This is a genomic window from Streptomyces sp. NPDC058198 (assembly GCF_042882605.1).
Taxonomy (GTDB): Bacteria; Actinomycetota; Actinomycetes; order Streptomycetales; family Streptomycetaceae; genus Streptomyces.
This window is the reverse complement of sequence record NZ_JBHVVP010000008.1, coordinates 221,268-276,329: the sequence shown is the minus strand read 5'-3', so window position 1 is coordinate 276,329 and position 55,062 is coordinate 221,268. Positions and strand designations below refer to the sequence as shown.

General features: G+C 68.8%; 54 protein-coding genes, 4 tRNA genes and 1 pseudogene. 45 read left to right on the top strand and 14 right to left on the bottom strand.

The features are described from left to right. The 4 genes and pseudogenes from ACFVWW_RS25520 to ACFVWW_RS25505 form a co-directional block, all read right to left on the bottom strand. Nucleotides 1-212: pseudogene (locus ACFVWW_RS25520) on the bottom strand (2-oxoglutarate ferredoxin oxidoreductase subunit alpha); the annotation flags it as partial. Between the two features lie 263 nt (nt 213-475). Continuing rightward, entirely contained in the window at nt 476-1,135 is a 660-nt protein-coding gene (locus tag ACFVWW_RS25515) for a LuxR C-terminal-related transcriptional regulator (RefSeq protein ID WP_384190724.1), read from the bottom strand. 142 nt (nt 1,136-1,277) lie between these two features. Next, nucleotides 1,278-2,591, bottom strand: coding sequence for a sensor histidine kinase (locus tag ACFVWW_RS25510; RefSeq protein WP_386879112.1), 1,314 nt, complete (start codon nt 2,589-2,591; stop codon nt 1,278-1,280). Nucleotides 2,592-2,752: 161 nt separating this feature from the next. Then, nucleotides 2,753-3,931, bottom strand: a complete 1,179-nt coding sequence (locus ACFVWW_RS25505) for a sensor histidine kinase (protein ID WP_386879113.1) — start codon at nt 3,929-3,931, stop codon at nt 2,753-2,755. Between the two features lie 178 nt (nt 3,932-4,109). Here ACFVWW_RS25505 and ACFVWW_RS25500 point away from each other — a divergent pair, with 178 nt between their 5' ends. The 13 genes from ACFVWW_RS25500 to ACFVWW_RS25440 all read left to right on the top strand — a co-directional run bounded on the left by ACFVWW_RS25500 (nt 4,110) and on the right by ACFVWW_RS25440 (nt 15,563). Further along, nucleotides 4,110-4,502 carry an NADH-quinone oxidoreductase subunit A gene (locus tag ACFVWW_RS25500; protein WP_384190717.1) on the top strand — a complete coding sequence of 131 codons (393 nt, stop codon included), beginning with the start codon at nt 4,110-4,112 and terminating at the stop codon, nt 4,500-4,502. Next, nucleotides 4,493-5,083, top strand: a complete 591-nt coding sequence (locus tag ACFVWW_RS25495) for an NADH-quinone oxidoreductase subunit B (RefSeq protein WP_384190714.1) — start codon at nt 4,493-4,495, stop codon at nt 5,081-5,083. The genes ACFVWW_RS25500 and ACFVWW_RS25495 overlap by 10 nt, the downstream gene beginning before the upstream one ends. Next, nucleotides 5,080-6,003 carry an NADH-quinone oxidoreductase subunit C gene (locus ACFVWW_RS25490; RefSeq protein ID WP_384190711.1) on the top strand — a complete coding sequence of 308 codons (924 nt, stop codon included), beginning with the start codon at nt 5,080-5,082 and terminating at the stop codon, nt 6,001-6,003. The genes ACFVWW_RS25495 and ACFVWW_RS25490 overlap by 4 nt, the downstream gene beginning before the upstream one ends. Beyond that, nucleotides 6,000-6,968, top strand: a complete 969-nt coding sequence (locus tag ACFVWW_RS25485) for an NADH-quinone oxidoreductase subunit H (RefSeq protein ID WP_386879114.1) — start codon at nt 6,000-6,002, stop codon at nt 6,966-6,968. The genes ACFVWW_RS25490 and ACFVWW_RS25485 overlap by 4 nt, the downstream gene beginning before the upstream one ends. Continuing rightward, entirely contained in the window at nt 6,968-7,552 is a 585-nt protein-coding gene (locus ACFVWW_RS25480) for a NuoI/complex I 23 kDa subunit family protein (RefSeq protein WP_384190707.1), read from the top strand. The genes ACFVWW_RS25485 and ACFVWW_RS25480 overlap by 1 nt, the downstream gene beginning before the upstream one ends. Then, nucleotides 7,549-8,136, top strand: a complete 588-nt coding sequence (locus ACFVWW_RS25475) for an NADH-quinone oxidoreductase subunit J (RefSeq protein WP_384190704.1) — start codon at nt 7,549-7,551, stop codon at nt 8,134-8,136. Before ACFVWW_RS25480 ends, ACFVWW_RS25475 begins: the two co-directional genes overlap by 4 nt. Then, entirely contained in the window at nt 8,136-8,516 is a 381-nt protein-coding gene (gene nuoK / locus ACFVWW_RS25470; protein ID WP_384190701.1) for an NADH-quinone oxidoreductase subunit NuoK, read from the top strand. The genes ACFVWW_RS25475 and nuoK overlap by 1 nt, the downstream gene beginning before the upstream one ends. Next, on the top strand, nt 8,513-10,519 hold the full coding sequence (locus ACFVWW_RS25465) for an NADH-quinone oxidoreductase subunit L (protein WP_386879115.1): 2,007 nt from the start codon (nt 8,513-8,515) through the stop codon (nt 10,517-10,519). The genes nuoK and ACFVWW_RS25465 overlap by 4 nt, the downstream gene beginning before the upstream one ends. Nucleotides 10,520-10,546: 27 nt before the next feature. Next, nucleotides 10,547-12,112 (top strand): NuoM family protein, encoded by a 1,566-nt coding sequence (locus tag ACFVWW_RS25460; protein ID WP_384190730.1) that lies wholly within the window; start codon nt 10,547-10,549, stop codon nt 12,110-12,112. Further along, entirely contained in the window at nt 12,109-13,662 is a 1,554-nt protein-coding gene (locus ACFVWW_RS25455; RefSeq protein ID WP_386879116.1) for an NADH-quinone oxidoreductase subunit N, read from the top strand. The genes ACFVWW_RS25460 and ACFVWW_RS25455 overlap by 4 nt, the downstream gene beginning before the upstream one ends. A gap of 189 nt (nt 13,663-13,851) precedes the next feature. Further along, a complete protein-coding gene (gene htpX / locus ACFVWW_RS25450) occupies nt 13,852-14,715 on the top strand; it encodes a zinc metalloprotease HtpX (protein WP_384190693.1) in 864 nt (287 codons plus the stop codon). Beyond that, complete coding sequence (locus tag ACFVWW_RS25445; protein WP_384190691.1) at nt 14,712-15,104, top strand: YccF domain-containing protein; 393 nt, start codon at nt 14,712-14,714, stop codon at nt 15,102-15,104. The genes htpX and ACFVWW_RS25445 overlap by 4 nt, the downstream gene beginning before the upstream one ends. A gap of 189 nt (nt 15,105-15,293) precedes the next feature. After that, a complete protein-coding gene (locus tag ACFVWW_RS25440) occupies nt 15,294-15,563 on the top strand; it encodes a GlsB/YeaQ/YmgE family stress response membrane protein (RefSeq protein WP_384337351.1) in 270 nt (89 codons plus the stop codon). A 32-nt stretch (nt 15,564-15,595) separates the two neighbouring features. Here the strand turns inward: ACFVWW_RS25440 and ACFVWW_RS25435 are convergent, their stop codons facing one another. From ACFVWW_RS25435 to ACFVWW_RS25425, 3 genes are all read right to left on the bottom strand, one after another. Then, a complete protein-coding gene (locus ACFVWW_RS25435) occupies nt 15,596-16,273 on the bottom strand; it encodes an alpha-ketoglutarate-dependent dioxygenase AlkB family protein (RefSeq protein WP_386879117.1) in 678 nt (225 codons plus the stop codon). Beyond that, a complete protein-coding gene (locus ACFVWW_RS25430) occupies nt 16,270-16,773 on the bottom strand; it encodes a methylated-DNA--[protein]-cysteine S-methyltransferase (RefSeq protein ID WP_384190682.1) in 504 nt (167 codons plus the stop codon). The genes ACFVWW_RS25435 and ACFVWW_RS25430 overlap by 4 nt, the downstream gene beginning before the upstream one ends. A gap of 154 nt (nt 16,774-16,927) precedes the next feature. After that, entirely contained in the window at nt 16,928-17,416 is a 489-nt protein-coding gene (locus tag ACFVWW_RS25425; RefSeq protein ID WP_384190679.1) for a YajQ family cyclic di-GMP-binding protein, read from the bottom strand. Between the two features lie 219 nt (nt 17,417-17,635). Between ACFVWW_RS25425 and ACFVWW_RS25420 the strand changes: the two genes are divergently transcribed. Beyond that, nucleotides 17,636-17,717, top strand: a tRNA-Tyr gene (locus ACFVWW_RS25420). A gap of 157 nt (nt 17,718-17,874) precedes the next feature. Here the strand turns inward: ACFVWW_RS25420 and ACFVWW_RS25415 are convergent. Together ACFVWW_RS25415 and ACFVWW_RS25410 are read right to left on the bottom strand one after the other, a co-directional pair. Continuing rightward, entirely contained in the window at nt 17,875-18,531 is a 657-nt protein-coding gene (locus ACFVWW_RS25415) for an SDR family oxidoreductase (protein WP_386879118.1), read from the bottom strand. A 58-nt stretch (nt 18,532-18,589) separates the two neighbouring features. Beyond that, nucleotides 18,590-19,846, bottom strand: a complete 1,257-nt coding sequence (locus ACFVWW_RS25410; RefSeq protein ID WP_384190728.1) for an amidohydrolase family protein — start codon at nt 19,844-19,846, stop codon at nt 18,590-18,592. A gap of 261 nt (nt 19,847-20,107) precedes the next feature. Here ACFVWW_RS25410 and ACFVWW_RS25405 point away from each other — a divergent pair. The 8 genes from ACFVWW_RS25405 (at nt 20,108) to ACFVWW_RS25370 (ending at nt 24,963) form a co-directional block, all read left to right on the top strand. Then, nucleotides 20,108-20,180: transfer RNA gene (locus ACFVWW_RS25405), tRNA-Thr, on the top strand. 47 nt (nt 20,181-20,227) lie between these two features. Beyond that, a tRNA-Met gene (locus ACFVWW_RS25400) sits at nt 20,228-20,300 on the top strand. Nucleotides 20,301-20,392: 92 nt separating this feature from the next. Then, nucleotides 20,393-20,557 (top strand): 50S ribosomal protein L33, encoded by a 165-nt coding sequence (rpmG, locus tag ACFVWW_RS25395; protein ID WP_006604855.1) that lies wholly within the window; start codon nt 20,393-20,395, stop codon nt 20,555-20,557. A gap of 85 nt (nt 20,558-20,642) precedes the next feature. Continuing rightward, nucleotides 20,643-21,095: a MaoC family dehydratase N-terminal domain-containing protein gene (locus ACFVWW_RS25390; protein WP_384190674.1), complete on the top strand. Its 453-nt coding sequence runs from the start codon at nt 20,643-20,645 to the stop codon at nt 21,093-21,095. Nucleotides 21,096-21,100: 5 nt separating this feature from the next. Then, nucleotides 21,101-21,529 (top strand): MaoC family dehydratase, encoded by a 429-nt coding sequence (locus ACFVWW_RS25385; RefSeq protein ID WP_384190671.1) that lies wholly within the window; start codon nt 21,101-21,103, stop codon nt 21,527-21,529. A 146-nt stretch (nt 21,530-21,675) separates the two neighbouring features. Beyond that, nucleotides 21,676-22,236, top strand: coding sequence for a TetR/AcrR family transcriptional regulator (locus ACFVWW_RS25380; RefSeq protein ID WP_384190668.1), 561 nt, complete (start codon nt 21,676-21,678; stop codon nt 22,234-22,236). Between the two features lie 145 nt (nt 22,237-22,381). Beyond that, nucleotides 22,382-23,824, top strand: a complete 1,443-nt coding sequence (locus ACFVWW_RS25375; protein WP_384190665.1) for a DHA2 family efflux MFS transporter permease subunit — start codon at nt 22,382-22,384, stop codon at nt 23,822-23,824. 83 nt (nt 23,825-23,907) lie between these two features. After that, nucleotides 23,908-24,963: a UDP-N-acetylmuramate dehydrogenase gene (locus ACFVWW_RS25370; protein ID WP_386879119.1), complete on the top strand. Its 1,056-nt coding sequence runs from the start codon at nt 23,908-23,910 to the stop codon at nt 24,961-24,963. 39 nt (nt 24,964-25,002) lie between these two features. Here ACFVWW_RS25370 and ACFVWW_RS25365 read toward each other — a convergent pair whose 3' ends face one another. Next, on the bottom strand, nt 25,003-26,046 hold the full coding sequence (locus ACFVWW_RS25365; protein WP_384337341.1) for an adenosine deaminase: 1,044 nt from the start codon (nt 26,044-26,046) through the stop codon (nt 25,003-25,005). A gap of 105 nt (nt 26,047-26,151) precedes the next feature. Next, the gene (locus ACFVWW_RS25360) at nt 26,152-27,378 is read right to left on the bottom strand and encodes a pyridoxal phosphate-dependent aminotransferase (RefSeq protein ID WP_386879120.1); all 1,227 of its coding nucleotides are present in this window, start codon (nt 27,376-27,378) and stop codon (nt 26,152-26,154) included. 237 nt (nt 27,379-27,615) lie between these two features. Here ACFVWW_RS25360 and ACFVWW_RS25355 point away from each other — a divergent pair. The 17 genes from ACFVWW_RS25355 to ACFVWW_RS25275 all read left to right on the top strand — a co-directional run bounded on the left by ACFVWW_RS25355 (nt 27,616) and on the right by ACFVWW_RS25275 (nt 49,860). Then, nucleotides 27,616-27,688 (top strand) — tRNA-Trp (locus ACFVWW_RS25355). A 108-nt stretch (nt 27,689-27,796) separates the two neighbouring features. After that, nucleotides 27,797-28,081, top strand: coding sequence for a preprotein translocase subunit SecE (secE, locus tag ACFVWW_RS25350; protein ID WP_384190655.1), 285 nt, complete (start codon nt 27,797-27,799; stop codon nt 28,079-28,081). A gap of 72 nt (nt 28,082-28,153) precedes the next feature. Further along, nucleotides 28,154-29,077: a transcription termination/antitermination protein NusG gene (nusG, locus tag ACFVWW_RS25345; RefSeq protein WP_384190653.1), complete on the top strand. Its 924-nt coding sequence runs from the start codon at nt 28,154-28,156 to the stop codon at nt 29,075-29,077. 176 nt (nt 29,078-29,253) lie between these two features. Next, nucleotides 29,254-29,688, top strand: coding sequence for a 50S ribosomal protein L11 (gene rplK / locus ACFVWW_RS25340; RefSeq protein ID WP_329067335.1), 435 nt, complete (start codon nt 29,254-29,256; stop codon nt 29,686-29,688). A gap of 82 nt (nt 29,689-29,770) precedes the next feature. Beyond that, a complete protein-coding gene (gene rplA / locus ACFVWW_RS25335; RefSeq protein ID WP_384190649.1) occupies nt 29,771-30,493 on the top strand; it encodes a 50S ribosomal protein L1 in 723 nt (240 codons plus the stop codon). 141 nt (nt 30,494-30,634) lie between these two features. Further along, complete coding sequence (locus ACFVWW_RS25330; RefSeq protein WP_384190646.1) at nt 30,635-31,579, top strand: hypothetical protein; 945 nt, start codon at nt 30,635-30,637, stop codon at nt 31,577-31,579. A gap of 290 nt (nt 31,580-31,869) precedes the next feature. Beyond that, a complete protein-coding gene (rplJ, locus tag ACFVWW_RS25325; protein WP_384190643.1) occupies nt 31,870-32,430 on the top strand; it encodes a 50S ribosomal protein L10 in 561 nt (186 codons plus the stop codon). Nucleotides 32,431-32,540: 110 nt separating this feature from the next. After that, nucleotides 32,541-32,927, top strand: a complete 387-nt coding sequence (rplL, locus tag ACFVWW_RS25320) for a 50S ribosomal protein L7/L12 (RefSeq protein ID WP_384190641.1) — start codon at nt 32,541-32,543, stop codon at nt 32,925-32,927. Nucleotides 32,928-33,515: 588 nt separating this feature from the next. Then, entirely contained in the window at nt 33,516-36,998 is a 3,483-nt protein-coding gene (gene rpoB / locus ACFVWW_RS25315; RefSeq protein ID WP_384190638.1) for a DNA-directed RNA polymerase subunit beta, read from the top strand. A 125-nt stretch (nt 36,999-37,123) separates the two neighbouring features. Further along, the gene (locus ACFVWW_RS25310; RefSeq protein ID WP_384190635.1) at nt 37,124-41,038 is read left to right on the top strand and encodes a DNA-directed RNA polymerase subunit beta'; all 3,915 of its coding nucleotides are present in this window, start codon (nt 37,124-37,126) and stop codon (nt 41,036-41,038) included. A gap of 348 nt (nt 41,039-41,386) precedes the next feature. Further along, complete coding sequence (rpsL, locus tag ACFVWW_RS25305; RefSeq protein WP_003948652.1) at nt 41,387-41,758, top strand: 30S ribosomal protein S12; 372 nt, start codon at nt 41,387-41,389, stop codon at nt 41,756-41,758. A gap of 2 nt (nt 41,759-41,760) precedes the next feature. Continuing rightward, nucleotides 41,761-42,231: a 30S ribosomal protein S7 gene (rpsG, locus tag ACFVWW_RS25300; protein WP_030351427.1), complete on the top strand. Its 471-nt coding sequence runs from the start codon at nt 41,761-41,763 to the stop codon at nt 42,229-42,231. Nucleotides 42,232-42,269: 38 nt separating this feature from the next. Beyond that, complete coding sequence (fusA, locus tag ACFVWW_RS25295; protein WP_384190632.1) at nt 42,270-44,396, top strand: elongation factor G; 2,127 nt, start codon at nt 42,270-42,272, stop codon at nt 44,394-44,396. 151 nt (nt 44,397-44,547) lie between these two features. After that, entirely contained in the window at nt 44,548-45,741 is a 1,194-nt protein-coding gene (tuf, locus tag ACFVWW_RS25290) for an elongation factor Tu (RefSeq protein WP_384190629.1), read from the top strand. Between the two features lie 265 nt (nt 45,742-46,006). Beyond that, nucleotides 46,007-46,723 carry a hypothetical protein gene (locus ACFVWW_RS25285; RefSeq protein ID WP_386879121.1) on the top strand — a complete coding sequence of 239 codons (717 nt, stop codon included), beginning with the start codon at nt 46,007-46,009 and terminating at the stop codon, nt 46,721-46,723. A 9-nt stretch (nt 46,724-46,732) separates the two neighbouring features. Then, nucleotides 46,733-47,260, top strand: a complete 528-nt coding sequence (locus tag ACFVWW_RS25280) for a hypothetical protein (protein WP_384188902.1) — start codon at nt 46,733-46,735, stop codon at nt 47,258-47,260. A 218-nt stretch (nt 47,261-47,478) separates the two neighbouring features. After that, complete coding sequence (locus tag ACFVWW_RS25275) at nt 47,479-49,860, top strand: GH92 family glycosyl hydrolase (protein ID WP_386879122.1); 2,382 nt, start codon at nt 47,479-47,481, stop codon at nt 49,858-49,860. Nucleotides 49,861-49,955: 95 nt separating this feature from the next. Here ACFVWW_RS25275 and ACFVWW_RS25270 read toward each other — a convergent pair whose 3' ends face one another. Both ACFVWW_RS25270 and ACFVWW_RS25265 read right to left on the bottom strand, forming a co-directional pair. Continuing rightward, nucleotides 49,956-50,924 (bottom strand): alpha/beta hydrolase, encoded by a 969-nt coding sequence (locus ACFVWW_RS25270; RefSeq protein ID WP_386879123.1) that lies wholly within the window; start codon nt 50,922-50,924, stop codon nt 49,956-49,958. A 104-nt stretch (nt 50,925-51,028) separates the two neighbouring features. Next, nucleotides 51,029-51,346, bottom strand: a complete 318-nt coding sequence (locus ACFVWW_RS25265; RefSeq protein ID WP_383914445.1) for a putative quinol monooxygenase — start codon at nt 51,344-51,346, stop codon at nt 51,029-51,031. Nucleotides 51,347-51,490: 144 nt separating this feature from the next. On the opposite strand from ACFVWW_RS25265, the gene ACFVWW_RS25260 reads away from it, so the two are divergent. Continuing rightward, a complete protein-coding gene (locus ACFVWW_RS25260; protein ID WP_386879124.1) occupies nt 51,491-52,396 on the top strand; it encodes an AraC family transcriptional regulator N-terminal domain-containing protein in 906 nt (301 codons plus the stop codon). 107 nt (nt 52,397-52,503) lie between these two features. Here ACFVWW_RS25260 and ACFVWW_RS25255 read toward each other — a convergent pair whose 3' ends face one another. Continuing rightward, the gene (locus ACFVWW_RS25255; protein WP_386879125.1) at nt 52,504-52,944 is read right to left on the bottom strand and encodes an ATP-binding protein; all 441 of its coding nucleotides are present in this window, start codon (nt 52,942-52,944) and stop codon (nt 52,504-52,506) included. A gap of 136 nt (nt 52,945-53,080) precedes the next feature. Here ACFVWW_RS25255 and ACFVWW_RS25250 point away from each other — a divergent pair, with 136 nt between their 5' ends. From ACFVWW_RS25250 to ACFVWW_RS25230, 5 genes are read left to right on the top strand one after another with little or no spacing between them, the layout of a single operon-like run. Then, nucleotides 53,081-53,974, top strand: a complete 894-nt coding sequence (locus ACFVWW_RS25250) for a helix-turn-helix domain-containing protein (RefSeq protein ID WP_384188894.1) — start codon at nt 53,081-53,083, stop codon at nt 53,972-53,974. Beyond that, complete coding sequence (locus tag ACFVWW_RS25245; RefSeq protein ID WP_384188892.1) at nt 53,971-54,177, top strand: DUF397 domain-containing protein; 207 nt, start codon at nt 53,971-53,973, stop codon at nt 54,175-54,177. The genes ACFVWW_RS25250 and ACFVWW_RS25245 overlap by 4 nt, the downstream gene beginning before the upstream one ends. A gap of 3 nt (nt 54,178-54,180) precedes the next feature. Further along, complete coding sequence (locus ACFVWW_RS25240) at nt 54,181-54,387, top strand: DUF397 domain-containing protein (protein ID WP_384188890.1); 207 nt, start codon at nt 54,181-54,183, stop codon at nt 54,385-54,387. Nucleotides 54,388-54,391: 4 nt separating this feature from the next. Continuing rightward, nucleotides 54,392-54,598 carry a DUF397 domain-containing protein gene (locus ACFVWW_RS25235; protein WP_384188888.1) on the top strand — a complete coding sequence of 69 codons (207 nt, stop codon included), beginning with the start codon at nt 54,392-54,394 and terminating at the stop codon, nt 54,596-54,598. Then, nucleotides 54,595-54,801: a DUF397 domain-containing protein gene (locus ACFVWW_RS25230; protein WP_386879126.1), complete on the top strand. Its 207-nt coding sequence runs from the start codon at nt 54,595-54,597 to the stop codon at nt 54,799-54,801. The genes ACFVWW_RS25235 and ACFVWW_RS25230 overlap by 4 nt, the downstream gene beginning before the upstream one ends. The last annotated feature ends 261 nt before the right edge of the window (nt 54,802-55,062 follow it).

Genomic DNA, 55,062 nt, shown 5'->3' with positions numbered 1-55,062 from the left:
CCGAACGACGCCGTCTCCGAGGTGAACCGGTCACCCGTCAGCTGCATCCCGTCACCCGAGTCACCCGCGAAACGGATGATCACCCGGTCCAGACGGCGTACTTCCTTCTCGCCCGCGCCCTCGGGTCCGGGCAGCGGGGCACGCTGTTCCCCGGCGGCGCCGTCTCCGGCGTCGTCGGCCTGCTCGGCTGGGCTACTGACCTGGCTGGTCACTGAACTGGACCTCCCTCGAGGCGGCTCTGCGGGACTGACCGACCGCCCGGCAGTCCCGGAGGCCACCCTACGTCGGTAAGGGTCGCCTTCCCTGGACCGATCGTATGGTGGACGTCATGGTGAGACGTCTCGACGTGCCGATTTGTCATACTTTGCCCGCCCCCAGGTCCTTCAGTAAAAGCCGCTCTACTCTCATCCTTTAGTACTAGGGCTTTTCCGCTCCGGCGCACATCTGACGGGGTGGCGGACGCGGCGGCCGTTCGTCAGCTCTTCAGATAGGTCAGAACGGCCAGGACGCGGCGGTGATCCCCGTCACTCGGGGAGAGGCCGAGCTTCTGGAAGATATTGCTCACGTGCTTCTCCACCGCGCCGTCGCTCACGACCAGCTGCTTGGCGACCGCCGAATTCGTCCGCCCCTCGGCCATCAGACCGAGGACCTCCCGCTCGCGGGGGGTCAGCCCGGCCAGCACGTCCTGCTTCCGGCTCCGGCCCAGCAGCTGGGCCACCACCTCGGGGTCCAGCGCGGTCCCGCCCCTGGCCACCCGCACCACGGCGTCCACGAACTCCCTGACGTCGGCCACCCGGTCCTTGAGCAGATAGCCCACGCCCCGGCTGCTGCCGGCCAGCAACTCGGTGGCGTACTGCTCCTCGACGTACTGCGACAGCACGAGCACCCCGATGCCGGGATGGTCGCGGCGCAGCCGCACGGCCGCCCGTACCCCCTCGTCGGTGTGGGTCGGCGGCATCCGTACGTCCGCGACCACCACATCCGGCAGCTCGCCCTGGCCGGCCAGCTCGCCCACGGTCTTGATCAGCGCTTCCCCGTCACCGACACCGGCGACCACGTCGTGCCCGCGGTCGGTCAGCAGCCGGGTCAGGCCCTCCCGGAGCAGCACTGAGTCCTCGGCGATGACCACTCGCACCCTGTCCTCCACGACCCTGCAGCCCCTACTGTCGACATTTGTCCGCCCCCGCACCTCCAGCATCCCAGTATTCGGATGACTCCGTGCCCACACGGCGAAACGGGACAGCCCCCGGGCAGCCCGGGGGCGTCTCCTCGTACGGTCAGCCCCGCCAGGGCAGCTCCGCCGTCACCGTCGTCGGGCCGCCCGCCGGGGAGTCGACCACCAGGATCCCGTCCACCGCGTCCAGCCGCTCGGCCAGGCCGGCCAGCCCGCTGCCCGCCGCGGTGTCGGCCCCGCCCCTGCCGTCGTCCGTGACCTGCAGCATCAGCCGGTCGTAGGTGTGCCACACATCGACCGACGCTCGCCTCGCCCGCGCGTGCTTGCTGACGTTCTGCAGCAGCTCCGAGACCGTGAAGTAGGCGATCCCCTCGATCGCGGCGGCCGGCCGGGAGGGCAGATCGACCTCCACCGTCACCGGGACCGTGCAGCGGGAGGCGATGGCGGACAGCGCCGCGTCCAGGCCGCGGTCGGTCAGGACGGCCGGATGGATGCCGCGCGCCAGGTCGCGCAGCTCCTGCAGGGCCGTCTTCACTTCCCCGTGCGCCTCGTCGACCATCCGCGCCGCGGCCTCCGGGTCCTCCGTCAGCTTCTCCTTGGCCAGCCCGAGGTCCATGGCCAGGGCCACCAGTCGGGCCTGCGCCCCGTCGTGCAGATCGCGCTCGATCCGGCGCAGATCGGCCGCGGCCGTGTCCACGACCACGCCCCGGTCCGACTCCAGCTCCGAGACGCGCGTGGCCAGCCGGGACGGCCCGAGCAGCCCGGTGACCATCAGCCGGTCCACGCTCGTCAGGCCGCGTATCACCCAGGGGGAGGCGAGCACCAGCACCAGCCCGACCGCACTGGTGACACCGATCTCGAACGGGGTGTCGAGATAGAAGCCGTCGCCATGGGCCTCGCTGTAGAGCGCGATGCCCGACTGGTCGAGATGGCTGGGGAACACCCACTGCCACAGCGGATAGAGGAACAGCGCCCAGCCCGTGACCCAGAACGTCACGGAGACGACGAACGCGAACACGGCCCACGGGAAGTGCGCCACCGCGTACAGCAGATGCCGCCAGGACACCCCGCTCTTCAGGACCGCGCCGACCCAGGACATCAGTCCGCGCTCCTTGGCGCGGGCCGGTGCCGGGTCCGCCACAGCCAGCCCCAGCAGCCCCCGGGCCCGCGCCCGCTCCATCATGCCGAAGCCGCGGCAGCCGGCCAGGCCCGCCGCCAGCACGGGGACACCGAGGAAGGTGATGAGCAGCCCCGCCCCGAGCGAGATCGTCGTGATCGCGTACGTGAAGAGCACCGCGCTGATCGGCAGGCTGAGCAGCAGATAGCCGAACTCGCGCCAGGTGCGGCCCTCGACCGGCGCGCGCAGGGCCGGAGGAAGGAGGCGGGTCCGCGACTGCGATCCGTGATCCGTGGCCATCGGTGGTGTCCGTTCTGCGAGCGGGCCGGCTGGGAGCGGGCTGTGTACGTCCATGTACTCCATGCTGCTGGCGCCGGGCAGCGCACACCATGAGGGAGGTCTCCGTCTCCGCCCGGGGGTTTTCCCCACCCCTGAGATGCGGCTCGCCCGGGGCCCGGGCGTCAGGCCGTGCCGCGCTGCCGCCAGGGCAGCTCCGCCCTGACGACCGTCGGCCCCCCGGCCGGTGAATCGAGGACGAACAGACCGTCGACCGCGCCCAGCCGTTCGGCCAGTCCTGACATGCCCGTACCGCCGTCCAGCCGCGCGCCGCCGCGCCCGTCGTCCCGGACCTGGATCAGCAGCCGGTCGTCCGTCCGCCGCACATCGACCGCGGCGGTACGCGCCGCGCTGTGCTTGCTGACGTTCTGGAGCAGCTCCGAGACGGTGAAGTACGCGATGCCCTCGATCGCCTCCGCGGGCCGCTCGTCCAGGCCGACGGTCACCGTCACCGGGACCGTGCAGCGGGAGGCGATGGCGGACAGCGCCGCGTCCAGGCCGCGGTCGGTCAGGACGGCCGGATGGATGCCCCGGGCCAGATCGCGCAGCTCCTGCAGGGCCAGCTTCACCTCGCCGTGCGCCTCGTCGACCATGGTCGCGGCCGCTTCCGGATCCTCCGTCAGCTTCTCCTTGGCGAGCCCGAGCCCCATGGCCAGGGCCACCAGTCGGGCCTGCGCCCCGTCGTGCAGATCGCGCTCGATCCGGCGCAGATCGGCCGCGGCCGTGTCCACGACCACGCCCCGGTCCGACTCCAGCTCGGCGATCCGCCGCTCCAGCTCGTCGGACGGCGAGAGCAGCCCCCGCACCATCGCCCGGTCGGCGTTGGTCAGACCGCGCGCCACGTAGGGAAGGACCGGCCAGAGGACGAAGAGGCCCACGAGCGTGATGGTGAACGTCACCACCCCCCACGGCAGCCGGATGAACGCGTACAGCATGGTCCGCCAGGCCACCGGGTCCTTCAGCCCCGCCCACACCCAGCCGAAGACGCCTTCGGGACGGTGTCCCCGTCCGTGCAGCGGGCTCGGCTCGTCGATCCGTACGCCCAGGAGCGCGCGCGCCCGCGCACGCTCCGTCCGGCCGAGCAGCCGTGCGCCGGTGAGACCGGCGACGAGCCACGGCAGACCGATCACCGTCACCGACAGGCCCGCGCCCGTGGAGACCATGAACACCACATAGACGAACCCGATCAGCGCGGCCGGCAGGTTCGCGAGGAGATGGCCGATCTCCTTCCACGTGTGCCGGTCGTACGCGAAGCGCACGGCGGGCGGCCGGTCATGGTCGGGGAGGCTGCTGCTCACGGTCATAAGGCCCAAGCGTGCACGGCCCGGGTGCCGCACGCCATGGGGTTGCTGGGTGGCAGGAAGTAGGGATAACCCCACTATGCGAGACGCGGCTGCTTACCGTCTCTTTAACAGGGCCTAGACTCCCGTCCGTACAGATCGTCGAAGAAGCTGTTACGAGGTCAGGGAGCGAGGGGCGGACGTGTCGCAACCGACCGTTCTCGCGTCGGAATACTTCCAGAGCTATTCGGTGGTCGGACTGCTCGCGGTCGTCGGTGTGCTGTTCGTCGCCGTGGCCTTCGGAGCGGGCCGGCTGCTGCGGCCGGTGGTGCCGACGCCGGAGAAGCTGCTCACGTACGAATGCGGTGTGGACCCCGTGGGCGAGGGCTGGGCGCACACCCAGGTCCGCTACTACGTGTACGCGTTCCTCTATGTGATCTTCGCGGTCGACTCGATCTTCCTGTTCCCCTGGGCGACCGTCTTCGCCGCCCCCGGTTACGGCGCCGCGACGCTGGTCGAGATGTTCCTCTTCCTCGGCTTCCTGGCCGTCGGACTGCTCTACGCATGGAAGAAGGGCGTCCTGGAATGGACGTGACCATCGAACCGCTGCCGGAGCCCCGGCGGCTCGGCGTGCTCTCCCGCCTGGCCCCCCAGCCGATGAAGGTGGTCCTCAACTGGGGCCGCCGCTACAGCCTCTGGGTCTTCAACTTCGGTCTCGCCTGCTGCGCCATCGAGTTCATCGCCGCGTCCATGGCCCGGCACGACTTCATCCGGCTCGGCGTGATCCCCTTCGCCCCCGGACCGCGCCAGGCGGACCTGATGGTCGTGTCCGGCACGGTCACGGACAAGATGGCGCCCGCGGTGAAGCGGCTGTACGAGCAGATGCCCGAGCCCAAGTACGTGATCTCCTTCGGCGCCTGCTCCAACTGCGGCGGCCCCTACTGGGACTCCTACTCCGTGACGAAGGGCGTCGACCAGATCATCCCGGTCGACGTCTACGTACCGGGCTGCCCGCCGCGTCCCGAAGCGCTCCTCCAGGGCATCCTGAAGCTCCAGGAGAAGATCTCCCGCGAATCGCTCAGCGAGCGCTACGCCTCGGGCGGCCGGCCCTCGCCCGCCGCACTGCGCAGCGGGCTGGTCGCCGCCCCGCCGACGCCGGGGGAGAGCACTCCGTGAGCGCCTACGACCGGCTCCCCGACGCCGTCACCGAGATCTTCGGCGAGGACGCCACGGCCGGGCGCGCGTACGACCTCCTGACGGTCGACGTCCCCGCCGCGTCCTGGATCGCCGCCCTCGAAACCGCCCGCGACCAGCTGGGCTGCGGCTACTTCGACTGGCTCAGCGCCGTCGACGAACCGGGCACGGGCTTCCGCGTCTGCGCCCATGTGGTCGCCCTGGAAGACCGTAAGGTCCGCCGGCTTCTGGTCCGTACGACCGTCCCGCACGAGGCGGCCGTCCTGCCGACGGCCATCGCGGTCTACGCGGGCGCGGGCTGGCACGAGCGGGAGACGCACGAGATGTTCGGCATCTCCTTCACGGACCACCCGAACCTCGTCCCCCTCCTTCTCCCCGAGACCTTCGAGGGCCATCCGCTGCGCAAGGACTTCGTCCTGGCGGCCCGGGTCGCCAAGGCATGGCCGGGCGCGAAGGAGCCGGGGGAGTCCGAACACGGCGGCCCCAAACGCCGCCAGATGCTGCCGCCCGGCGTCCCCGACCCGAACGAATGGGGCCCTCTGAGGGGCCAGCTCCCGCCGGCCCCGGCCCGCCCCGCCCGTGGGGCCCGCGCCGCCGGCGCCACGGGTGACCGCCCGGTCCGCCGCGCCCGCAGCGTCGCCGGAGGTTCGGCGAGCCAGCAGGCGCCGGCCGGAAGCGACGGGAACGAGACGAAGCCGGACGAGGCGAAGCCGGACGACACGGCGCCGCCGCCGGTGCAGCCGCCATCGGCGCGCGAAGAGCGCACCGCCGGCGAGGCCCCGGCCCCCGACGCGCCGTGGCACCACCCCCGCCCCGCGTTCGAAGGCGACGAGGACCAGCCCGCCCCGGCCGACGAGTCCGGGAACGGCTCCGCGAGCGAACGCCCCGAAGGAGACGCGTGAACGACGCACTCGACGTCGCCCTCCGGCTTGTTGTCGTCTTCGCCGTGTTCATGGTCGTCCCGCTGATCGTCGGACAGGCCGAACACAAGGTGATGGCCCATATGCAGGGCCGCCTCGGCCCCATGCACGCGGGCGGCTTCCACGGCTGGGCCCAGCTCGTCGCCGACGGGGTGAAGTTCGCGCAGAAGGAGGACGTGGTCCCGGCCAACGCCGACCGCCGCATCTTCCAGCTCGCCCCGGCCGTCGCCCTCCTCCCCTACCTCCTCGTACTGATCGCGATCCCGGTCGGCCCGGGCGAGGGCGCGGTCGGTCAGGTCGTCGACGCGGGCATCTTCTTCGTGCTCGCCGTGCTGGGCGTCGGTGTGCTCGGCTCGCTCATGGCGGGCTGGGCCTCGGCCAACAAGTTCTCCCTCCTCGGCGGTCTGCGGACCGCCGCTCAGCTGCTCGCGTACGAGCTGCCGATGCTGCTTGCCGCCGCCTCCGTCGCAATGGCGGCCGGCACCGTCTCGCTGCCCGGCATCCTCGACGCCTTCGAGTGGTGGTGGCTGCCGTGGCAGATCGTCGGCGCCCTGGTCTTCTTCGTCGCGGGACTCGCCGAACTCCAGCGCCCGCCGTTCGACATGCCGGTCGCCGACTCCGAGATCATCTTCGGCGCCTACACCGAGTACACCGGTCTGCGCTTCGCGCTGTTCCTGCTCGCCGAGTACGCGGGCATCGTCGTCCTCTGCCTGCTGACCACCGTCCTGTTCCTCGGCGGCTGGCACGGCCCGCTGGGCGCCGACGGTCTCGGCTGGGTCTGGACGCTCCTCAAGGCGGCCGTGCTCGCCTTCATCGTCATCTGGCTGCGGGTGAGCTATCCGCGGCTGCGGGAGGACCAGCTCCAGAAACTCGCCTGGACCGTGCTCATCCCGCTCGCTCTCGCGCAGATCGCGCTCACCGGCATCGTGAAGGTGGCGATCAACTGATGGCCCACTCGTTCCCCGGCTCCGGCCTGGCCAAGGGCCTGGCCGTCACCCTGCGGACGATGACGAAGAAGACCGTCACCGCGCAGTACCCGGAAACGCAGCCCGAACTCCCGCCCCGCAGCCGCGGGGTGATCGCGCTGTTCGAGGAGAACTGCACGGTCTGCATGCTCTGCGCCCGTGAGTGCCCCGACTGGTGCATCTATATCGACTCCCACAAGGAGACGGTCCCGGCCGCGGCCCCCGGAGGCCGCGAGCGCAGCCGTAACGTCCTCGACCGGTTCGCGATCGACTTCGCGCTCTGCATGTACTGCGGTATCTGCATCGAGGTCTGTCCTTTCGACGCGCTGTTCTGGTCACCGGAGTTCGAGTACGCGGAGACGGACATCCTCGAACTCACCCATGAGCGGGACAAGCTCCGCGACTGGATGTGGACGGTGCCCGCGCCGCCCGCGCTCGACCCGGGTGCAGAGGAGCCGAAGGAGATCGGCGCGGCCCGCAAGACGGCCGAGAAGCTCGCGGCGGCGCGACAGCAGGAGCAGGACCAGGGACGGGACCAGGACCAGGGACGGGAGGCCGGCGAGTGACCTCCGCGGCAACCGGACACGGCTTCCTGTCACCGAGCGGCGTCGAGATCGCCTTCCTTCTCGTCGGCCTCGTCACCTTCGGCGCGGCCCTCGTCACCGTCACGACCAAGCAGCTGGTGCACGCCGCACTCTGGCTGGTCGTCACGCTCGGCGGCCTGGCCGTCGAATACCTCCTGCTGACGGCGGAATTCATCGCCTGGGTGCAGGTTCTGATCTATCTCGGTTCCGTGGTGGTCCTCCTTCTCTTCGGACTGATGCTCACCAAGGCGCCCATCGGCCGCTCCCCGGACGCCGACTCCGGCAACCGCCCGGCCGCGCTGGCCGTGGCCGTCGCCGCGGCCGCCGCCCTGGTCTGGGTGGTCGTCGACGCGTTCCGTGCGACCTGGATCAACTTGGAAGGGCCGGCCCAGGGCTCCACCGAGGTGTCGGGACAAATGCTCTTCCGGTACTGGGTGCTGCCCTTCGAAGCGCTTTCCGTGCTTCTACTGGCCGCGCTCGTCGGCGCGATCGTCCTGTCCCGCAAGAACAGCCAGTCCCGCAAGAACAGCGGTGCCCCCGGCGGCAGCGGTAAGGAGCAGCGCTGATGCATCTCGCCTATCCCGCCGTGCTGGCGGCCCTGCTGTTCAGCACCGGGCTGTACGGAGTACTCGCGCGCCGCAACGCGATCCTCGTCCTGATGTCCGTCGAGCTGATGCTCAACGCCGTGAACCTCAATCTGGTCGCCTTCGACGTCTGGCTCCGCGACACCCTGCACACCGGCCAGGCCCTCACCCTCTTCGTCATCGCCATCGCCGCCGCGGAGATCGGCATCGGCCTGGCGATCGTCCTGATGGTCTACCGCAACCGCGGCACCTCGGACATCGACAAGCTCCGCGACACCGCCGAGGGCCCGGACGGCGCCGGCACCGAGGGCGCCGAGCCGGAAACCGCCTCCCCGGCACAGAAGGCTGAGGCCACCGCGTGACCACCACGACCCTCGCCGTCCTCGTCCCCCTCCTTCCGTTCCTGGGCGCCGTCGCCGGGCTGCTGCTCGGCCGCACCTCGCCCGGGTTCGTCCGTCCCCTGGCCGTGCTGCCGACCCTGCTGGCCGCCGCGCTCGCCGTCGCCGTGGCCGTACGACAGGGCGGTGGCGCGGGCGCCGGCAAGGCGCCGCTGGAGGCCGCGACCGAGCTCACCCCCACCGGCTCGGTCCCCATCGACCTCGCCCTGTACATCGACGGCTTCGCGGCGCTGGTCGCCGTGCTCGTCGCCGTCGTCGCGTCGTGCGTGCAGATCTACTCCACGGGCTATCTGCGCGACGACGCGCGCTACCCCTCCTACGCGGCGCTGGTCTCCCTCTTCACCTCCGCGATGCTGCTCGTCGTCTACTCCGGCGATTTGATGGTGCTGCTGATCGGCTGGGAGATCATGGGCATCTGCTCGTACTTCCTCGTCGGCCACTACTGGGAGACCCCCGAGGCGCGCGCCGCCTCCCTCAAGGCGTTCCTGGTCACCAAGCTCGGCGATGTCCCCTTCCTGATCGGGCTGTTCGCGCTCGCCACCGACGCCGGTACGTTCCGCATCACCAGCGTCCTGGAGACCGTCGGGAACGGCGGCCTCGACCACCCCACCCTGATCGCGCTGCTGCTGATCGCGGGTGTGGCGGGCAAGTCGGCCCAATTCCCGCTGCACACCTGGCTGCCCGACGCGATGGCGGGCCCCACGCCCGTCTCCGCGCTGATCCACGCCGCGACGATGGTCGCCGCCGGTATCTACTTCGTGGCCCGGCTCCTCCCCGTCTTCGCCGCCTCGACCGCCGCCCTGGTGGTCCTGGCCGTGATGGCCGCGATCACGATGGTCGGCTCCGGCCTTGCCGCCCTCGCCCAGGACGACATCAAGCGCGTCCTCGCCTACTCGACCATCGGTCAGCTCGGCTACATGCTGGGCGCCCTGGCGGTGGGCGACCGCGGCGCGGCCGTCTTCCATCTCCTGTCGCACGGTGCGTTCAAGGCCCTCCTCTTCCTCGGCGCCGGCGTGATCATCCATGCCGCCGGCACCAACTCACTGGCCACCATGTCCCGCATGAGCGGCCTGTCCAAGCGCATCCCCGACGCCTACTGGACGATGACGATCGCGCTGCTCGCCCTCGCCGCGATGCCCCCCTTCGCCGGCTTCTTCTCCAAGGAGTCCGTCCTTGTCGCCGCCGAGCACGCGGCGCTCGGCGACACCGGTACCGCCCCCGGGGCCGCGGGCTGGACCGTGCTGCTCGCCGGTCTGCTCACCGCCCTCCTCACCGCCGCGTACGCCACCCGCCTCTGGCTGCTGGCCTTCCGCGGCCATGGCATCGAGGCCCCCGACCACGGCAAACAGCCCCTCGCCATGAACGCCGTCCTGTGGGTGCTGGCCCTGCCCTCCCTCGCCCTCGGCCTGACGGTCGGCTATCTCGCCGAATGGTTCGACGGACACAGCCTCGCCCCGAACCTCACCACCTCCGTCCTGGGCACCGGAGTCGCGCTGGTCGGCGGTCTGATCACCTACGGCAGCTGGCGGCACACCACGGCGCTCGCCGCCCGTACCCCGATCGGCGCCGTCGCCGCCCACCCCGACGCCGAGCCCGCCATCTCCGAGGCGGAAGCCATCGAGACCCATGTCCCCGCGTACGGCAATATCGCGGCAGCCCCCGACCCGGCCGACCCCGGCCGTCTGCTCCTGGGACCGCTCCACCGCCACGCGGCATCCGGCTTCCATCTCGACGCCGTCTACCACAGCCTCTTCGTACGCCCCGTCCTGGCGGCCGCCCAGCTGGTCCGCTTCCTCGACCGCGAGGTCATCGACACCTACGTACGCGCCGCGGGCACCGGCAGCCGCTGGCTCGGCGCCGCCGTACGCCGCGCGCAGACCGGCAATGTGCAGACCTACCTCAGCGCCCTGCTCGCCGGCTCCGTCGTCCTGGCCGTCGCCGCCGTACTCGTCGCCGCCGGAGCGTGAGCCGTGATCGATATCAGTGAATCCGTGATGCAGTTCCTTCTCGCGTTGATCGTCGTCGGGCCGCTGGCCGGCGCCGTGGCGGCGCTCCTGCCGGCCCCGCCCGGGCTGCGGGGCACGAGCCCCGACCAGGCCGTGCTCCGCCACGGGGTGACGGTGACCGGCGCGATCCTCCTCGCCGCGATCGTCCTGGCCCTCGGCTTCGACCATGACCATCCGTCAACGATGCAGGCCACGACGGACATCAGCTGGATCGCGGCACTGGACGTCCGGATCCATCTCGGCATCGACGGCATCTCGCTCCCCCTTCTGGTCCTGACCGCGCTGCTGACCTTCCTCTGCGCGCTCTACAGCTACTTCAAGATGCCCAAGGGCCCCTCGCCCAAGGCATTCGTCGCCCTGCTGCTCCTCCTTGAGTCCGGCACCCTCGCGACCTTCGCCGTCCTCGATCTCGTGCTCTTCTTCCTGGCCTTCGAGATGGTGCTGATCCCGATGTACTTCCTGATCGCCCGCTGGGGCGGCTCGGAAGGAGTGCCGGGCGGCAGGCAGGCCGCCGCCTCGAAGTTCATCCTCTACACACTGCTCGGTTCTGTGGTCATGCTGCTCGGCCTGCTGCTCGTCGGGCTCACCGCGGGCACATTCGACATGGTGGCACTCGCCACTGACAACGGCCGTGGCCTCAGCACAGCCGTGCAGGTCACCGCCGTTCTCGCGATCGGCCTCGGGCTCGCGGTGAAGACCCCGATGTGGCCGCTGCACAGCTGGCTGCCGGACGCCCACACCGCCGCCCCCACCGTCGGTTCCGTACTCCTCGCCGGTGTCCTGCTCAAGATGGGTACGTACGGATTCGTCCGCATCGTCCTGCCCATCGCCCCCGACGGAATGCGGACCTTCGCGCCCTATCTCGCGGCCCTCGCCGTCGTCGGCATCGTCTACGGATCCCTCGCCTGTCTCGCCCTCGCCAAACAGGGCGCGGGCGGCGACCTCAAACGGCTGATTGCCTACTCCTCCGTCGGCCACATGGGCTTCGTACTGCTCGGCATCGCCACCATGACGCCCACCGGCGTCAACGGCGCGCTCTTCGCCAACATCGCCCACGGCCTCATCACCGGCCTGCTGTTCTTCCTGGTCGGAGCCCTCAAGGACCGCTACGGCACCGCCGATCTCGACACCCTCGCCGGGGCCACGGGCGCCGCGCTCTACGGCCGCGCCCCCCGCCTCGGCGGACTGCTCGCCTTCGCGGCCGTCGCCTCCCTGGGGCTGCCCGGTCTCGCCGGGTTCTGGGGCGAGATGCTGGCGATGTTCGGCGCCTTCCGCCCGGCGGACGGTCTGAGCCGGCCCGCCTTCCTCACGTTCATGGTGATCGCCGGCTTCGGCACGCTGCTCACCGCCGCGTACCTCCTGATCGTCGTGCGCCGCGTCTGCATGGGCGTGAAGCCGCAGGAGGCGCCGCACCTCGCCGATGTCCAGACGTACGAATTCGTCGCCTGGACGCCGCTCGTCGCCCTGACCGTCCTCGCCGGACTGTGGCCCGCGGTCCTCCTCGGCCTCAGCGACCCGGCCGTGCAGAAGCTCCTCGCAGGAGGCAAGTCGTGACCGTGGCCGCCGAGAGTGCCGCAAGCGCCGCCAGCCTCGTCCAGTCCGTCGACTGGCTCGCCATCGCGCCCCCCACCATCACGGCGGCGGTCGGTCTGATCGTCCTGGTGGCCGACCTCTTCGTACCGGAGCACCGCAAGCGGCTCCTCGGCGGTGTCGCGATCACCGGACTCGTCGCGGCGATCGTCATGCTCGTACCGCTGCGCGACGGCGACCGCTCGACGTTCTGCCTCACCACCGACCCCGGCGTCTGCAGCTACACCGCCGACCACTTCGCCGTGATCGTCCAACTGCTCGTGCTCGGCGGGGCGCTGCTCACCGCGCTGCTCGCGCTCGCCGACACCAGGCAACTCCCCGTGGGGGAGTTCTGGTTCCTGCTGCTCTCCTCGGCGGCCGGCGCCGCCCTGCTGCCCGCCTCGCGCGATTTCGCCACGCTCGTCGTGGCCCTCGAAGTCGCCTCCCTGCCCGCCTTCGCCCTGGTCGGGCTGAGGCGCGGCGACCGGCTCTCCTCCGAGGCCGCGCTGAAGTTCTTCCTCTCCTCGGTCACCGCGACCGCCGTCATGCTGCTGGGCGTCAGCTTCGTGTACGCCACGACCGGCACCCTGCACCTCACCCGGATCGCCGCCGCGCTGGACCATGTCCCGGGCCGGCTGGACACCCTCGCCGCGGCGGGCGTCGCCCTCACCCTCGTCGGCTTCGCCTTCAAGGCGGCCGCGGCCCCGTTCCACTTCTGGGTTCCCGACACGTATGTGGGCGCGCCCCTGCCGGTCGCCGCGTACCTCTCCGTCGTCAGCAAGGCGGTCGGCTTCGCGGGCCTCATTCTGGTGACCGTCATCGCGTTCCCCGGCTACGCGCATGTGTGGGGTCCGGTCCTCGCGGTCCTCGCCGCGCTCACCATGACCGTCGGCAACGTCGCGGCGCTGCGGCAGTCGGCCACGCGCGCGCGGAGCGCGGTACGGCTGCTGGCCTGGTCGTCCGTGGCCCAGGCGGGCTATCTCCTGGTACCGATCGCGGCCGCCGCGTACGCGGGAGGCGATCGGATCGGCTCCACCGTCGCGTACGCCCTGATGTACGCCGTCGTGAACCTCGGCGCCTTCGCCGTGGCCGCCCTGGTGGCCCGTACGAAGCCGCTGAACCGCATCTCCGACTACCGCGGCCTCTCCGCGCAGCGGCCGCTCGTCGCCCTCGCCATGGGCTTCTTTCTGCTCTGCCTGGCCGGACTGCCCCCGGGCGTCATCGGCCTCTTCGCCAAGGTCACGATCTTCTCCGTGGCCGTCGACGCGGGCCTCGGCTGGCTGGCCGTCGTCATGGCCGTCAATGTGGTGATCGCGCTGTACTACTACCTCCAGTGGACGGCGGTCCTCTTCCGCGCCCCCGAGGGCCAGGAGGAGGGCGCCGGCGCGGTCGAGGTGACCGGGCACGGCGAGCTGGTCACCCATGAAGCCCCCGCGGCGCTGACCGTGGCCATCGTCATGACCGCCGTCCTCGGCGTCATCCTGTCCGGAGCGCCGCAGCTGGTGCTGCGCTTCGCCGCCATCAGCCTCTTCTGAACCACCGGGCCCGGCCCTCCCCGGCCACCGCGCCCGCGCACCCGCCACCCGGACGGCGTACGCCCCCGTCCGGGCGCACCAGGGAACCCGCGCTGCCCGCCTGGCGTTGACCAGTACGTAAGGGTCCACTGGAGAGTGGAGCAGCATCAGGAAAAGGGTTCCCCTGCGGCACCACTTGGAGGGCGTACCGTGCACCGCCGGCACAACGGGCTGAGGACCGCCGTTCTCCTCGGGGGACTGTCCGCCCTCATCATCGCGATCGGCAGTTTCTTCGGCCGTACGGGTCTGATCGTCGCGCTCCTCGTGGCGATCGGCACAAACGCGTACGCCTACTGGAACAGCGACAAGCTCGCGCTGCGCGCCATGCGTGCCCGTCCCGTCAGCGAATTCGAGGCGCCGGAGCTCTACCGCATCGTCCGCGAGCTCTCGACCGCGTCCCGCCGGCCCATGCCACGGCTGTACATCTCGCCGACCCAGGCCCCCAACGCGTTCGCCACCGGCCGCAACCCGCGCAACGCCGCTGTCTGCTGCACGGAAGGGATCCTGCGGATCCTCGACGAGCGAGAGCTGCGCGGTGTCCTCGGTCATGAACTCAGCCATGTCTACAACCGCGACATCCTGATCGCCTCGGTCGCGGGCACCCTGGCCTCCGTCGTGATGTTCCTGGTGAACTTCGCCTGGCTGATCCCGTTCGGACGCTCCGACGACGACGAAGGACCCGGCATCGTCGGGCTGCTGCTGATCATGATTCTGGGCCCCCTCGCGGCCTCGGTCATCCAGCTCGCGGTGAGCCGTTCACGCGAATACGCGGCGGACGCCTCGGGCGCGCAGATCACGGGCGACCCGCTCGCCCTGGCGAGCGCGCTGCGCAAGCTCGACGCCGGGACGAAGCAGCTCCCGCTGCCGCCCGAGCCGCGCATCGAGACCGCGAGCCACATGATGATTGCGAACCCCTTTCGGCCCGGGCAGGGGTTCTCGCGCCTCTTCTCCACGCATCCGCCGATGGCGGAGCGCATCGCCCGACTCGAAAAGATGGCAGGTCGCCGACCATGAAGACAATCCTGAACGTCATATGGCTCGTCCTGTGCGGCTTCTGGATGTGCCTCGGATACCTCCTCGCGGGCGCGCTCCTGTGCGTCACGATCATCGGAATCCCCTTCGGCGTGGCCGCCTTCCGCATCGGCTTCTACGCCCTGTGGCCCTTCGGGTACATGGCGGTCGACCGCCGCGACGCGGGCGCGCCCTCCTTCGTGGTCAATGTCCTCTGGCTGGTCCTCGCCGGCTGGTGGCTCGCGCTCGGCCATATCTTCACCGGCATCGCGCTGTGCGTGACGATCATCGGAATCCCGCTCGGCCTCGCGAACTTCAAGCTGATCCCGGTCTCGCTGATGCCGCTCGGCAAGGAAATCGTCCCCACCGACCAGCCCTTCGCCACGCGCTGACGTCGCCGTCCGCGACGCCCAAGCCCTGAACCGCCCTCGCCCATGGGGCGCGGAGGGCTCTTAGATGTATGTCCCACCGGATGCGGGGTAGTGGACCGCCTGCCGGGGCCTGTGCCGGTCTCCGCGCAACCGCCGCCCGCCTCTGCGGCGTCTTCCGGGGCAACACAGCACGAAAGGCAGGTTCACGGCATGGGCATCATCAGCTGGATCGTTCTCGGACTGCTCGCCGGAGTCGTCGCCAAGATTCTGCTCCCCGGCCGCGACCCCGGCGGTCTGATCGGCACGACGCTCATCGGTGTCGCGGGAGCCTTCATCGGTGGCTGGATATCGGCCCGTTGGTTCGACCACCCCATCAGCAAGGACTTCTACGACGGGGCCACCTGGGCCGCGGCCATCGGCGGAGCGCTCGTCCTGCTGGTCCTCTACCGGATCATCTTCGGCCATTCACGCTCCCGCTGACGGTCCGCCGGGCCCGTCGGCCGCGGGCGGTCTCAGACCGCCCGGCCGGGCCGGCCGAGGCCGGTCTCGCGCAAAGTGATGTTCAACCGCCCGCTGTTCATGCCCGTCGCCGGGTCGGCCGTTCCCGGATACACCGTGGGCACCCCGTGGTACGCGAAGCGGGCCGGGCCTCCGAAGACGAAGAGGTCACCCGAGGCGAGCGGGACGTCCGTGTACGGCCGCCCCCGGTCCCGTGTATTGCCGAAGCGGAAGACACAGCTGTCCCCGATGCTCAGGGACACCACCGGGGCGTCGGACCGCTCGTCCTTGTCCTGGTGCATTCCCATCTTCGCGCCGCCCTCATAGAAGTTGATCAGGGCGGTGTCCGGTGTGTAGGCCGCGGCGGCCGCCTGATCGCCGTACGCCTCGGCCAGCGCCGCCCGCCCCAGCCGCAGCAGCCAGTCCGGGAACTCCGCGACCCGCGAGCCGTTCACATCCCCGGCGGTACGGGTGTACTTGTACGGCTGCCAGTGCCAGCCGACGCAGACCGTCTGCACCGACATGACGCCCCCGCCCGGCAGCGTCGTGTGCCGGATCGGCACCGGCCCGCGCGCCCAGCCCCGGCACGCCTCCACCAGCTCGCGCCGACGCTCCAGGGACAGCCAGCCGGGCACATGCACGGCCCCGGGCGCGACGACCGCCCGTGGCCTCGGGAACAGTTCTCCGCTCATGACAACAGGGTGCTCTCCAGCCCGAGAAGCCGCCGCTTGTGCTCCAGCCCGCCGGCGTACCCCCGCAGCGCCCCGTCCGCGCCGATCACCCGGTGGCAGGGCCGCACGACAAGCAGCGGATTGCGCCCGATCGCGGTCCCCACGGCCCGTACCCCGGCCCCGGCGGAGCCGACCTGGCCGGCGATCTGTCCGTACGTCACCGTCACGCCGTACGGAATGGCGTCCAGCGCCTGCCAGACCCGCCGCTGGAAGTCCGTGCCGCCGTCGACGTACTCGATGTCGAAGCGCGTCAGCGTGCCCGCGAAGTACGACCTGAGCTGCCCGGCGATCCCGTCGAACGCGGCGGGCGCCCGCACCCATCCGTCCTGGACGACGGCCGCGCCCTTCTGGCCCGGCAGGGAGAGCGAGGCGAGCGCGGTGCCGCCCTTCGCGCCGGCGGACTCCTCGCCGACCAGCAGCAGTTCGCCCAGCGGGCTGTCGATCGTCGTGTACACGGTCATCACTCGTTCCTCTCCGCGCGGCGTGTTCAGCCGGCCATGAGTCCCGAGTCTGGTCCCGCCCGGCCGACGCGGCTGGCGGAATTCCGACATCACATCCGGAAGCAGGACGCGGGGACGGAAACGGTTCGCCCGCTCCGCCCCCGTACCGCCTTCATCACCGGTAGTTCACGAACTGCAGTGCGAAGTCGAAGTCCTGCCCCTTCAACAGCGAGATCACGGTCTGCAGGTCGTCCCGGCTCTTCGAGCTGACCCGCAGCTCGTCGCCCTGCACCTGCGCCTTGATGCCCTTGGGGCCCTCGTCGCGGATGAACTTCGCGACCTTCTTGGCGTTGTCCTGGGAGATGCCCTCCTCGATCGAGGCGAAGATCTTGTACTCCTTGCCGGACAGCTGCGGCTCCCCGGCGTCCAGTGCCTTCAGCGAGATCCCGCGCTTGATCAGCTTGGACTGGAAGACGTCGAGGATCGCGGTGACCCGCTCCTCGGAGTTCGCCTCCATCAGGATCTTCTCGCCGGACCAGCCGATCGAGGCCCCGACGTTCTTGAAGTCGTAGCGCTGCGAGATTTCCTTCGCGGCCTGGTTGAGGGCGTTGTCGACCTCCTGCCGCTCGACCTTCGAGACGATGTCGAAACTGGAGTCGGCCATGTCCTGTGGCTCCTTGTATCGGTACTTATCGGGTGCTGAACAGCTGCTCGATGCACGACCGGACACCGCCGGTCGCTGCCCCGAAGCCTAGTCACCCACACCCGCCCCGAGCGCTGATCAATCCGGTGGCGAAGCACCCCCGGGCATCGGGTATCGTTTACGTCGTTGCCACAGGAGCACCGCCCACCGCGGCCCCTCCGAACGGCAGCGACATCCCATGGCGGTGTGCCCGAGTGGCCAATGGGAGCGGACTGTAAATCCGTCGGCTTAGCCTACCCAGGTTCGAATCCTGGCGCCGCCACGCGATAAAGATGGCCTCTGATCTACGGAAAAGTAGATCAGAGGCCATCTTTGCTTGGGCTCCAACAGTCCGCCGGAATGGCCGAGGTGAGAGGCCGTCACCTTCTCCGGGCGACCTCTCCCGACGGCTTCTCCCCGGCGGCTTCTCCCAGCCGCGCTCAGCCGGCCGCCGCGTGCTTCGTCGCCTCCGCCACCGGCACCGTCCCGCTGATCAGCTCCAGGGTCAGACCCGCCGTCCCCGGGGTCTCCACCAGCTCCGCCAGCACCGCCGCCACATCGTCGCGCGGCACCGCGCCGCGCCCCGTCGACTCCGCCAGCAGGACCCGGCCCGTGCCCGGGTCGTCCGTCAGCCTCCCCGGCCGCAGGATCGTCCAGTCGAGCGCGGACCTGGACCGTACGTACGCGTCCGCCGCGCCCTTGGCCCGCAGATACGCGTCGAAGACGTCGTCGCCCTCGTGATCCGGGTCCGCGCCCATTGAGGAGACGACGACATGGCGCCGTACCCCCGCACGCTCCGCCGCGTCCGCGAAGAGGACCGCGGCGCCGCGGTCCACCGTGTCCTTGCGGGCGACGCCGCTGCCCGCGCCGGCTCCCGCCGCGAACACCGCCGCGTCCGCGCCCTCCAGCACCGCGGCGACCTCCTCGACCGAGGCCGACTCCAGGTCGAGGACGACCGGTTCGGCGCCCGCCGCCCGCAGATCCGCCGCCTGTTCCGGGTTACGGATGATGCCCGCCCCCTCGTGTCCGCGCGCGGCGAGCAGCCGCTCCAGCCGCAGCGCGATCTGACCATGTCCACCGGCAATGACGATTCGCATGGTCACGACCGTACGTGCGGCGAGACTTCCCCGCTCACGCGCCACGGCGCCGGCCCGCTCACCGGCCGGCGTGACCGAGGTCGGACCGCCCCTGCCGCGGCAGTTCCAGTGCGACAGCCGCCGCGGAATCGCAGTACTCCCGCACCGCGCTCGTCCGCGCCACCACCCGCCCCCGGTGGATGACGATCCTGCTGTACGCGAGGGACAGCACGCTCTCGATCCCGTCGCCGCGCACCGCCAGCAGCTCGGCGGGAAAGCCCGCCTCCACCCGTACCTCCGGCAGCCCCATCGCCGCCCGCGCCGCCGTGCTCACCGTGGCGTACGCGTCCGCCGCCCGCATCCCGCCCTGCGACGCCAGCAGATACGCGGACTCCAGCGGATCGCCGCGCCCCACCGGATTCGACACGTCCCGCAGCGCACCGCCGCCCGCCGCGACCCGCACGCCGGCCGCCCGCAGCAGCCGTACGGGGGCGACGCGCCGCTCCGCGCCGCCGCGTTCCACGCCCCCGCAGCCGCCCTGTGGCAGGCAGACGACGGTCACACCGGCCGCCGCCAGTTGGTCCGCGACCCGTGCCGCCACACCGGCCGGCAGCCGGGCCAGCCCCGAGCACGGCCCGAGCGTCACCCCGGGCCGCATGCCGCCCACCATCGCCGCGAGCCGGGCGAGCCGCGCCGGGTCGTCGCCGTCCGTGTGCAGATCGACCGGGCAGTCGTGCTCGGCGGCGACCTCCAGCACCGCTTCCACGTATCCGGCGGGGTCCGGATCGAGGTCGGGGCAGCCGCCCGCCACCCCCGCGCCCATCCGCACCGCGTCGCGCAGCGCCGCCATTCCGTCGGCGCCCGCGACGCCCGTCAGCAGCCGCGGTACGGCGACGGCGGTCAGCTCGGCGAGGCCGCGCAGCGAGCGGCGGGCCTGGAGCACCGCCTCCATCCGGCCGAGTTCCTGCGCGTCGCCGATCCGTACGTGGGAGCGCAGCGCGGTCGCGCCGTGCCCGAGCTGCAGCAGGGCGGCCTCGGTGGCCCGGCGCTGCACCTCCTCGGGCGCGTAGGAGACGGGCCGGTCGGAGGCGGGTGCCGTGAGCGCGGTGTCGCTGTGGGCGTGCGGTTCGGCCGGGGCGGGGAGCAGCAGATAGCCGGCGAGGTCCAGGCGCGCGCCGTGCGCGGTGAGACTGCCCGCCGTGCCCACGGCTTCGATCCGGCCCGCGCCGAGCCGTACGTCCACGATGCGGCCGTCGGTGAGACGGGCGCCGCAGAGGACGAGCGCGGTGGTGTCGGCCGTGGCGCCGTTGGACGGCTGCGGCTGGCTGTCGGGCATCGCGCTCCTGGTGAGGGCTTCCTGGTCGGACTCCGGGGCTCCGGTGTGCAAGATCACGCAGCGTGAGTCGAGCCTAGAGGCGCATCAGCCGAGCTTCGAGGAGGAGCTCAATAGTCGTACCGGCGTGGCCGTCCACGGCGTGCGAGCGGCCGGCGAGTGGCCCGCGAGTGGCCCGCGAGTGGTCTGTGGGACGGGTGGGGTGAGCTGCCAGGAAACGGATTTGGGCGATCGGCGAGAGACCGTGTAATGTCTTCATCGCTCGCCCCAATAGCTCAGTCGGTAGAGCGTCTCCATGGTAAGGAGAAGGTCTACGGTTCGATTCCGTATTGGGGCTCAGATGTTCGGTGATCCTCGCCTCCGGGCGAGGAGATCCAACATCGAAGCGGTGTAGCTCAGTCGGTAGAGCAAGCGGCTCATAATCGCTGTGTCACCGGTTCAAGTCCGGTCACCGCTACACACGGTAGCCGATTGTGGGGTCGGTCCTTCGATCGGCTACTCTTTTATGCGTTCATATGTTCATCCGTTGTCCGTCCAAGGAGCACTCACGTGGCTGCCACCGACGTCCGCCCGAAGATCACGCTGGCCTGCGTGGAGTGCAAGGAGCGGAACTACATCACCAAGAAGAACCGGCGTAACGACCCGGACCGTCTTGAGATGAAGAAGCACTGCCCGCGCTGCAACTCGCACACCGCGCACCGCGAAACGCGCTGAATCAGGCTCGTATGTGAGGCCGTCCCCTCTGGGGGCGGCCTCACGTCGTTTGTAGTGGTCACATCCATCTGGAGGGAGCGGGTCCATGGCGCTCGATCAGTCCTTCGTGGGGCGGAGCTATCCGCCCACCGATCCGTACGAGGTCGGCAGGGAGAAGATCCGCGAGTTCGCCGAGGCGGTGGGCGACACCAATCCGGCGTACACCGACCCGGAGGCCGCCAAGGCGCTCGGGCACGTCGATCTGATCGCCCCGCCGACCTTCGTGTTCGCGATCACCTTCAAGGCCGCGAGCGAGGTCATCGCCGATCCGCAGCTGGGTCTGGACTACAGCCGGGTGGTGCACGGCGACCAGAAGTTCACGTACTCCCGTCCGGTACGCGCGGGGGACCGGCTGACCGTCACCTCGACCATCGAGGCGATCAAGTCGCTGGCCGGGAACGACATCATCGACGTCCGTGGTGAAGTGCGTGACGAGGCCGGCGAGCATGTCGTGACCGCGTTGACCAAGCTGGTGGCCCGCGCCGCCGAGGGGGCGTGAGACCGATGACCGCGAAGATCGGTTACGACGAGGTCGAGGTCGGTACGGAGCTGCCGGCGCAGAGCTTCCCCATCACGCGCGCGACGCTGGTGCGGTACGCGGGCGCCTCGGGTGACTTCAATCCCATCCACTGGAACGAGAAGTTCGCCAAGGAGGTCGGGCTGCCGGACGTCATCGCGCACGGCATGTTCACCATGGCCGAGGCGATCCGTGTGGTGACCGACTGGGTGGGCGACCCGGCGGCCGTCGTGGAGTACGGCGTCCGTTTCACCAGGCCCGTCGTGGTGCCCAACGACGACCAGGGCGCGCTGGTCGAGGTCAGCGCCAAGGTCGCGGCCAAGCTGGACGACGACCGGGTCCGGGTGGATCTCACGGCCATGAGCGCCGGGCAGAAGGTGCTGGGCATGTCCCGCGCCGTCGTCCGCCTTGCCTGAGTAAAGACGTCAGGGCCGCAGAGCTGTGCGTAAGGGGCGTCCGCCATTGCGGGCGCCCCTTACGTTTCCGTACCGGGCCCGCACATTTTCGTACCGGGCCCGCCAGCCGCTTGACATAGTTAGTGAGTGGTCAATAACCTCATCGCATGGTCAGAATGAGTGCGGAAGAGCGACGCGAGAGCGTCATCCGCGCTGCGGTCACCGAGTTCGCCCGCAGCGGCTACAACGGCACGTCCACCGAGGCGATTGCCCGCCGTGTGGGTGTCTCGCAGCCGTATCTCTTCCGGCTCTTCCCCAACAAGGAGGCCATCTTCCTCGCCGCCGCGGAGCGCTGTCTGGCGGACACCGCACAGGTCTTCGAGAAGGCCTCGGAAGGTCTGGAGGGCGAAGAGGCCCTGCATGCCATGGCCGCCGCGTATCAGCGGATCATCGCCGATGATCCGGAAAAGCTGCTGATGCAGATGCAGATGAACGTCGCGGTGGCGTCCGCCGAGGCCGCGGGTGACCACGCCTTCGGTGATTCGGTACGGGCCGGCTGGGTGGTGCTCTGGGAGACGGTCCATCTGGCGCTCGGTGCGGACGTGGAGGAGACCACGTCGTTCCTGGCGTACGGGACGCTGATCAACACCTTTGTCTCGCTGGGCTTTCCGCCCAGCCACCGCGTCTGGGGCGGCTTCTACGACTCGGCGCTGCCGCCCGGCCGGTGAATCGGGCGTCGGGAGTACCGACGCCGTTTTCTGGCCGCGTTTTCCGGCCGCGTTTTCTGTCCAAGAAAGTTAGTCATCAATAACTAACTAGATCGATAACCAACTGATCGGTGGCCCATGCGCGCCGCCGGCAGAGAGGAGAACGATGAACCAGCCAGCAGCCCGCGGCTCCCGCGCCGCCTGGGCCCTCGTCATCACCGGTGCCGCCAGCTTCATGGCAGCGCTGGACAACCTCGTCGTCACCACCGCCCTGCCGTCCATCCGCGAGGACCTGGGCGGCGCGCTGGAGGATCTGGAATGGACGGTGAACGCATACACGCTCACCTTCGCGGTCCTCCTCATGTTCGGCGCGACCCTCGGTGACCGGTTCGGCCGCCGCAGGCTCTTCGTCGCCGGACTCACGGTCTTCACCGGCGCCTCGGCGGCAGCGGCCCTCTCACCCGGCATCGACGCCCTGATCGCCGCACGCGCCGTCCAGGGGGTCGGCGCGGCGATCATGATGCCGCTCGCACTCACCCTGCTCACCGCGGCGGTCCCCGCCGAACGGCGCGGCGCGGCCCTCGGGATCTTCGGCGCCATCACCGGCCTCGCCGTCGCCAGCGGCCCCCTCGTCGGCGGAAGCCTCACCGAGCACCTCTCCTGGCAGTGGATCTTCTGGCTGAACGTCCCCATAGGCATCGCCCTCCTGCCGCTCGCCCGGCTGCGGCTGCGGGAGTCGCACGCACCCGACGCCCGCCTCGACATCCCCGGCACCGTCCTCATCAGCGGCGGCCTCTTCGGCATCGTCTACGCCCTGGTCAACGCCAACGCCGACGGCTGGACGAGCGCCCCGATCCTGCTCGGCCTGTTCGCGGGGAGCGCGCTGCTCATCGCCTTCGTACGCCACGGACTGCGCCGCCCTGACGCGATGCTCCCCATGCGGCTGTTCAAGAACCGCGCCTTCGCCGGGATCAATGCCGCGAGCCTGCTGATGTTCCTCGGCATGTTCGGTTCGATCTTCCTGCTCAGCCAGTTCCTCCAGGGCGTCGTCGGCTACTCGCCCACCGAGGCCGGCCTGCGGATGCTTCCGTGGACCGCGATGCCGCTGCTCGTCTCACCGATCGCCGGTCTCCTCGCCGACCGCATCGGCGGCCGCCCCGTCGTAGTCACGGGACTGGCCCTCCAGGCCGTCGGCCTCGGGCTGTTCGCGCTGGTCGTCGAGCCGGGGGTGTCGTACGCGGCCCAGCTGCCCGGCCTGATCGTCAGCGGCATCGGCATGGGGCTGTACTTCGCCCCCGCCGCCAGCCTGGTCATGTCCAGCGTCCGCCCCGAGGAACAGGGCATCGCCTCCGGGGCCAACAACGCCCTGCGCGAGGTGGGCGGAGCACTCGGCGTCGCGATCCTCAGCGCCGTCTTCTCCGCACAGGGCGGTTACGCGAGCCCCGACGCCTTCGTGGACGGCACCGTCCCCGCCCTCTGGATCGGCGCGGGCGGGGTGGCTCTCGCCGCGCTGACGGGCCTGCTCATCCCCGGCCGCCGCGCCGGTGGGACCTCCGTGGTCACGGGCGCGGCGGAGAAGGCGGACACGCGCGAGAGCGTCGCGGTCTGACCGTCGTCCCGTCCACGCACACGGTCCCGTACGGTCCGTGGCCCCGCCCGAGCGGCGGCGCCGCGGACCGTACTCTTGTCCCCGTGCAGGAACTCCACGACGCCCCCCTCGCCCCCCTGACCACCTTCCGCCTCGGCGGCCCGGCGACCCGCCTCGTCACGGCCACCACCGACGCCGAGGTGATCGCCGCCGTACGCGAGGCGGAGGCCGCCGGCACTCCGCTCCTGATCATCGGCGGCGGCAGCAATCTGGTCATCGGTGACCGCGGCTTCGCCGGCACCGCGCTGCGCATCGCGACCCAGGGCTTCGCGCTCGACGGCACCGCGCTGGAACTGGCCGCGGGCGAGATCTGGACCGACGCCGTCGCCCGCACCGTCGAGGCGGGACTCGCGGGCGTCGAATGCCTCGCCGGTATCCCCGGCTCGGCCGGCGCCACCCCGATCCAGAACGTCGGCGCGTACGGCCAGGAGGTGTCCAGCACCATCACGGAGGTCGTCGCCTACGACCGCTCCGCCCACGAGACCGTGACCCTCTCCAACGCCGACTGCGCCTTCTCGTACCGGCACAGCCGCTTCAAGCAGCACCCCGAGCGCTGGGTCGTGCTGCGCGTCCGCTTCGAGCTGGAGGACGCGGGCGGGCTCTCCGCCCCCCTCAAGTACGCCGAGACGGCACGGGTCCTCGGCGTCGAGCCGGGTGACCGTGTCCCGGCGGAAACCGCCCGGGACACCGTTCTCAAGCTGCGGGCGGGCAAGGGCATGGTGCTGGACCCCGAGGACCACGACACCTGGTCCGCCGGCTCCTTCTTCACCAACCCGATCCTGACCGAACAGCAGTACGCGGATTTCCTCACGCGCGCACGGACCCGCCTCGGCGACGACGTGACACCGCCCGCCTTCCCGGCGGGGGAGGGGCACACGAAGACCTCCGCGGCCTGGCTGATCGACAGGGCGGGCTTCACCAAGGGATACGGCACGGGCCCGGCCCGTATCTCCAGCAAGCACACCCTCGCGCTCACCAACCGGGGCGCGGCGACCACCGAGGATCTGCTCGCACTGGCGCGCGAGGTGGTCGCGGGGGTACGCGATGCCTTCGGGATCACCCTCGTCAACGAGCCCGTGACGGTCGGCGTCAGCCTTTAGGTCCTGTCCGGCGGATGTCCGCAGGACCGCGCGAGGCGTTCAGTCCGCGAGCCAGGCGTCGATCCCCGCCAGCAGCTTGTCCCGCACGGGCGCGTCCGCCGCCGAGCCCCGTACCGACTGGCGGGCCAGTTCGGCCAGTTCGGAGTCGTCGAAGCCCTGCTCGCGGGCCAGTTCGTACTGTGCGGCCAGCCGCGAGCCGAACAGCAGCGGGTCGTCCGCGCCCAGTGCCATCGGAACCCCCGCGTCGAACAGCGTCCGCAGCGGTACGTCCTCCGGCTTCTCGTAGACGCCCAGCGCGACATTCGAGGCCGGGCAGACCTCGCAGGTCACCCCGCGCTCCGCGAGCTTGCGCAGCAGCCGTGGGTCCTCCGCCGCCCGGACGCCGTGCCCGATCCTGGCGGCGCGCAGATCGTCCAGACAGTCCCGTACGGACGCGGGCCCGGTCAGCTCCCCGCCGTGCGGAGCCGCCAGCAGCCCGCCGTCCCTGGCAATCGCGAACGCCCGGTCGAAGTCCCTGGCCATGCCGCGGCGCTCGTCGTTGGAGAGCCCGAAGCCGACGACGCCCCGGTCCGCGTACCGCACGGCGAGCCTCGCCAGCGTCCTGGCCTCCAGCGGATGTTTCATACGGTTCGCCGCGACCACCACGCGCATCCCGAGACCGGTCTCCCTGGAGGCCGCGTCCACGGCGTCCAGGATGATCTCCAGGGCGGGGATCAGCCCGCCGAGCGTGGGGGCGTACGACGTGGGGTCGACCTGGATCTCCAGCCAGCCCGAGCCGTCCCGTACATCCTCCTCGGCGGCCTCGCGCACCAGCCGCTGGATGTCGTCCGGCGAGCGCAGACAGGACCGGGCGATGTCGTACAGCCGCTGGAAGCGGAACCAGCCGCGCTCATCGGTGGCGCGCAGCTTGGGCGGTTCGCCGCTGGTCAGCGCGTCGGGCAGATGAACGCCGTACTTGTCGGCGAGTTCGAGCAGGGTGGTGGGCCGCATCGAGCCGGTGAAATGCAGATGCAGATGAGCCTTGGGCAGCAGGCTGAGGTCGCGGGGGCGGGTGGTGCTCTCCATCTGAAGATCCTGCCGCATGAGGCGCCCGCCCGGCAGCCCCTTCCCCGATCGAGATCTTGCCCGAACGAAGAAACGGGCCCCCGGCGGTGGCCGGGAGCCCGTTTTCACGCTGAGAGCCGAACGTCAGTCCCGGGCCTCCGCGAGCAGCTTCTGGATCCGGGCGATGCCCTCGGCCAGGTCCTCGTCGCCGAGCGCGTACGACAGCCGCAGATAGCCGGGCGTCCCGAATGCCTCGCCGGGGACGACCGCGACCTCGGACTCTTCCAGGATCAGCGCGGCCAGTTCCACGGAGGACTGCGGGCGCTTGCCGCGGATCTCCTTGCCGAGCAGGCTCTTCACCGAGGGGTACACGTAGAAGGCACCCTCCGGCTCCGGGCACACGACGCCCTCGATCTCGTTCAGCATCCGCACGATGGTCTGGCGGCGGCGGTCGAACGCGGACCGCATCTCGGCGACGGCCGTCAGATCACCGGAGACCGCGGCGATGGCGGCGGCCTGGGCGACATTGGAGACATTGGACGTGGCGTGCGACTGGAGGTTGGTCGCGGCCTTCACGACATCCTTGGGGCCGATGACCCAGCCCACCCGCCAGCCGGTCATCGCATAGGTCTTCGCCACACCGTTGACGACGATGCACTTGTCGCGCAGCTCCGGTACGACGGCCGGCAGCGAGGTGAACGTGGCGTCGCCGTAGACGAGGTGCTCGTAGATCTCGTCCGTCATCACCCACAGCCCGTGCTCGACGGCCCAGCGGCCGATGGCCTCGGTGTCGGCCGCGCTGTAGACGGCGCCCGTCGGGTTGGACGGCGAGACGAAGAGCACGACCTTCGTACGGTCGGTGCGGGCCGCCTCCAACTGCTCGACGGAGACCCGGTAGCCGGTGGTCTCGTCGGCCACGACCTCCACCGGGACACCGCCGGCCAGCCGGATCGACTCGGGGTACGTGGTCCAGTAGGGAGCCGGGACGATGACCTCGTCGCCCGGGTCGAGGATGGCCGCGAACGACTCGTAGATCGCCTGCTTGCCACCGTTGGTCACCAGGACCTGCGAGGGCTCGATCTCGTAACCGGAGTCACGCAGCGTCTTCGTGACGATGGCGGCCTTCAGCTCGGGGAGTCCGCCGGCCGGCGTGTAGCGGTGGTACTTCGGGTTGCGGCAGGCCTCGACAGCGGCTTCGACGATGTAGTCGGGCGTCGGGAAGTCGGGCTCGCCGGCGCCGAAGCCGATCACCGGACGCCCGGCGGCCTTCAGGGCCTTGGCCTTGGCATCCACAGCGAGGGTCGCGGACTCGGAGATCGCGCCGATGCGGGCGGAGACCCGGCGCTCGGTGGGAGGGATTGCAGCGCTCATGAGGCCCATGGTCCCAGACCCGAAACCTCCCCGGCACACAGGTTTCGCTCTGCGGACACACGAGGATTCGCTCCGCGGACACGAGACGAACACGAGAAGAGGAGGGCGGAGGCGAGCAAGCTGTTCGACGCAGGGGCCGCGACCACGTACACTCACTCGTCGTTGGCCCTCAGCAGCCAGGTCCGTACCGCGCACTCCGTGCACCCGGTCGGATGCGGTAGGTTGGGGAAAACGCAAAGGGTCGTAGCTCAATTGGTAGAGCACTGGTCTCCAAAACCAGCGGTTGGGGGTTCAAGTCCCTCCGGCCCTGCTACACACACCTTCGCCAGGGTGTGTGCGCATGTACGTACATTCAATGCATCGCCGTGCGGCTCCCCCGGGCGCGGCACGGCCACGACCGGGAATCAGGTGAGAGAGCGTGACGGACGCCGTGGGCTCCATCGACAAGCCTGATGCCGACGACGAGTCCGCCGAGTCGAAGAGGCCCCGTAAGGGCGGCAAGCGTGGCAAGAAGGGCCCCCTGGGCCGTCTCGCACTCTTCTACCGTCAGATCGTCGCCGAGCTGCGCAAGGTCGTCTGGCCGACTCGCAATCAGCTGACCACGTACACCACAGTGGTGATTGTCTTCGTCGTCATCATGATCGGTCTGGTGACCGTGATTGACTATGGCTTCCAGCAAGCAATCAAGTACGTCTTCGGCTGATCCCGCGAAGGGCGCCCGGCGCGGCGCCCCTTTCGCGTGTTCCACCCATTGAGCCAGGAAGAAGCAGCCACCGTGTCTGACCCGAAACTGAACGACGCCAGCGAGTCGGTGGAGTCCGTAGCGGACGAAACCGACATCGTCGAGGCGGCGGACGCTGTCGAGCCAGACCAGGCCGAAGCCGCTGACGTCGCCGCGGGCGAGCCGGCCGAAGAGGCCGCCGTCCACGTCGAGGACGAAGAGTCCGAGACGGACGAGGCTGACGAGGACACGGACGACGACGCTGAGGGTTCCGAGGACTCCGACGACGAGTCCGCAGAGGACTCCGCGGACGAAGCCGAGGACTCCGAGGACGAGGCCGCCGTGGTGGCCGATGTTCCGGCCGACCCGGTCGCCGCCCTCCGGGACGAGCTGCGCGGTCTGCCCGGCGAGTGGTACGTGATCCATACCTACGCGGGCTACGAGAAGCGCGTGAAGGCGAACCTGGAGCAGCGCGCCGTCTCGCTGAACGTCGAGGACTTCATCTATCAGGCCGAAGTCCCCGAGGAAGAGATCGTCCAGATCAAGAACGGCGAGCGTAAGAACGTCCGCCAGAACAAGCTCCCGGGTTACGTCCTGGTGCGCATGGATCTGACGAACGAGTCCTGGGGCGTCGTCCGCAACACCCCTGGCGTCACCGGCTTCGTGGGCAACGCCTACGACCCGTACCCGCTGACCCTGGACGAGATCGTCAAGATGCTCGCTCCGGAGGCCGAGGAGAAGGCCGCCCGCGAGGCCGCGGAGGCCGAGGGCAAGCCGATGCCGTCCCGCAAGGTCGAGGTCCAGGTGCTGGACTTCGAGGTCGGCGACTCGGTCACCGTCACGGACGGCCCGTTCGCCACGCTCCAGGCGACCATCAACGAGATCAACGCCGACTCGAAGAAGGTCAAGGGCCTGGTCGAGATCTTCGGCCGCGAGACCCCGGTCGAGCTGAGCTTCGACCAGATCCAGAAGAACTGAGCGCGTCAGCGCCCTTCTGGAACAGCAGCTTCCGACCAGGTCAGACAGGCTCCCACAGCTGTCTGACCTGTCGGTTTTTGGCCGTACGGCTATACCCGTTATCGTTGTGCGGTATGCCTCCATCCGGATGACCGGACGGCGGGCTGAAAACTCTCACTAGGACCCGGAGAGAGCACATGCCTCCCAAGAAGAAGAAGATCACGGGGCTTATCAAGCTCCAGATCAAGGCCGGCGCGGCCAACCCGGCTCCGCCGGTCGGCCCCGCGCTCGGTCAGCACGGCGTCAACATCATGGAGTTCTGCAAGGCCTACAACGCCGCGACCGAGTCGCAGCGTGGCATGGTCGTGCCGGTGGAGATCACGGTCTACGAGGACCGCTCCTTCACCTTCATCACCAAGACTCCGCCCGCCGCCAAGCTGATCCTCAAGGCTGCTGGTGTGGACAAGGGCTCCGGCGAGCCGCACGTCAAGAAGGTCGCGAAGCTGACGCGCGACCAGGTGCGTGAGATCGCCACGACCAAGATGCCCGACCTGAACGCCAACGACCTCGACGCCGCCGAGAAGATCATCGCCGGTACCGCCCGTTCCATGGGCGTCACGGTCGAGGGCTGATCCCAGCTCGAGCAGTCCCAGTGGCAGGGCCATGCGCGGCCCGGACCACGAACTCCACACCTGAGAAACACCAGGAGAAGAAGTGAAGCGCAGTAAGGCTCTCCGCAACGCGGACGCCAAGATCAGCCGGGAGCGCAGCTACGCCCCGCTCGAGGCCGTTCGTCTTGCCAAGGACACCACCAGCACCAAGTTCGACGGCACCGTCGAGGTGGCCATGCGTCTGGGCGTCGACCCGCGCAAGGCCGACCAGATGGTCCGTGGCACCGTGAACCTCCCGCACGGCACCGGCAAGACCGCCCGGGTCCTGGTCTTCGCGACCGGTGACCGCGCCGAGGCCGCGCGTGCCGCGGGCGCCGACATCGTCGGCGCCGACGAGCTCATCGACGAGGTTTCGAAGGGCCGTCTGGACTTCGACGCCGTCGTCGCCACCCCGGACCTCATGGGCAAGGTCGGCCGCCTCGGCCGCGTCCTCGGCCCGCGTGGTCTGATGCCGAACCCGAAGACCGGCACGGTCACCCCTGATGTCACCAAGGCTGTCAACGACATCAAGGGCGGCAAGATCGAGTTCCGCGTCGACAAGCACTCGAACCTGCACTTCATCATCGGCAAGATCTCCTTCGACGAGACGAAGCTGGTCGAGAACTACGCCGCGGCGCTGGAGGAGATCCTCCGTCTGAAGCCGTCCGCCGCGAAGGGCCGCTACATCAAGAAGGCGACCCTGGCCACGACGATGGGCCCCGGCATCCCGCTGGACGCCAACCGCACCCGCAACCTCCTCGTCGAGGAGGACCCGGCCGCCGTCTGACACTGACGGCAGTCGCGGGTCACGCGTACGAAAGCCGGTCCCCGCACCTCTCCGGAGGTGCGGGGACCGGCTTTTTCCGTGGGGACTGTCAGAGCCGTGCGTTACCGTGCGGGGGAGTTGATTCACGATCAAGGGGTGGGAATGAGCATGTCCGTATGGAGGCGCGGGGGCGTCGCGCTGACCGCCGTGGCCGTCATAGCCGGTGTCGCGGGCTGTCAGAGCGACGGTGGCACGAAGGACGGGGCCAAGGACGGGGCCCCGGCGAAGACCGCGTCCCGGCCCGGGGCCACGGAGGTCATCACCGCGGCCTACAAGAAGACGGCGGCGGCGAAGTCCGCCAAGGTCCGGATGACGATGTCGATGCCGGTCTCGGCGGGCGCCGGCGGCGACATGGAGATGTCCGGCGTCATGGGCTGGGATCCCACGGTGATGGATATGACCGTGTCCGGATCGGCGATGGGCGACGAGCCCGGCGCACCGGACAAGATCCGCATGGTGTGGCTCGACAACGCCATGTACATGGACATGGGCGGCAGCCCGACCGTCGTCAAGGACATGGACGGCAAGCGCTGGATGAAGCTCGACCTCGCCGCCGCGGCCGAGGCGTCCGGAGAGAAGGCGGCGAGCAAAGCGCTGACCGGCGGCCTGGAGAACATGAACCAGGACCCGGCCCAGCAGCTCGCCCTGCTGCTCGACTCGCCGAACCTGAAGCACCTCGGCACCGAGAAGGTCGACGGCGTCCAGGCCGAGCACTACAAGGGCACGCTCACGGTCGACGAGATGATGAAGTCCAACGCCTCGCTCGATGTCCTCAGCGACAAGGAGCGCAAGGACCTCCTCGACACGATGAAGAAGTCGGGTATGAAGGCCTACGAGACCGAGGTCTGGGTCAACGAGGACGACTACCCGGTGAAGATGGACGTCGCCATGGACACCGCCGAGGGCGCGATCAAGATCACCGCGAACTACTCCGACTACGGAGCGAAGTCCCAGGTCCAGGCCCCGCCGGCCGATGAAACGGTCGATCTCTTCAAGATGCTGAGCGAGCTGGGCGCGGGTTCAGGAAGCTCCGGCAGCGGGAGCTGATCTCCGCCCCGCCGCTCTCGTCCCGCCGGTCTCCGGCGCCGGATTTGCCTGCCGGAGACCGGTTGACGTAGTCTTCCCCAGAAGCCAAAGACCGCTGGTCGTTGCCGTGTGCTCGTAAGAGGGTGCGGTGGCCGAAGGATCCGCTAGCTGCGGACGACCTGCGCAGGTGACTGTGGACAGCTCCCGGATTCCATTCGGTCGAGCTACGCCCCGTGCGCCTGCGCCGGGGCGTTTCGTTTTGCCCAGCCCCTTCTGAGCGGTCCTCATCACCCGGAAGGAGGCCGACGCTCATGGCAAGGCCCGACAAGGCTGCCGCGGTAGCCGAGCTGACGGACAAGTTCCGCAGCTCGAACGCCGCCGTGCTGACCGAGTACCGGGGTCTCACCGTGGCGCAGCTCAAGGAGCTGCGCCGTTCTCTCGGTGAGAACGCCCAGTACGCCGTGGTGAAGAACACGCTGACCAAGATTGCGGCCAACGAGGCCGGGATCAACACGCTGGACGACCTGTTCGCAGGTCCGACAGCGGTTGCCTTCGTCACCGGTGACCCGGTGGTGTCGGCGAAGGGTCTTCGTGACTTCGCCAAGGACAACCCCAATCTCATCATCAAGGGCGGTGTCCTTGACGGTAAGGCGCTGAGCGCCGATGAGATCAAGAAGCTTGCGGACCTCGAGTCCCGCGAGGTTCTGCTCTCCAAGCTGGCCGGTGCCATGAAGGGCAAGCAGTCTCAGGCTGCCGCGCTCTTCCAGGCGCTTCCGTCGAAGTTCGTCCGCACCGCGGAAGCGCTTCGTGCCAAGAAGGAAGAGCAGGACGGTGCCGGTACGCCGGCTCCCGTCGAGGCCGACTCCGAGTAATCACGCTCGCTCGGTCGAAGCGGGCCGGTCTACGCAGTAATGCCGTTAGGCGCACGCCCGCGGAACTCTGTACATACGGCACCAGCCGAATTAGTGGAAGGACCGCCATCATGGCGAAGCTCAGCCAGGACGACCTGCTCGCGCAGTTCGAAGAGATGACCCTCATCGAGCTCTCCGAGTTCGTGAAGGCCTTCGAGGAGAAGTTCGACGTCACCGCCGCGGCCCCCGTTGCCGCCGCTGTCGCCGGTGGTGGCGCCGGTGCCGTCGCCGAGGCCGTCGAGGAGCAGGACGAGTTCGACGTCATCCTCACGGGTGCCGGCGAGAAGAAGATCCAGGTCATCAAGGTCGTGCGTGAGCTGACCTCCCTGGGCCTCAAGGAGGCCAAGGACCTCGTGGACGGCGCCCCGAAGCCCGTTCTCGAGAAGGTCGCCAAGGAGCAGGCCGAGAAGGCCGCCGAGTCCCTCAAGGGCGCCGGCGCCTCCGTCGAGGTCAAGTGACCTTGCGCGAGTCCGCCACCGCGCGCCGCTAGGCGTACGGAGGCAGTCTCGGCGCCGCGAGGCGCAGCGTTGACACGAAGGGCGATCACCCAGTCGGGTGGTCGCCCTTCCGCGCTCCCGTGGGGGGTGCCTTGATCTTCGGCTCCCGGCGAGTATCGTGATCATCGCCGTGCCTTCCGTACGCCCAGTGACGATCCGTAAGACGCCCCCGAGGGCTGGGGGCCTTGACGAACCGCACGGAGCGCGCAATTCTCAGGACGCGTCGTCACAATCGATCCGTATCCGAGGCATGGATCGACGGCGAAGAGGGCAGTATCGATGTGCGCCTACTGGCGCGAGGCTTGCCGCAGTTGAGACAAAGGTGTTGAGACCAACGAGGGTGTCGGAAAACCGGCTCTGGACATCAGTGTGCCAAGTGGCTACACTGACCCTTTGCGCTGCCTGTTAGCTGCTCCCTGCCCGTCACCAGGGGCACCCCCTCGCATGAGCATCGGTGATTGAACGGCCCTGAACTGGGCTTTCCCTCTCCGTGCCCCGCTTGGGACCGGTACGCGCGTAGTGAGTCCGAGCCCTCGGAAGGACCCCCTCTTGGCCGCCTCGCGCAACGCCTCGACCGCGAATACGAACAACGGCGCCAGCACCGCCCCGCTGCGCATCTCCTTTGCAAAGATCAAGGAGCCCCTCGAGGTTCCGAACCTCCTGGCGCTGCAGACCGAGAGCTTTGACTGGCTGCTCGGCAACGCCGCTTGGAAGGCTCGTGTCGAGGCGGCTCTCGAGAACGGACAGGACGTCCCCAGGAAGTCCGGTCTGGAAGAGATCTTCGAGGAGATCTCGCCGATCGAGGACTTCTCCGGGTCGATGTCGCTGACCTTCCGCGACCACCGCTTCGAGCCCTCCAAGAACTCGATCGACGAGTGCAAGGAGCGCGACTTCACGTTCGCCGCCCCGCTCTTCGTCACCGCCGAGTTCACCAACAACGAGACCGGCGAGATCAAGTCCCAGACGGTCTTCATGGGCGATTTCCCGCTCATGACCAACAAGGGCACCTTCGTCATCAACGGCACCGAGCGTGTCGTGGTGTCCCAGCTGGTCCGCTCGCCGGGTGTCTACTTCGACTCCTCCATCGACAAGACGTCCGACAAGGACATCTTCTCCGCCAAGATCATCCCCTCCCGGGGTGCCTGGCTGGAGATGGAGATCGACAAGCGCGACATGGTCGGTGTCCGTATCGACCGCAAGCGCAAGCAGTCCGTGACCGTCCTTCTCAAGGCTCTCGGCTGGACGACCGAGCAGATCCTGGAGGAGTTCGGCGAGTACGAGTCCATGCGCGCCACCCTGGAGAAGGACCACACCCAGGGCCAGGACGACGCGCTGCTCGACATCTACCGCAAGCTGCGTCCGGGCGAGCCCCCGACGCGCGAGGCCGCTCAGACGCTGCTCGAGAACCTCTACTTCAACCCGAAGCGCTACGACCTCGCCAAGGTCGGCCGCTACAAGGTGAACAAGAAGCTCGGCGCGGACGAGCCGCTGGACGCCGGCGTGCTTACCACCGACGATGTCATCGCGACCATCAAGTACCTGGTCAAGCTGCACGCCGGTGAGACCGAGACGGTCGGCGAGAGCGGCACCCAGATCGTCGTCGAGACCGACGACATCGACCACTTCGGCAACCGTCGTCTGCGTAACGTCGGCGAGCTCATCCAGAACCAGGTCCGTACGGGTCTGGCGAGGATGGAGCGCGTCGTGCGTGAGCGCATGACGACCCAGGACGTCGAGGCGATCACGCCGCAGACCCTGATCAACATCCGGCCGGTCGTCGCCTCCATCAAGGAGTTCTTCGGCACCAGCCAGCTGTCCCAGTTCATGGACCAGAACAACCCGCTGTCGGGTCTGACCCACAAGCGCCGTCTGTCGGCGCTGGGCCCGGGTGGTCTGTCCCGTGAGCGGGCCGGCTTCGAAGTCCGTGACGTGCACCCGTCGCACTACGGCCGCATGTGCCCGATCGAGACCCCTGAAGGCCCGAACATCGGTCTGATCGGCTCGCTCGCCTCGTACGGCCGGGTCAACGCGTTCGGTTTCGTCGAGACTCCGTACCGCAAGGTCACCGACGGCCAGGTCACCGACGAGGTCGACTACCTGACCGCCGACGAGGAGGACAGGTTCGTCATCGCTCAGGCGAACGCGACGCTCTCCGACGAGCTGCGCTTCACCGAGCCCCGCGTCCTGGTCCGCCGCCGTGGCGGGGAGGTCGACTACGTGCCCGGCACGGACGTCGACTACATGGATGTCTCGCCGCGCCAGATGGTGTCGGTCGCGACCGCCATGATCCCGTTCCTGGAGCACGACGACGCCAACCGTGCCCTCATGGGCGCGAACATGATGCGTCAGGCCGTGCCCCTGATCACGTCCGAGGCGCCGCTGGTCGGCACCGGCATGGAGTACCGCTGCGCGGTCGACGCCGGTGACGTCATCAAGGCGGAGAAGGAAGGTGTGGTCCAGGAGGTATCCGCGGACTACATCACCGTCGCCAACGACGACGGCACGTACACCACGTACCGCATCGCCAAGTTCTCCCGCTCGAACCAGGGCACCTCGGTCAACCAGAAGGTTGTCGTGAACGAGGGCGACCGGGTCGTCGAGAACCAGGTTCTCGCCGACGGTCCGGCCACCCAGCAGGGCGAGATGGCGCTCGGCAAGAACCTCCTCGTGGCGTTCATGCCGTGGGAGGGCCACAACTACGAAGACGCGATCATCCTCAGCCAGCGGCTGGTGCAGGACGACGTCCTCTCCTCGATCCACATCGAGGAGCACGAGGTCGACGCCCGTGACACCAAGCTCGGCCCCGAGGAGATCACCCGGGACATCCCGAACGTCTCCGAGGAGGTCCTCGCGGACCTCGACGAGCGCGGCATCATCCGTATCGGTGCCGAGGTCGTCGCCGGAGACATCCTGGTCGGCAAGGTCACGCCCAAGGGTGAGACCGAGCTGACCCCGGAGGAGCGACTGCTCCGCGCGATCTTCGGTGAGAAGGCCCGTGAGGTCCGTGACACCTCGCTGAAGGTGCCGCACGGCGAGACCGGCAAGGTCATCGGTGTGCGTGTCTTCGACCGCGAGGAGGGCGACGAGCTGCCGCCGGGCGTGAACCAGCTGGTTCGCGTGTACGTCGCGCAGAAGCGCAAGATCACCGACGGTGACAAGCTCGCCGGCCGGCACGGCAACAAGGGCGTCATCTCGAAGATCCTGCCGATCGAGGACATGCCGTTCCTGGAGGACGGCACCCCGGTCGACATCATCCTCAACCCGCTGGGTGTCCCGTCCCGAATGAACCCGGGACAGGTCCTCGAGATCCACCTCGGCTGGCTCGCCAGCCAGGGCTGGAAGGTCGAGGGCAGCGAGGAGTGGATGGAGCGGCTGAAGTCCATCGGCGCCGACGAGGTCGCCCCCGGCACCAACGTCGCCACCCCGGTCTTCGACGGCGCCCGCGAGGACGAGATCTCCGGTCTCTTCGAGTCGACGATCCCGAACCGCGACGGCAACCGGATGGTCCTCCCGTCCGGCAAGGCCCACATGTTCGACGGCCGCTCCGGTGAGCCGTTCCCGGACCCGATCTCGGTCGGGTACATGTACATCCTCAAGCTCCACCACCTGGTCGACGACAAGCTGCATGCCCGCTCGACCGGCCCGTACTCGATGATCACCCAGCAGCCGCTGGGTGGTAAGGCCCAGTTCGGCGGTCAGCGCTTCGGTGAGATGGAGGTGTGGGCGCTGGAGGCTTATGGCGCCGCGTACGCCCTCCAGGAGCTGCTGACGATCAAGTCCGACGACGTGACCGGCCGCGTGAAGGTCTACGAGGCCATCGTCAAGGGCGAGAACATCCCCGAGCCCGGCATTCCCGAGTCCTTCAAGGTGCTCATCAAGGAAATGCAGTCGCTCTGCCTCAACGTGGAGGTGCTGTCCTCGGACGGCATGTCCATCGAGATGCGCGACACGGACGAGGATGTCTTCCGCGCGGCGGAGGAGCTCGGAATCGACCTGTCCCGGCGAGAGCCGAGCAGCGTCGAAGAGGTCTGACGGGTTCGCCGGCCGGATCCCGTATCCGGCCGGCTCTCCCCGGACCCGTTCAGACCATTGCTGAAGTGCCCCATTTTCTCGCTGACGCGAGGGGCTCGAACCCCCGAAAGAGGGATTGACGACAAGTGCTCGACGTCAACTTCTTCGACGAGCTGCGGATCGGCCTTGCCACCGCGGACGACATCCGGACCTGGTCGCACGGCGAAGTGAAGAAGCCGGAGACCATCAACTACCGCACGCTCAAGCCCGAAAAGGACGGACTCTTCTGCGAGAAGATCTTCGGTCCGACCCGGGACTGGGAGTGCTACTGCGGCAAGTACAAGCGTGTCCGCTTCAAGGGCATCATCTGTGAGCGCTGTGGCGTGGAAGTCACGCGCGCCAAGGTGCGCCGTGAGCGGATGGGCCACATCGAGCTCGCCGCTCCCGTCACTCACATCTGGTACTTCAAGGGCGTTCCTTCGCGCCTCGGATACCTGCTCGACCTCGCGCCGAAGGACCTTGAGAAGGTCATCTACTTCGCCGCGTACATGATCACGTTCGTGGACGAGGAGCGCCGTACGCGCGACCTGCCCTCGCTGGAGGCGCATGTCTCCGTCGAGCGTCAGCAGGTCGAGAACCGTCGCGACTCCGACCTCGAGGCCCGCGCCAAGAAGCTCGAGACCGACCTGGCCGAGCTGGAGGCCGAGGGCGCCAAGGCCGACGTGCGCCGCAAGGTGCGCGAAGGCGCCGAGCGCGAGATGAAGCAGCTGCGCGACCGTGCGCAGCGCGAGATCGACCGTCTCGACGAGGTGTGGAACCGCTTCAAGAACCTCAAGGTCCAGGACCTGGAGGGCGACGAGCTGCTCTACCGCGAGCTGCGTGACCGCTTCGGCACGTACTTCGACGGTTCGATGGGTGCCGCGGCGCTGCAGAAGCGCCTGGAGTCCTTCGACCTGAACGAGGAGGCCGAGCGCCTCCGCGAGATCATCCGTACCGGCAAGGGCCAGAAGAAGACCCGTGCGCTCAAGCGCCTCAAGGTCGTCTCCGCGTTCCTGCAGACCAGCAACAGCCCCAAGGGCATGGTGCTGGACTGCGTACCGGTGATCCCGCCGGACCTGCGTCCGATGGTGCAGCTGGACGGTGGCCGCTTCGCGACCTCCGACCTGAACGACCTGTACCGCCGTGTGATCAACCGCAACAACCGCCTCAAGCGTCTCCTTGACCTCGGTGCCCCCGAGATCATCGTGAACAACGAGAAGCGGATGCTGCAGGAGGCCGTCGACGCGCTGTTCGACAACGGCCGCCGCGGTCGCCCGGTGACCGGTCCCGGTAACCGCCCGCTGAAGTCCCTGAGCGACATGCTCAAGGGCAAGCAGGGCCGTTTCCGTCAGAACCTGCTCGGCAAGCGAGTCGACTACTCGGCCCGTTCCGTGATCGTCGTCGGCCCGCAGCTCAAGCTGCACCAGTGCGGTCTGCCGAAGGCCATGGCGCTGGAGCTCTTCAAGCCGTTCGTGATGAAGCGCCTGGTGGACCTGAACCACGCGCAGAACATCAAGTCGGCGAAGCGCATGGTCGAGCGCGGCCGCACGGTCGTGTACGACGTGCTCGAAGAGGTCATCGCCGAGCACCCGGTGCTGCTGAACCGTGCGCCGACCCTGCACCGCCTCGGCATCCAGGCCTTCGAGCCGCAGCTGGTCGAGGGCAAGGCCATCCAGATCCACCCGCTCGTCTGCACCGCGTTCAACGCGGACTTCGACGGTGACCAGATGGCCGTCCACCTGCCGCTCTCCGCGGAGGCGCAGGCCGAGGCACGCATCCTGATGCTGTCCTCGAACAACATCCTCAAGCCGGCCGACGGCCGTCCGGTCACCATGCCGACCCAGGACATGGTGCTCGGTCTCTTCTTCCTCACCACGGACGAGGAAGAGCGCAAGGTCATCGGCGAGGGCCGGTTCTTCGGCTCCACGGCCGAGGCGACCATGGCGTTCGACAACCGCGAGCTCTCGCTGCAGGCGAAGGTCGACATCCGCTTCCCGGTGGGCACCATCCCGCCGCGCGGCTGGACCCCGCCGGCCCGCGACGAGTCCGACACGGACGGCACCGCGGTCGAGTGGCAGCAGGGCGACCCGTTCCGGCTGCGTACGACGCTGGGCCGCGCGCTCTTCAACGAGCTGCTGCCCGAGGACTACCCGTTCGTCGACTACTCGGTGGGCAAGAAGCAGCTCTCCGAGATCGTCAACGATCTGGCCGAGCGCTACCCCAAGGTCATCGTGGCGGCGACGCTCGACAACCTGAAGGCGGCCGGCTTCTTCTGGGCGACCCGCTCCGGTGTCACCGTGGCCATCTCCGACATCGTCGTGCCCGACGCGAAGAAGGCGATCGTCCAGGGTTACGAGGCACAGGACGAGAAGGTCCAGAAGCAGTACGAGCGCGGTCTGATCACCAAGGAAGAGCGCACGCAGGAGCTCATCGCGATCTGGACCAAGGCGACCAACGAGGTCGCCGAGGCGATGAACGCGAACTTCCCGAAGACCAACCCCGTCTCCATGATGGTCAACTCGGGTGCCCGCGGAAACATGATGCAGATGCGTCAGATCGCCGGTATGCGTGGTCTGGTGTCGAACGCCAAGAACGAGACGATTCCGCGTCCCATCAAGGCGTCCTTCCGTGAAGGCCTGTCCGTGCTGGAGTACTTCATCTCCACGCACGGTGCCCGTAAGGGTCTGGCCGACACCGCCCTGCGTACCGCCGACTCGGGTTACCTGACCCGTCGTCTGGTGGACGTCTCGCAGGACGTGATCATCCGCGAGGAGGACTGTGGCACCGACCGCGGTCTGAAGCTGCGGATCGCCGAGCGCGGCGCCGACGGTGTACTGCGCAAGGCGGAGGACGTCGAGACGTCCGTGTACGCGCGGATGCTCGCCGAGGACGTCGTCGTCGACGGCAAGGTCATCGCGCCGGCAAATGTCGACCTGGGCGATGTCCTGATCGACGCCGTCGTGGCCGCCGGGGTCGAGGAGGTCAAGACCCGCTCGGTCCTGACCTGCGAGTCCGCGGTCGGCACCTGTGCCTTCTGCTACGGCCGCTCGCTGGCCACCGGCAAGCTGGTCGACATCGGTGAGGCGGTCGGCATCATCGCCGCCCAGTCCATCGGTGAGCCCGGTACCCAGCTGACGATGCGTACCTTCCACACCGGCGGTGTGGCCGGTGACGACATCACCCAGGGTCTGCCCCGTGTCGTCGAGCTCTTCGAGGCTCGTACGCCCAAGGGTGTCGCCCCGATCTCGGAGGCGGCCGGCCGCGTCCGTATCGAGGAGACGGAGAAGACCAAGAAGCTCGTCGTCACCCCGGACGACGGCAGCGAGGAGACGCCGTTCCCGATCTCCAAGCGTGCCCGTCTGCTCGTGGGCGAGGGCGACCGCGTCGAGGTGGGCCAGAAGCTCACCGTGGGTGCCACCAACCCGCACGACGTGCTGCGGATCCTCGGTCAGCGCGCGGTCCAGGTCCACCTGGTCGGCGAAGTCCAGAAGGTCTACAACTCGCAGGGTGTGTCGATCCACGACAAGCACATCGAGATCATCATCCGGCAGATGCTGCGCCGTGTGACGATCATCGAGTCCGGCGACGCGGAGCTGCTGCCGGGCGAGCTCGTGGAGCGCTCGAAGTTCGAGACCGAGAACCGTCGTGTGGTCACGGAAGGCGGCCACCCGGCCTCCGGCCGTCCGCAGCTGATGGGTATCACCAAGGCCTCGCTGGCCACCGAGTCGTGGCTGTCGGCGGCGTCCTTCCAGGAGACGACCAGGGTCCTCACCGACGCGGCGATCAACGCCAAGTCGGACTCCCTGATCGGCCTCAAGGAGAACGTCATCATCGGTAAGCTCATCCCGGCCGGTACGGGCCTGTCCCGCTACCGCAACATCCGGGTCGAGCCGACCGAGGAAGCCAAGGCCGCGATGTACTCGGCCGTCGGCTACGACGACATCGACTACTCGCCGTTCGGCACCGGCTCCGGCCAGGCCGTCCCGCTGGAGGACTACGACTACGGTCCGTACAACCAGTAAGAGGCGTGAGCGGACCGAAGGGCGGCCATCCAGTGCGGTGGCCGCCCTTCGGGGCTTCCAGGCGGCGCCTGGGCGCTTCGCGGACATGATCGCGGACGCCCGGCGTGTTGGGGCCGAGGCATTTGTTTTGACCGGAGTCGATGAGGTAGGTACGCTCAGACCTTGTGCCTGGGGTGTGCCTGGGCTCCTGTGCGTGTCTGCAACCGCACGCGAGCTTGAGTACGGGCCACCGTGATCTGCGCCTTCTTCGCTTCCGGCGGGGTCATGCAGCATTCGACACACCCGACCGCGTGGGTCGGAGGTGTTCCAGGTTAGTTTCACTAACGGCACACAGAAACCGGAGAAGTAGTGCCTACGATCCAGCAGCTGGTCCGGAAGGGCCGGCAGGACAAGGTCGAGAAGAACAAGACGCCCGCGCTCGAGGGTTCCCCTCAGCGCCGCGGCGTCTGCACGCGTGTCTTCACGACCACCCCGAAGAAGCCGAACTCGGCGCTCCGTAAGGTCGCGCGTGTGCGTCTGACCTCCGGCATCGAGGTCACGGCCTACATTCCGGGTGAGGGACACAACCTGCAGGAGCACTCGATCGTGCTCGTGCGTGGTGGCCGTGTGAAGGACCTGCCGGGTGTTCGTTACAAGATCATCCGCGGCTCCCTTGACACCCAGGGTGTCAAGAACCGCAAGCAGGCCCGCAGCCGCTACGGCGCCAAGAAGGAGAAGTAAGAATGCCTCGTAAGGGCCCCGCCCCGAAGCGCCCGGTCATCATCGACCCGGTCTACGGTTCTCCTCTTGTCACCTCGCTGATCAACAAGCTTCTGCTCAACGGCAAGCGTTCCACCGCCGAGCGGATCGTGTACGGCGCCATGGAAGGCCTCCGCGAGAAGACCGGCAACGACCCGGTCATCACGCTGAAGCGCGCGCTTGAGAACGTCAAGCCCACGCTTGAGGTCAAGTCCCGCCGTGTCGGTGGCGCCACCTACCAGGTGCCGATCGAGGTCAAGCCCGGTCGCGCCGCCACCCTCGCCCTGCGCTGGGTCGTGGGTTACTCCCGCGCCCGTCGCGAGAAGACGATGACCGAACGCCTCATGAACGAGCTGCTCGACGCCTCCAACGGTCTCGGCGCCTCGGTCAAGAAGCGTGAGGACACGCACAAGATGGCCGAGTCCAACAAGGCCTTCGCGCACTACCGCTGGTAGTCGCTACCCACATCGAGACCGAGAGAAGATTGAGCCTTATGGCCACCACTTCGCTTGACCTGGCCAAGGTCCGCAACATCGGGATCATGGCCCACATCGACGCGGGCAAGACGACGACCACCGAGCGCATCCTGTTCTACACCGGTGTGAGCTACAAGATCGGTGAGGTCCACGACGGCGCAGCCACGATGGACTGGATGGAGCAGGAGCAGGAGCGCGGCATCACGATCACGTCCGCCGCGACGACCTGTCACTGGCCGCTCGAGGACGTCGACCACACCATCAACATCATCGACACCCCGGGTCACGTGGACTTCACGGTCGAGGTGGAGCGTTCGCTCCGCGTCCTCGACGGTGCCGTCACCGTGTTCGACGGTGTCGCCGGTGTGGAGCCGCAGTCCGAGACCGTATGGCGGCAGGCCGACCGTTACGGCGTGCCCCGCATCTGCTTCGTCAACAAGCTCGACCGGACCGGCGCGGAGTTCCACCGCTGCGTCGACATGATCTCGGACCGCCTCGGTGCGGTTCCGATCGTCATGCAGCTTCCGATCGGTGCCGAGATGGACTTCAAGGGCGTCGTCGACCTCGTGACGATGAAGGCCTTTGTCTGGTCCGCCGAGGCGGCCAAGGGCGAGATGTACGACGTTGTCGACATCCCGGCCACGCACGTCGAGGCGGCCGAGGAGTGGCGCGGCAAGCTGCTCGAGGTCGTCTCCGAGAACGATGACGAGCTGATGGAGCTGTACCTGGAGGGCGTCGAGCCCACCGTGGAGCAGCTGTACGCGGCGATCCGCCGTATCACCATCGCGTCGGGCAAGTCCGACGGCGTCACCGTCACCCCGGTGTTCTGCGGTACCGCGTTCAAGAACAAGGGCGTACAGCCCCTGCTCGACGCGGTCGTGCGTTACCTGCCGTCTCCCCTGGACGTCGAGGGCATCAACGGCCACGACGTGAAGGACCCGGAGAAGGTCATCACGCGCAAGCCGTCCTTCGACGAGCCGCTGTCGGCGCTGGCGTTCAAGATCATGAGCGACCCGCACCTCGGCAAGCTCACCTTCGTCCGGGTGTACTCCGGCCGTCTGGAGTCCGGCACCGCGGTGCTGAACTCCGTGAAGGGCCGCAAGGAGCGCATCGGCAAGATCTACCGCATGCACGCGAACAAGCGTGAGGAGATCGAGGCGGTGGGCGCCGGCGACATCGTCGCCGTGATGGGCCTGAAGCAGACCACCACCGGTGAGACGCTGTGCGACGAGAAGAACCCGGTGATCCTGGAGTCCATGGACTTCCCGGCGCCGGTCATCGAGGTCGCGATCGAGCCCAAGTCCAAGGGTGACCAGGAGAAGCTGGGTGTTGCCATCCAGCGTCTCGCGGAGGAGGACCCCTCCTTCCAGGTGCACACCAACGAGGAGACCGGCCAGACCGTCATCGGCGGTATGGGCGAGCTTCACCTCGAGGTGCTGGTCGACCGCATGAGGCGTGAGTTCCGCGTCGAGGCGAACGTCGGCAAGCCGCAGGTCGCTTACCGTGAGACGATTCGTAAGACCGTCGAGCGGGTGGACTACGTCCACAAGAAGCAGACCGGTGGCACCGGGCAGTTCGCCAAGGTGCAGATCATGATCGAGCCCATCGAGGGCGGCGACGCCTCGTACGAGTTCGTGAACAAGGTCACCGGTGGCCGTATCCCGAAGGAGTACATCCCTTCGGTCGACGCCGGTGCGCAGGAAGCCATGCAGTTCGGCATCCTGGCCGGTTACGAGATGACCGGCGTGCGCATCACGCTTCTCGACGGCGGTTACCACGAGGTCGACTCCTCCGAGCTCGCGTTCAAGATCGCCGGTTCGCAGGCGTTCAAGGAAGGCGCCCGCAGGGCGTCTCCCGTGCTCCTCGAGCCGATGATGGCCGTTGAGGTCACCACGCCCGAGGACTACATGGGCGACGTCATCGGTGACATCAACTCCCGCCGTGGCCAGATCCAGGCCATGGAGGAGCGGGCCGGCGCCCGGGTCGTCAAGGGCCTGGTGCCGCTTTCGGAGATGTTCGGCTACGTCGGGGACCTCCGAAGCAAGACCTCGGGTCGCGCAAGCTACTCGATGCAGTTCGACTCCTACGCCGAGGTTCCCCGGAACGTCGCCGAGGAGATCATCGCGAAGGCCAAGGGCGAGTAACTCTTCCGAGTCCACGCTTTAGGCTTGTCACCGGCAAGCCCTGGGGCATTCCCGCCGTATCGCGGCGGGAGTGCCCCGGGCCCCGGCATCCCAGCAAAGATCACCTGGCGCCGATGAGTAAGGCGTACAGAACCACTCCAGGAGGACCCCAGTGGCGAAGGCGAAGTTCGAGCGGACTAAGCCGCACGTCAACATCGGCACCATCGGTCACATCGACCACGGTAAGACGACCCTCACGGCCGCCATTACCAAGGTGCTGCATGACGCGTACCCGGACCTGAACGAGGCCTCGGCCTTCGACCAGATCGACAAGGCTCCTGAGGAGCGCCAGCGCGGTATCACCATCTCCATCGCGCACGTCGAGTACCAGACGGAGTCGCGTCACTACGCGCACGTCGACTGCCCCGGTCACGCGGACTACATCAAGAACATGATCACGGGTGCGGCGCAGATGGACGGCGCCATCCTCGTGGTCGCGGCCACCGACGGCCCGATGCCGCAGACCAAGGAGCACGTGCTCCTGGCCCGCCAGGTCGGCGTGCCGTACATCGTTGTCGCGCTGAACAAGGCCGACATGGTGGACGACGAGGAGATCCTTGAGCTCGTCGAGCTCGAGGTTCGTGAGCTGCTCTCCGAGTACGAGTTCCCGGGCGACGACCTGCCGGTAGTCAAGGTCTCGGCGCTCAAGGCGCTCGAGGGCGACGCCGAGTGGGGCAAGACCGTTCTCGACCTGATGAAGGCCGTCGACGAGTCGATCCCGCAGCCCGAGCGTGACGTCGACAAGCCGTTCCTGATGCCGATCGAGGACGTCTTCACGATCACCGGTCGTGGCACCGTCGTCACCGGTCGTATCGAGCGTGGTGTCCTCAAGGTCAACGAGACCGTCGACATCGTCGGTATCAAGACCGAGAAGACCACCACCACGGTCACCGGCATCGAGATGTTCCGCAAGCTGCTCGACGAGGGCCAGGCGGGCGAGAACGTCGGTCTGCTCCTCCGTGGCATCAAGCGCGAGGACGTCGAGCGCGGCCAGGTCATCATCAAGCCGGGTTCGGTCACGCCGCACACCAGCTTCGAGGCCCAGTCGTACATCCTGTCGAAGGACGAGGGTGGCCGTCACACCCCGTTCTTCAACAACTACCGCCCGCAGTTCTACTTCCGTACCACGGACGTGACCGGCGTGGTGACCCTCCCCGAGGGCACCGAGATGGTCATGCCGGGCGACAACACCGTCATGACGGTCGAGCTGATCCAGCCCGTCGCCATGGAGGAGGGCCTCAAGTTCGCCATCCGTGAGGGTGGCCGGACCGTCGGCGCCGGCCAGGTCACCAAGATCAACAAGTAATTGCTGATCTGATCAGATTCTGATCTGACCTGGTAGCTCCTCGGAGCATCCAGCAGGGGCCCCGCACCCCGTCCGCAAGGACGGTGGTGCGGGGCCCCTGTCGTGTGTTCTCGGGGGTTCATGCGGGTTCGTACGGGTTCATGGCCGAACTGAAGTCCCAACGTTCCGCGAGCGAAAGCCGATTGATACGTAGAGTGTGCGCTGCGTAACGTAGTGTTCCGGCGCGCTCGACCGGTGCGCATGGTTCACGAAGGGGACAGCTCGAATGAACCGCATGCTGATCGCCGGAGCCGCGTTCGCGGCCACGGCCACGCTGGGAGCCCTCGGGGGCCCGGCCACCGCCTCGACTACTGCCTCGTCCACCGCCTCGACCGCCACCGCCTCGTCCACCATCGTCTCGTCCAGTGGCGAGGCCCGGCCGGTGGCAGACCCGGCGTACAAGATCCTCAAGCATCTGGACTACCGGGGCCCCGGACAGGCTTCGCTGCGGCTCGGTTACTACCACGCGTCCACCGACAAGGGCTTCGGCTGGACCAAGGTCAAGAACAAGCACAACATCACGAAGTACTCGGCTGTCGAGTTCATCGCGAAGTCGCCCACGCGCGAGCACATCGGTGGCCAGTCGTACCGCGAGACGGGCTACGCGGGTAAGTACACGTGCAGCAGGGGCGTTTGCAAGCTCGTCAAGCAGTACAAGGTCCTCCTGACGGTCAACGAGAAGAAGCTCCGCGACCAACACGACAAGGGTGTGATCACCCAGTACTGCGTGGGTATCACCCGGTGCCCGAACTGGGTCACCACGGCTCTGTCCAAGGCCAACAGCCGTTCCGTCGCGGCCGCGGGCCCCGAGAGGTACGTGGGCGCCTACCGGCCCTTCGCGCATTCCGTCCGTGCCGCGGATGTGAAGGCAGCCGTCAGCGCGAAGCCCGCCGCGGTCGCCGGAACCTCCCGCTACGTCGGCGCGTACAGCAAGCTCTCCTGAAGGAGGCTCGTGGCCAGTCCCGACAGTGAGTTCCTCACCCGCGCGTCCGAAGCCGCTTTCGAGCTCGGCGCGGACGGCTACCGCGTGTCCGTGATCACGGTCCTCTCCCGCCGGATCGCCTTCATCGACACCGGCACCGACACCACCCCCGGCCCGCCTCTCTACGCGCAGGGCGAGCCGCTCGTACCGGGACGCGAGGGCCGGCGCGTGTACGACTGGCAGCCCGCCACCGAGGCACCCTCCTGGATGCTCATGGCCTGGCTGCTGGAGGACCTGGCCACCTGGATCGACCCGCTGGCCGACGAACACGTCACCCTCACCGGCGTCGAGTCACCGCTCCCGCACTGGTGCGACGTACTGGTCCGCGCCGACGACACCGCCTACCGGGTACGCATCGCACTGGCCGACCGGGACGAGCTCCTGGACTTCCCCGGCATGTATCTGCGCGACCTCTTCGCCGAAGGCCGCCAGCACCAGTACCTGACACCCGGGCCGGACCAGGAAACACCGGTGGTGGACCTGCGCGGCGTGCTCTGACGGTGCGGAACGGGGCGCTGACGAGGGCCGGTTCACGCAACCTTCACCGACTGTGCTCCTCGGTGCGTGGCAGGGAAGGGACGAACACTCCTAGGGTCGCAGCGATCTCAACGAGCGCATCGGCACAGGAGAGGGCGTGGTTCGCGATGGAAGCGGTCCGGAAGAGGGCGAGACTCGGGAGCCGATCGGCGCTGACGGGCGGGGGAGTCGCGGTCGCCATGGCCGGGCTGGTCGCCTCGCTCGTCGGCGCCCCGGCGGCAGGCGCGGCGCCGGCCGCCGCCGAGGTGCGCCATCCCGTTCAGTACGTGGATCCGCTCATCGGCTCCACCAACGGCGGCAACACCTACCCCGGCGCCAATCTGCCGTTCGGCATGATCGCCTGGTCGCCGACCAGCACCGCCGGAGACCAGACCAACACCGCGGCGGCCAACGGCTACTCGTACGACACGACCCGCCTCCGCGGGTTCAGCCTCACGCACGTCAACGGCGCGGGCTGCCACCCCGGGGCCGCGGGTGATGTGCCGATCATGCCGTTCGTGGGGGAGGTCGACTCGTCCCCCTCCGCCGACACCAAGGACGAGAAGTACGCCGCGAACTTCTCGCACGACAACGAGAAGGCCGAGCCCGGCCGTTACCGCCTCGGCCTCGACTCGGGCGCGGCCACCGACCTCGCGGTCAGCGAGCGCGCGGGCGTCGCCGACTTCACCTTCCCCGAGGACAAGCCGGCCAGCCTTCTCTTCCGGGTCTCCAACTCCCTCAACGGCAGCGAGAACGCGCACGTCGAGATCGACGAGGCGAAGCGCGAGGTGACCGGCTGGGTGGAGACCGGCGCGTTCTGCGGGCGCCGCGCCAACGGCGGCGAGAACAACCGTAAGAGCTACTACCGCCTCTACTTCACCGCCGCGTTCGACCGCGCCTTCTCCGGCGTCGGCACCTGGCAGAACGACCGCCTCTCCGCCGGCTCCACCACGGCCGACGGAGGCGAGGGGTACGCCACCGGAGCGGACCGGGCCGGCCGCGGCTCCGGCGGATACGTGACCTTCGATACGAAGCGTGACAACGATGTCCGGATGCGGGTCGGTATCTCGTACGTCTCCCTCGCGGGGGCCGAGGCCAACCTCCGTGAGGAGATAGCGCCCCGGGCGAGCGTGGCGGACGTCGCGTCGGCCGGCCGGGCGGCCTGGGACGAGCAGCTGCGCGACGTCGGGATCAGCGGCGGCAGCGAGGCGCAGCGCACCACGTTCTACACCGCCCTCTACCACTCGCTCCAGCAGCCCAACCTGATCAGCGACACGGACGGCCGCTACCTCGGTATGGACGGGCGGCTCCAGCGCGTCGGGCGCGGGCAGGGGGCGCAGTACAGCAACTTCTCCGGCTGGGACCAGTACAGGGCCCAGGTGCAACTGCTCGCCCTGCTGGAACCACGCGTCGCGGGTGACTTCGCCCAGTCGCTGTTCAACTTCGCCCAGCAGAACGGCGGGGTCTGGGACCGATGGGTGCACATCAGCGGCGCGACCCATGTGATGACGGGCGATCCCACGGCCGCGACGCTGGCGACCTTCTACGCCATGGGGGTACGGAACTTCGACGTCAAGGGCGCGTTCGACTCCCTCTACCGCCAGGCCACCGTCCCGCACCCGGCCGGGCTCTCCGACGCGGGCTGCCCGGGCCAGTGCGAGGGCCAGCGCCCCAACCTGGCCCAGTACCTCGACTCGCGGTACGCCGCGCAGGACGCCTGCCACTGCTGGGGCGGCGCCGCCGAGACCCTGGAGGACTCCGTCGCCGACGCCGCCCTCGCGCGGTGGGCCAAGCTGCTCGGCCGCGACCGGGAGTACGAGGAGCTGAGCGAGCGGGGCGGCTACTGGCGGAATGTGTTCAATCCGCAGGCCACCGCCGGGGCGGGCTACATCCAGGCCAGGAACCTGGACGGCTCCTGGGTCACCCCCTTCGACCCCGCCTCCGACCGCGGCTTCGCCCAGGGCAGCGCGGCGACGTACACCTGGATGGTGCCGCAGGATGTGCAGGGGCTGGCCACGGCGATGGGCGGCCGCGAGACGGCGGCGGCGCGGCTGGACGCTTTCTTCCACAAGCCCGACGGCTCATGGTCGATCCGCGGCGGCGATCCGCTGCGCTACGACCCCACCAACGAGCCGGGCATCCACGCGCCGTGGCTGTACAACGCGCTCGGGCAGCCCTGGAAGACCCAGGAGACCGTCCGTGAGCTGGTCGACACGGTGTACGGGACCGGGCCGGCGGGGCTTCCTGGCAACGACGACCTCGGCACCATGTCGGCGTGGTACGTCTTCGCCGCGCTGGGCATCTATCCGCAGGCTCCCGGCCGCGCCGACCTGCTGCTGACCGGTCCGCTGTTCCCGCGCGCGGTGATCGCCCCGGCGGGGAAGCGGCGCGCGATCACGATCACGGCACCGGCCGCCTCCGACGCGAACCTGTACGTGAACGCGGTCCAGGTCAACGGCGCACGTCGCGACGCCTCATGGCTCGACAGCTCGTTCCTGCACACGGGCGGCTCCCTCTCCTTCAAGCTGGGCGACCACCCGGACTCCGGCTGGGCGACGGCCCCTGCCGGCTTGCCGCGCTAGCACGACCGACGTTCATCGTGCCGCTATGGCCCCGTCGAGTTCCTCGGCGGGGCCAAAGTGCTGTGAAGCGGCCAGGTATTGGCGGCAGGACACTACTAGGCGGCGGAGTTCGGGGGCATGACCCGGGCGAGCCAGTCGGTGCGGGTCCGGCGGGCCGTGGCCGATATGGGCGCCTGCGGGTACAGCGCGTCGAACCCGTGGAAGCCGCCCGCCCAGACATGTAGTTCGGCCTGGCCGCCGGCCGCCCAGACGCGGGTGGCGTAGTCGGCGTCCTCGTCGCGGAAGACTTCGGCGGAGCCGGTGTCGATGTAGGTGGTCGGCAGGCCCGAGAGGTCGTCGGCCAGCGCGGGTGAGACGTACGCGGGTACCTCGTTGTCGGCGAGGTCACCGAGGACACAGCGCCATCCGAACTCGTTCATCTCGCGGGTCCAGACGCCGGGTCCGCCGGAGTACTGGCGGCTGGAGGTGCTGGTGTTGCGGTGGTCGAGCATGGGACAGATCAGCATCTGCGCGGCAATCGCCGGGGTGCCGAGGTCGCGGGCCAGCAGGGTGACGCCGGCGGCGAGGCCGCCGCCCGCGCTGGCGCCCGCCACGACGATCCTGGCGGGATCGATGCCCAGTTCGGCGGCGTGGTCGGCGACCCAGAGCAGTCCTTGGTAACAGTCGTCGACCAGGAGGGTGCCGGTGGCCTCCGGAGCGAGCCGATAGTCCACGGAGACCACGACCGCACCGAACTCGTCGAGCCACTCCAGCGGGATGTCGATCTGCGAGAAGCGGTCGCCCATGACCATCCCGCCGCCGTGCATCCAGTAGACGCAGGGTGCGGCGGTGGTGCGATCGGTGTTCGCGGGGCTGAAGACCGACAGCGGGATCGGCGCACCGTCCTTGGCGGGCACGGTGACCTCCCGCCGGTCGACCTGCCGGTGTGCGAGGAGGGACTCGACGGGTGTCGAGGGGAGCTGGCGCAGTTGCGCGAGTACTTCCGGGCTGAGCTGGGACATGAGGGGCATGTCTGCGAGCAGTTCGCGCAGCTCGGGGTCCAGGTCGGGTCGTGGCGTGGTCATGGTGCTGCCTTTCGTGGGGCGGTGCCGGACGGTTGGGCAAGGAGGGGGCCGCTCGGCAGGGGCCGGGGCCGGGGCAGCGACAGGGCCGTGGGCCGATCGGCGGGTCAGAAGGTGGCCTTGCCGCGGACCGGCACGTAGTCGGTGTACGCGGACTCCTTGGCCAGGAGGCCGCCGATCTGCGCCACGATGGCCTGGGCGGGCTCGCCGGCGAAGATCCGGTGGTGGTCCTCCTCGCTGGTCCAGCCCTCGGTGACGTGGACGACGTCGGGGTCGGACGCGGAACGGGAGACGAGATAGACGACGCAGTGTGCGCTCGCGCCCGGGCTGCCCTCGTTCAGCCCGGTCAGCAGCAGGTCGACCAGCTGGTCGCCCATTCCGGGCTTCGCGGTCAGGGTGGCGTTGAAGCCATAGTTGGCGATCATGGATGCCCTCTTCGGTGGCGATGGAGTGGAGTGATTCCATTCAACCGCCGTGACCTGCGGAAACGTTAGAACAATGCTCGCTCTCACTTGCACGATCCTCGCGGTCGCGGGAGCTGAGGCGTCGAATGGTGCTGCAATGGACGCATGCACCTCGAAGAGCTCCGCACCCTGCTGGCCCGGCATGCCCGGCCCGACTGGACCACTGCGATCGACGGCGTCCTCATCTCGAAGGTCGACCGGTCGGACCCGCCGGCGCCCTCGATGTCCGGCACCGTGCTCGCGGTCATCGCCCAGGGCGCCAAACGCCTTGCCCTGGGCGACCGGGTGTACGAGTACCGCGCCGGGCAGTACTTGGTCGCGTCGGTCGACCTGCCCGTCACCGGACAGTTCACCCAGGCCGAACCCGATCAGCCGGCGCTGGGGTTCGGTCTCCTGCTGGAACCGTCCGCGGTCGCCGAGCTGCTGCTGCAGGCCGGGCCTGGAGACACTCCCCGCGCCGGCGGAGGCGCGCCGTCGGGGATCGCCGTCAGCGACGCTTCGACCGCGCTGCTTGACGCGGTGGTCCGGCTGCTGCGCCTGCTTGACGAGCCTCGCGACCGGGCCGTACTGGCCCCGCTGGTCAAGCGAGAGATCCTGTGGCGCCTGATCGCCGGGGAGCAGGGCGCGACGGTTCGCCAGCTCGGCCTGGCCGACAGCAGCCTCAGCCACGTCTCCCGGGCCGCGGGCTGGATCCGCGAGCACTACGCGCAGCCGTTCCGGGTCGAGGACGTGGCGCGGCTGTCCGGCATGAGCGTCTCCGCCTTCTACCGCAACTTCCAGGCGGTGACCGCGATGAGCCCCATCCAGTTCCAGAAGCAGATCCGGCTGCAGGAGGCCCGGCTCCTGCTCGCCACCCACCCGGGCGACGTCACCGGAGTCGGCCGCCGCGTCGGCTATGACAACCCGTCACAGTTCAGCCGGGAATACCGCCGCCAGTTCGGCGCACCCCCCAGCCAGGACGCCGCCCGCCTCCGCCACACCGCGCGCACCCCCGCAGGCGCCCTTGCCTGAGCCGTGGACAACAGACGCGGCAGGGCGGCGTCCGGCCCGCTGGGGAACTCGCAGCCCCGGCACGCAGGCCACCGGGGCCAGGGCTTCCCGGCCCCGGTGGGCTGGGTTCAGGGCGTGAGGTCCAGCTCGGCCCAGACCGTCTTGCAGGGGGCCGGTCCGGTCGTGACGCCCCAGCGGTCGGCCAGCGCCGCCACGAGGATCAGGCCACGGCCCGACTCCCCGTCGGCGGGCGCCGCTCGGCGGGTGGCGGGAAGGCGGTCTGCCTGGGTGTCCGTCACCTCGATACGGAGCGTGCCGGGCGCCGGGAAGGTCAGTACGAGGCGGAAGTCCCGGCCCGGCGTGCGTCCGTGCAGCGCGGCGTTCGACGCCAGCTCCGCGATCACGTGCGCGGCTGTCTCGAACGGCATCTCCCACGAGCGCAGCTGCTCCACGGCGAGGAGCCGGGCGAGCCGGGCGCCCCTGCGGGTGGAGGACAACTGGACGCGGAACTGACGGGCGGGGAGCGCCGCTCGGGCCGGCGGGCGCTGGTCGGTGATTTTGGGGTTCACGTCACACAGCGTGGCCGGACGTGCGTAGGCTGAATAGGGACGACGCCCGTACGGACAGTGACTGTCCTGCTGCGGTCCGGTTCTGTCCGGGCTGTCCACCATCACCTTCCGTGAGCGGGCTCGGTGAGCGACGAACATGTCGGAGGTGTACGCGGTGAGCGCGGACGGCGGCGGTACGGACTACCCGGTGGACGGGGCGGACGAACCCGACTGGGAACCCGATCTGGAAGACGACTCCGGAGCGGTGATCGCGGCGGTCGGCCGTCAGATCAAGCTCTGGCGGGAGTCGGCGGGTCTCGGCCAGGCCGAATTCGGGACGAAGATCGGCTACGGCGAGAACCAGGTCTACAAGGTCGAGGCCGGCAAGCGCATCCCGAGGCCGGAGTTCCTTGACCGGGCGGACGAGGTCCTGTGCGCGGGCGGCAAGATCGCCGCGATGAAGCGGGACGTGGCGGAAGCGCGGTACCCCGGGAAGGTGCGGCACCTGGCCAAGCTGGAAGGGGACGCCGTTGAGCTCGGCGCCTACGGCAACCACAACATCCACGGGCTGTTGCAGACGGAGGAGTACGCGCGGGCGCTGTTCGACGTCCGGCGGCCTGCACTCTCCACAGACGACCTCGACCGGTACGTGTCCGCGCGTCTCGCGCGGCAGAGGATCTTCACACGTACCCCTCTGACCACTCTCACCTTTGTCCAGGAAGAGGTTACGCTGCGACGCCCTATCGGAGGCACAATGGTGCTGCGCCGGCAGCTCGAACACCTGCTGGAGCTGGGCGAGTTGCGGCATGTAGAGATCCAGGTGATGCCGACAGATCGCGACGACCACGCCGGCATGGGGGGCGAGGTCCAAATTCTGAAGCTCAGGGACGGTTCGGCGGTGGGGCACTCGGAAGCGCAGCTGACCAGCCGTGTGCTTTCCAACCCCAAGGACGTACAGGTCCTGGAGTTGCGGTATGGGATCATCCGGTCCCAGGCTCTCAGCCCACGGGAGTCGCTGGCCTTCATCGAGAATGTGCTGGGAGAGACATGACCCGCAAGCCCTCTGCTGAGGACGCTTCCGAGCCGGAGTGGTTCAAGAGCAGCTACAGCGGCAGCAACAACAACGACTGTGTCGAGGTCGCGGCCACCCCTGGAACGGTCCTCGTGCGGGACTCGAAGAACACCCAGTGCCCGCACCTCGGCTTCACGCCGGACGCGTGGGCCGAGTTTGTGCTGTACGCGTCGAAGGGCTGACAGATGACTCGCAAGCCCTCCGCCGGGAAAGCCACGGTGCTGGAGTGGAGCAAGAGCAGCTACAGCAGCAACGAAGGCGCGGCCTGCGTCGAGGTCGCGACCACCACCGGAGCCGTTCTCGTCCGTGACTCCAAGGACATCCGCCGCCCGCACCTCGGCTTCGCGCCGGGCGTCTGGGCCGGATTCGTTGCGTACGCGTCGAGGGGCTGAACAGATGACTCGCAAGCTCTCTGCCGGGGACGCCGCAGCGCTGGAGTGGAGCAAGAGCAGCCACAGCAGCAATGAAGGCGCGAACTGTGTCGAGGTTGCGTCCGCTCCTGGCGCGGTCCTCGTACGCGATTCCAAGAACGTGCACCGCCCGCATCTCGGCTTCACGCCTGGCGCGTGGGCGGGCTTCGTGAGAGTGCTGGGGGAGACATGACCCGCCAGGCTTCTACCGGGAACGGTTCCGAACCGGCGTGGTTCAAGAGCAGCTACAGCGGCAGCGACAACAACGACTGCGTCGAGGTCGCGGCCGGCCCCGGAGTCGTTCTCGTCCGGGACTCCAAGGACGTCCGCCGTTCCCAACTCGGCTTCGCGCCTGACGCATGGGCCGGGTTCGTGGCGTACGCGTCGAAGCGCTGAATTTCGGGGCCGAACCGCCGCAGGATTTGGGCAGCGTGCCGTGGGGTACTCTTTCCGGCCCGATTGGCCAGGGCCGTGGGGCCTATGGCACACTGTTCAGGTTGCTCGGTTGAGTGCCGATGCTGCGCGCCTCCCGCCGGGAGGACCGGAAGCGAGTCCCACAGTACTCGTCGTCCCAACTGCCTTCCGGGGCAGCGCTGGGACGGACGTACGGGAATCTTCCGGGAAGTGTCAGCGGGGCCCCTACCAGGCACCCGGGTG

Bases quoted from the DNA above. Each gene is read 5' to 3' on its own strand.
- ACFVWW_RS25480 (WP_384190707.1), top strand. From the start codon at position 6,968: ATGGCCCACTCGTTCCCCGGCTCCGGCCTGGCCAAGGGCCTGGCCGTC.
- ACFVWW_RS25460 (WP_384190730.1), top strand. From the start codon at position 10,547: ATGCAGTTCCTTCTCGCGTTGATCGTCGTCGGGCCGCTGGCCGGCGCC.
- rplK (WP_329067335.1), top strand. From the start codon at position 29,254: ATGCCTCCCAAGAAGAAGAAGATCACGGGGCTTATCAAGCTCCAGATC.
- ACFVWW_RS25240 (WP_384188890.1), top strand. From the start codon at position 54,181: ATGACTCGCAAGCCCTCCGCCGGGAAAGCCACGGTGCTGGAGTGGAGC.
- ACFVWW_RS25375 (WP_384190665.1), top strand. From the start codon at position 22,382: ATGAACCAGCCAGCAGCCCGCGGCTCCCGCGCCGCCTGGGCCCTCGTC.
- ACFVWW_RS25285 (WP_386879121.1), top strand. From the start codon at position 46,007: ATGAACCGCATGCTGATCGCCGGAGCCGCGTTCGCGGCCACGGCCACG.
- fusA (WP_384190632.1), top strand. From the start codon at position 42,270: ATGGCCACCACTTCGCTTGACCTGGCCAAGGTCCGCAACATCGGGATC.
- ACFVWW_RS25365 (WP_384337341.1), bottom strand. From the start codon at position 26,046: ATGCGGCAGGATCTTCAGATGGAGAGCACCACCCGCCCCCGCGACCTC.
- ACFVWW_RS25230 (WP_386879126.1), top strand. From the start codon at position 54,595: ATGACCCGCCAGGCTTCTACCGGGAACGGTTCCGAACCGGCGTGGTTC.
- ACFVWW_RS25495 (WP_384190714.1), top strand. From the start codon at position 4,493: ATGGACGTGACCATCGAACCGCTGCCGGAGCCCCGGCGGCTCGGCGTG.
- ACFVWW_RS25360 (WP_386879120.1), bottom strand. From the start codon at position 27,378: ATGAGCGCTGCAATCCCTCCCACCGAGCGCCGGGTCTCCGCCCGCATC.
- ACFVWW_RS25390 (WP_384190674.1), top strand. From the start codon at position 20,643: ATGGCGCTCGATCAGTCCTTCGTGGGGCGGAGCTATCCGCCCACCGAT.
- ACFVWW_RS25445 (WP_384190691.1), top strand. From the start codon at position 14,712: ATGAAGACAATCCTGAACGTCATATGGCTCGTCCTGTGCGGCTTCTGG.
- ACFVWW_RS25235 (WP_384188888.1), top strand. From the start codon at position 54,392: ATGACTCGCAAGCTCTCTGCCGGGGACGCCGCAGCGCTGGAGTGGAGC.
- rplL (WP_384190641.1), top strand. From the start codon at position 32,541: ATGGCGAAGCTCAGCCAGGACGACCTGCTCGCGCAGTTCGAAGAGATG.
- ACFVWW_RS25510 (WP_386879112.1), bottom strand. From the start codon at position 2,591: ATGGCCACGGATCACGGATCGCAGTCGCGGACCCGCCTCCTTCCTCCG.
- nuoK (WP_384190701.1), top strand. From the start codon at position 8,136: ATGCATCTCGCCTATCCCGCCGTGCTGGCGGCCCTGCTGTTCAGCACC.
- ACFVWW_RS25270 (WP_386879123.1), bottom strand. From the start codon at position 50,924: ATGACCACGCCACGACCCGACCTGGACCCCGAGCTGCGCGAACTGCTC.
- ACFVWW_RS25380 (WP_384190668.1), top strand. From the start codon at position 21,676: ATGGTCAGAATGAGTGCGGAAGAGCGACGCGAGAGCGTCATCCGCGCT.
- ACFVWW_RS25330 (WP_384190646.1), top strand. From the start codon at position 30,635: ATGAGCATGTCCGTATGGAGGCGCGGGGGCGTCGCGCTGACCGCCGTG.
- ACFVWW_RS25440 (WP_384337351.1), top strand. From the start codon at position 15,294: ATGGGCATCATCAGCTGGATCGTTCTCGGACTGCTCGCCGGAGTCGTC.
- ACFVWW_RS25430 (WP_384190682.1), bottom strand. From the start codon at position 16,773: ATGACCGTGTACACGACGATCGACAGCCCGCTGGGCGAACTGCTGCTG.
- ACFVWW_RS25505 (WP_386879113.1), bottom strand. From the start codon at position 3,931: ATGACCGTGAGCAGCAGCCTCCCCGACCATGACCGGCCGCCCGCCGTG.
- ACFVWW_RS25435 (WP_386879117.1), bottom strand. From the start codon at position 16,273: ATGAGCGGAGAACTGTTCCCGAGGCCACGGGCGGTCGTCGCGCCCGGG.
- ACFVWW_RS25245 (WP_384188892.1), top strand. From the start codon at position 53,971: ATGACCCGCAAGCCCTCTGCTGAGGACGCTTCCGAGCCGGAGTGGTTC.
- rpsG (WP_030351427.1), top strand. From the start codon at position 41,761: ATGCCTCGTAAGGGCCCCGCCCCGAAGCGCCCGGTCATCATCGACCCG.
- ACFVWW_RS25275 (WP_386879122.1), top strand. From the start codon at position 47,479: ATGGCCGGGCTGGTCGCCTCGCTCGTCGGCGCCCCGGCGGCAGGCGCG.
- ACFVWW_RS25385 (WP_384190671.1), top strand. From the start codon at position 21,101: ATGACCGCGAAGATCGGTTACGACGAGGTCGAGGTCGGTACGGAGCTG.
- ACFVWW_RS25250 (WP_384188894.1), top strand. From the start codon at position 53,081: ATGTCGGAGGTGTACGCGGTGAGCGCGGACGGCGGCGGTACGGACTAC.
- ACFVWW_RS25415 (WP_386879118.1), bottom strand. From the start codon at position 18,531: ATGCGAATCGTCATTGCCGGTGGACATGGTCAGATCGCGCTGCGGCTG.
- rplJ (WP_384190643.1), top strand. From the start codon at position 31,870: ATGGCAAGGCCCGACAAGGCTGCCGCGGTAGCCGAGCTGACGGACAAG.
- ACFVWW_RS25425 (WP_384190679.1), bottom strand. From the start codon at position 17,416: ATGGCCGACTCCAGTTTCGACATCGTCTCGAAGGTCGAGCGGCAGGAG.
- ACFVWW_RS25265 (WP_383914445.1), bottom strand. From the start codon at position 51,346: ATGATCGCCAACTATGGCTTCAACGCCACCCTGACCGCGAAGCCCGGA.
- ACFVWW_RS25260 (WP_386879124.1), top strand. From the start codon at position 51,491: ATGCACCTCGAAGAGCTCCGCACCCTGCTGGCCCGGCATGCCCGGCCC.
- ACFVWW_RS25410 (WP_384190728.1), bottom strand. From the start codon at position 19,846: ATGCCCGACAGCCAGCCGCAGCCGTCCAACGGCGCCACGGCCGACACC.